The following is a 50,064-nucleotide window of genomic DNA, read 5'->3' on the forward strand; positions in this document are numbered from 1 at the left end:
TCACGCCGAGCACGTGCAGGTAGAGGACGTTCAGCTGCGGGTCCACGTCGATCACCAGGGAGCCGGGGACGAGCGAGACGGCCTCCGTCGTCCAGACGAGCATCCCCTCGGAGCGGCTGCGCAGGTGCACGGCGACGATGGCGTTGTGGACCGGGACGGGCAGGGTCAGGATCTGCCAGGACACCCGCACCGAGGCCACCGCGATGTCGGCCAGCAGGCGCAGGAGGAAGAGGAGCACGAACCACGGGTTGATGCGGTTCGAGAACTCGACCGGCGGCAGGTAGAACACCCGGGTGATCAGCAGGGCGACCAGGAAGCCGGTGACGATCGACAGCACCGAGACGTCGTCCCAGAGCAGCACCCAGATCCCGACGAGGGTCACGAACATCGCGACGCGGTTCCAGATGTCGACGCGGCGGCGGGGGCTCATCGCGGCCCCTCCTCTCCGAAGGACGAGTCGCGGTAGACGGTCGCGATGTAGGTCGCGGGGTCGGCGACCGCGCTCGCCGCTCGCTCGCTCGCGTCGTAGAGGGGACCGGCGCCGACGGTCAGCACGACGCCGACGACGACCATCCCCGCGGTGGCGAGCACCATCATGGGCGGCGAGTGGCGGGTGCGGATGCTGCCCGTGTCGTCGGGGTCCTCCTGCAGCTGGTCGATCAGGGGCGACTCGTAGCCGGGCACCTCCTCCTGCCGGCGCCAGAAGACCATGTTCCAGACGCGCGCGACGGCGTAGAGGGTCAGGAGCGAGGTGACGGCTCCGGCGGCGATGACGGCCCAGATCAGCCACGAGGGCTGGTCGACGGCCGCCTCCGTGCCGGCGACGAAGAGCCCCACCTTGCCGAGGAAGCCGGTGAACGGCGGGATCCCGCCGAGGTTCATCGCGGGGATGAAGTAGAGCAGCGCCAGCAGCGGCGAGGCCTTGAGCAGCCCGCCGAGGCGCAGGATCGAGGTGGTGCCGCCGACGCGCTCGATCAGGCCGGTCGCGAGGAAGAGCGTCGTCTGCACCGTGATGTGGTGGATGACGTAGAAGATCGTCGCCGCGTAGCCGGCCGGGGTGCCCACGGCGATCCCGAAGACCATGTAGCCGATGTGCGAGACCAGCGTGAAGGACAGCATCCGCTTGATGTCGGCCTGCGCGACGGCGCCGAGGATGCCGACGATCAGCGTCAGCAGCGCCACCACCAGCAGCACCTCGCTCAGCCTCCCGCCGGGGAAGAGCAGGGTCTCGGTGCGGATCAGCGCGTACACGCCGACCTTGGTGAGGAGTCCGGCGAAGACGGCGGTGACCGGCGCCGGAGCCGTGGGGTACGAGTCCGGGAGCCAGAACGACAGGGGGAACACGGCCGCCTTGATCCCGAAGCCGAGCAGCAGCACCACGTGGAGCACCAGCTGCACGTCGGCGGGGAGCTCGGCGATGCGGATCGAGAGCTGCGCCATGTTGACCGTGCCGGTGGCGCCGTAGAGCAGGCCGATGGCCGAGAGGAAGAACACGCTCGAGACCAGGCTGACGACCACGTAGGTCGTGCCGGCGCGGATCCGCGGCGCGGTGCCGCCCAGGGTGATCAGCACGTAGCTCGCGGCCAGCAGGATCTCGAAGCCGACGTAGAGGTTGAAGAGGTCGCCCGCGACGAAGGCGTTGAGGATGCCCGCCGAGAGGATCAGGTAGGTCGGGTGGAAGATCGTGACCGGCGTCTCGCGGTTGCCGTCGACGAGGCCCTGGCCGACCGAGAACAGCAGGACGCCCAGCAGAGTGATCGAGGTGATCACGAGCATCAGCGCGGCGAGCGGATCGACGACCAGCACGATGCCCCACGGCGGCTCCCAGCCGCCCACGTAGACGGCGCTGCCGCCTCCGTCGCCGGTGAGGACCAGCACGAGCATCACCGAGGAGATCACCAGAACGCTCGAGAGCGTCACGATGTTCACGGTGATCTGCGCGCGCCGGTGGCGTCCGAGGATCAGCGCGACGGCCGCTCCCAGGAGGGGGAGGGTGACGACGAGCGGGATCAGGGCGTTCATCGGTCCTCCTTCCTGTCGTCGGTCATGGCGCTCTCCCCGTGCTTGGCGGCGGTGCCCTCGTCGCTGGACTCGAGCAGGACGTCGAGCGCCCGGTCGTCGGCGGTGGTCTGGGCCGAGATGCCCGCCGCGTCCTCGCGGACGGAGGCGTCGGTCTCGTCGTCCTCCACCTGGTCGGCGTTGGCGAGGCGCCAGCGCCGGTAGATCATCGCGAGGAGGAAGGCGGACACCCCGAAGGTGATCACGATCGCGGTGAGGATCAGCGCCTGCGGCAGCGGGTCGGCCATCTCGGCGGCGATCTGCTCGTAGGAGCGCCCGTCGTCGGTGACGAACGGCGCGATGCCCGAGCGGCCGGCCATCAGCAGGATGAGGATGTTGGTCGCGTTCCCGACGAGCAGGAACCCGATCAGGATGCGGGTGAGGCTGCGCTCGAGCATCTGGTAGACGCCCGCCGCGTACATCACCGCCATCACGACGACGAGGACGAGGGTGATGCTCATGCGCCGTCCCCCCTGCCCGGTCCGCCGACGACCGTGGAGCCGGTGGGGAGCGAGGTCTCGAGCCCGTCGACCGTGCCCTGGCCGGGGCCGGGGGTGCTGTCGGTCGAGTGCGTGACGCCGTCGCCCGAGGGGGAGCCCTGCTCGGCCTCCTCGCCGTGGCGGTCGACCTCGCCGCCGAGGCTGCGGAGGATGTCGAGGGCGAGGCCGATCACGATCAGGTACACCCCGATGTCGAAGAGGGTGGACGTGCCCAGGTGGAGCTCGCCCAGCACCGGCACCTCGAGGTCGAGCCAGCTCGATTCGAGGACCTCGAGGCCGAAGGCGAGGGAGGAGACGGCGGTGCCGACGGCGAAGAAGAGGCCGAGTCCGAGGACCTTGCCCGCGTCGATCGGCGCGGCCTCGCCGAGCTCGAAGCGGCCGCCGGCGAGGTAGCGCGCGACGAGGGCGAGACCGGCGAGCAGGCCGCCCGCGAAGCCTCCGCCCGGGGTGTTGTGTCCGGTGAAGAGCAGGTAGACCGACACGATCATCGCGGGGTGGAAGAGCAGGCGCACCAGCACCTCGAGCACGATCGAGCGGTTCTCCGGCCGGAGCGTGCGCCCGGCGACGAGCCAGGAGCCGCGGTCGCCGTCGCGCTCGGCGTCGGCGGAGGAGGTGGTCAGGTCCATCGCGCGCTCGCGGCGGTCGTCGGCGCTCTGCGACTCGAGGCGGGGAGCGCCTCCGGCCCGGCTGGAGAGGAAGATCAGGCTCGCGACGCCGGTGGCGACCACGACGAGGACCGAGATCTCGCCCATCGTGTCCCAGGCGCGGATGTCGACGAGCAGGACGTTGACGATGTTGCGGCCCTTGCCCTCCTCGTAGGCGAGGCGGGGCAGCTCGGCCGAGATCGGCGTCGCGGTCCGGGCGCCGAGGGCGATGGTGGCGGCGAGGGCCATGACCGCTCCGACCGCGATGCCGATGACGGCGCGCAGGCGCTTGCGCATCGGCTGGTGCTTCGCGGCGATGCGGGTCGGGAGGCGGCGCAGCACCAGGACGAAGACCACGAGGGTCACCGTCTCGATCAGCGCCTGGGTGAGGGCGAGGTCCGGTGCGCCCTGCAGGGCGAAGAGGGCCACCATCCCGTAGCCGGTGGCGCCGGCCAGCAGCACGGCGGCGACGCGGTTGCGGGCGATCGCGCACAGCACCGCCGCGAGGATCATCACGGCCGCGACCGCGAGCTGGCCCGGGCTGTCCCAGAAGACGAGATCGCCCGGCCAGGTGCGGTTGAGGGCGGCCGCACCGCCGACGCCGAGGACGAAGACCGCGAAGATCACCGTCAGGTAGCGGGGGAGCGAGCCGCGCTGGACGGACTCGGTGACCGTGCTGGCGACGCGGTCGAGCCAGCGGACGGTGGCCCAGTAGCCCTCGGCGGAGTCGATCCGGTTGGGCAGCATCGACTGGGCGCGCGCGACGGCGACGCGCTTGGCGAAGAGCAGGAGTCCGACGGCGATCACGAGGGCGCTGAGTGCCAGCGCGGGCTCGAAGCCGTGCCAGAGCGCGAGGTGGTAGCCGCCTTGGTCGGAGGCCTCCGCGGCGGCGGCGAGCTCCGGGTCGGCGTCCGGAGCGGCGTAGGGGAGGGTGTCCGCGTAGACGGCGACGAGCGGGTCGAGCACGGAGGCGGCGATCCCGCCGATCACGCTGGCGGCGGCCAGCAGCACCGGGGCGGCGGTGAAGGTCCACGGCTCGGCGTGCAGGTGCGTGTCCTCGAGCCCCTTCTTCCGGGCGAAGGCGCCCCAGAAGAAGCGCGCGGAGTAGGCCACGGTGAGGATCGAGCCGAGGACGAGGCCGACCAGCGCGACCCAGGCCCAGAACGAGCCCTGCTCGATCGCCGAGATCAGGCTCGTGAACACGGCCTCCTTGGCGACGAAGCCCAGCAGCGGCGGGATGCCCGCCATCGACAGCACGCCGACGAGGGCGGCGCTCGCGAGCACCGGCGCCTGCCGTCCCAGGCCGCTGAGCTTGCGGAGGTCGCGCGTGCCGGCGCGGTGGTCGACGATGCCGACGGTGAGGAAGAGCAGCGCCTTGAAGAGGGCGTGGGCGACGAGCAGGGTCAGTCCGGCCAGCGCGGCGTCGCGCGAGCCGAAGCCGACGGCGACGGTCAGGAAGCCGAGCTGGCTGACGGTGCCGTAGGCCAGCACGAGCTTGAGGTCGTACTGCCGGAGCGAGCGCCAGCCGCCGACGAGCATGGTCCAGACTCCGACGCTCACCACCACGGGCAGCCAGACGGAGTCGTCGGCGAAGCCCGGCGCGAGGCGCGCGACGAGGTAGATGCCCGCCTTCACCATCGCGGCGGCGTGCAGGTAGGCGCTGACCGGCGTGGGAGCGGCCATCGCGGCCGGCAGCCAGAAGTGGAACGGCACCAGGGCGGACTTCGAGAACGCGCCGAGCAGCACCAGCACCAGCGCCGTCGACACGATCGGGCCGGAGGGGGCGGCGGCGACGATCCCGGAGAGGCTGGTGGTACCGGCCTGCACGATCAGGACGATGATCCCGACCAGCATCGCCAGCCCGCCGAGAGTCGTGACCAGGAGCGCCTGGAGCCCGGCACCCCGGCTCTCCTTGCGCCCGCTGTAGTGGCCGATGAGGAGGTAGGAGAGGACGCTCGTCGCCTCCCAGAAGACGAAGAGGATGATCACGTCGTCGGCCGTGACCAGCCCGTACATCACTCCGGCGAACGCGGACAGGAGCGCTGCGAACCGGCCCAGCGAGGGCTCGTCGCGGCTGAAGTACGTCGCGCAGTAGGCGAGGACCAGGGCGCCGACTCCGCTGACCACGAGGGCGAGGACGATCGAGAGCGCGTCCAGGCGGAAGGAGAGGGCGATGTCGAGCGCGGGGATCCACGGCTCGGACTCGCGGATCTCGCCGCCGTCGAGGATCGTCGGCAGGGCGGTCGCGGTGGCGACCAAGCTCGCGGCCGGGATCAGCGCCAGCGCGTAGAACGTCTTCGGCCCGAACCGGTCCACCAGCCAGGGGGTCACCACGGCGATCGCGAACGAGATCACGAGGATGAGGAGCATCACATGTTCCTCCCAAGGTGTACCCAGCGCATAAGTCGGTCAAGAATATCGGAGCGCCCTCCCGCGGAACCTGAGTGCGCGGAGGCTTGACGGCCCCGTCGTGATCCGCCAGGGCCCTACCGTGGGGAGCATGGCCCGCTCGCTCCTCCCCGACCAGCTCTGCCGACTCCGCGTCCACAACCTCGCGTCGGGGGAGTCGACGACCGTCTTCGAGTCCGACTCCGTCCTCGTGGAGGCGCCGAACTGGACTCCTGACGGCTCCGCCCTGATCGTGAACGGCGACGGCGGCCTCTTCCGGCTGCCGCTCGAGGGGGCGCCCGTGCTCGAGCCGATCCCGCTCGACGGGGTGCCGGCCGAGCTCAACAACGACCACGTGCTCGCCCCGTCCGGCGGGCTCGCCTACGTCTCGGCGCGCGACGGGCACCTCTACGCGGTCGAGCTCGACGGCTCCGCCCCCGCCCGCCGCCTGACCGCCGAGCGCGAGGGCGCGCGCTTCAAGCACTACCTGCACGGCGTCTCGCCCGACGGCGCGACCCTCGCGCTGATCGGCGGCGGCGACGCCTCCGGGCGGTGGCGGACCGATGTCTACACGATGCCGGTCGGAGGAGGCGCGCTCACCGCCCTGACCGACGACGAGCCGGCCGACGACGGCGTCGACGTCTCGGCCGACGGCCGCACCCTCGTCTTCAACTCCGAGCGGGCCGGAGGCGGGGCGCAGCTGTTCCGCATCGGCCTCGACGGCTCCGCGCTCTCCCGCCTGGTCGAGTCGGACACGGTCGACTGGTTCCCGCACGAGTCGCCCGACGGCGCGCACCTGCTCTACCTCGCCTATCCGGAGGGGACGGCCGGGCACCCCGAGAACGTCGACGTCGAGCTGCGGCTGCTCGACCTCCCCGGGCGCTCGACGCTCGAGCCCGGCCGTGTGCTGGAGCGCCTCCACGGCGGGCAGGGGACGATCAACGTCTCCGGCTGGGCGCCGGACTCGACGCGCTTCGCCTACGCCGACTACCCGCGGCGCTGACAGCCTGAGTCCTTGCCGCGCATGCGCGGGAGGGGGATCGATCACGGCGGGGTGCGGGTCTTGAATCGGGAGATGACCATCGACAGCGCAGCATCCTCCTCCGTCACCCGCTCGCCGCTCGGCGACTCCGGCATCGACGTCTTCCCGCTCTCGCTCGGCGGCAACGTCTTCGGCTGGACCGCGGGGCGGCAGACCTCCTTCGACGTCCTCGACGGCTACACGGCCGCGGGCGGCGACTTCATCGACACCGCCGACGCGTACTCCGCCTGGGTCCCGGGCAACACGGGCGGCGAGTCCGAGACGATCATCGGCGAGTGGCTCGCGCAGCGCTCGGGGGACCGGGACGACGTGGTGATCGCGACGAAGGCGGGCCGCCACCCGCAGTTCACCGGCCTCGCGCCCGACACCGTGCGCGCGGCCGCCCGCGCCTCCCTCGAGCGGCTCGCGACCGACCGGATCGACCTCTACTACGCCCACTTCGACGACGAGGCTGTGCCGATGGCCGACATCGCCGCCGTGTTCTCCGAGCTCGTGGACCAGGGCCTCGTTCGCGCGATCGGAGTGTCGAACTTCAGCGCCGAGCGCGTCGCGGAGTGGCTGCGCATCGCGGGCGAGGAGGGCCTGCACGCGCCCGTCGCGCTGCAGCCGCACTACAACCTCGTGGAGCGCGGGATCGAGGCCGACCTGCTGCCCCTCGCCCGCGAGGCGGGGCTGGCCGTCGTCCCCTACTCCGCCCTGGCGTCGGGATTCCTGACCGGCAAGTACCGTGACGGATCGACGCCCGAGGGTCCGCGCGCCGACGGCGCCTCCCGCTACCTCGACGGCCGCGGCCGCCGGGTGCTGGCGGCGCTCGATGCGGCGGCGGAGGCGCACGGCGCCGAGGTGGCGACGGTGGCGCTCGCGTGGCTCCGCTCGCAGCCCGGAGTGGTCGCGCCGATCGCCAGCGCCCGCGTGATGGAGCAGCTGCCGGCGCTGATCGCCTCGGCCTCCCTCGAGCTGAGCGCCGAGGAGCTCGCCGCGCTCGACGAGGCGAGCCGGGCGTAGCCGCAGACGGGCGGCCGCGGGGGCGCGTCCCCCGCGGTCATCGACGCTCCGCGGAGGTGCTATCGTCTAACGGTGCCAAATCGCGGGCACGCCCCGAGAGGGGCTGTCAGACCCGCAGGTGCGCCCCCTTAGCTCATTGGTAGAGCACTTCCTTGGTAAGGAAGAGGTAGTGGGTCCGATTCCCACAGGGGGCTCCGTTCCCCGCAGGCCAGACCTGCGAAGAACGCGCGGCGGGGTAGCTCAGGTGGTTAGAGCACACGGCTCATAATCGTGGTGTCGCGGGTTCAAGTCCCGCTCCCGCTACAGCGAGAAGGCCCCGGTTCGCGCGTCGAACCGGGGCCTTCGGCGTTCCCTGGCGAGGTCCTGCCCGCGGGAGAGGTCTCAGACCGCGCAGCCCGCGAAGAGCACGTCGTCCGAGGAGACCAGGTCCTCCAGGGTCAGCAGGCGGTCGAGGTCGTGGCCGGCGGCCAGGGCGTTGGCGCGCTCCGGTGCGGTCTGGGGGGCGAGGCGCCCCTCCATCACCCCGCCGAGGGCGCGGACGGCGCACGCGGCGACCACTCCCTCCGGGGTGCCGCCGATGCCGAGGACGAGGTCGACGCGGCCCGCGGGATCGGCCGCCTCGATCGCGACCGACACGTCGCCCTCGCCGCGCAGCTCGAGCGCGACCCCGGCCGCGCGCAGAGCCGCGATGAGCCCGGAGTGACGCGGCTTGTCGAGCACGACGACGACCAGCTCCGCGACGGGCTTCCCGAGCGCCGCCGCCAGCCGTGCGGCGTTCTCGGCGGGAGGGAGGTCGAGCGAGACGGCGCCCCGGCCCGCTGCAGAGCAGACCAGCTTGTCCATGTAGAACACGTTGCGCGGGTCGAACAGCGTGCCGCGCGGGGCGAGCGCGATCACGCTCACCGAGCCGGGGAGCCCCTCCGCCGTGAGTCGGGTGCCGTCGAGCGGATCGACCGCCACGTCGCAGGAGGGAGCGGAGGCGCGGCCGAGGCGCTCGCCGTTCGCGAGCATCGGGGCCTCGTCCTTCTCGCCCTCGCCGATCACGACGACGCCGTCGAACGGAGCGTCGGCCAGCACGGCGCGCATCGCCGCGACCGACGCCTCGTCCGCCGCGATCTTGTCGCCGCGCCCGTACCAGCCGCGCGCCGCCTCGGCCGCCGCGCGCACGGCGGCGGCCACCGCCTCCTGCAGCTCGGCCGGGTAGGCGGGCGACGCGATCAGCCGCAGGCCGCTCATGCGCGCGCGGGCTGAGCGGTCGCGGTGCGGACCAGCCGCTCCAGGGTGCGCAGGCCGTCGGAGGAGAGCACCGACTCCAGGTGCCCCTGCACCGACGCGACGTGCTCGCCGCGGAGGGCGTTGACCACTCCCGTCTCCGGGTCGACCGACACCTCGAGCCCCAGCCGGGGCGTGCGCGCGACGCCGGGGGCGACGGAGGAGAAGGTGTTGTAGAAGCCGATCGCGGCGTCCTCGCCGAACACGTCCACCGCCAGGCGCACGCCCTGGCGGGGCGCGGGCAGCGGCTCGACCGGGAGGCCCGCCAGCAGTGAGAGCATCTGGTGGCTGAGGCAGACGGCGAGCATCGGCCGCTCCGCCTCGAGGCGGGTGGTCATCAGCGAGCGCAGGTGCGCGATCCGCGGGTCGGAGTCGTCGCGGGGGTCGCCCGGGCCGGGGCCGAAGACGACGAGGTCGTCGCTCAGCACGTCGGCGACCTCCGACCAGCGCTCGACCCGGGCGTCCATCCCGAGGTGGCGCAGCTGGTGGGCGAGCATCGTCGTGAACTGGTCCTCGTTGTCGACGATCAGCGCGGTGTGCCCGGCGAGGCCGGCGATGTGCTCGGGCGCCTGGGGCCGGAGCCAGAACGAGGCGAGCCGCTCGTTGCGCGCCTCGAGCGCCTCCTGCACGCCCGGCTGCGCGTTCAGGTCGAGGGCCGGCGGCACCTCGCGGTGCGGCAGCAGGCCGAGGGCGGAGAGGACGCCCGACGCCTTCGCCCGCGTCTCGGCGACCTCGCCCTCGGGGGTGGAGTGGCGCACGAGCGTCGCGCCGGCCGGCACGGTGAGGCGGCCGTCCGCGCGGAGGTAGGCGGTGCGGATGAGGATGGGGGCGTCGACCGTGTAGCCGTGCTCCTCCGGCTCGAAGAGGGCGAGCACGCCGGAGTAGTAGCCGCGCGGCTCCTTCTCGTACTCGGCGATCACGGCGCACGCGTTCTCCATCGGCGAGCCGGTGACCGTGGGCGCGAACATCGTCAGCCGCAGGACCTCGCGCACGTCGAGTCCGGTGCGGCCCTCGAGCAGGTACTCGGTGTGGCTGAGCCGCGACATCTGCTTGAGGAACGGCCCGAGGATGCGGCCGCCGTCCGGGCAGACCGCGCTCATCATCTTCATCTCCTCGTCCACGACCATGAAGAGCTCCTCGCTCTCCTTGACGTCGGCGAGGAACGCGAGCACCTCCTCCCCGGTGGGTCCGGCCGCGGGGTGGCGGAAGGTGCCGCTGATCGGGTTCATCATCGCGACGCCGTCGCGCACCGAGACGTGGCGCTCGGGGGTCGCGCCGACGGCGGTGACCGTCTGCGCGCCGTCGACGCCGGGGGTGTGGATCGCGAAGGTCCAGTACGCGCCGGACTCGTCGGTGAGCAGGCGGCGGAACCAGGCCAGGACCGCCTCGACGGGCGGCGCGTCGGTCTGCGCGACGAAGGCGCGGTTGATGACGAAGTTGGCGCCCTCGCCGCGGCCGATCTCGTCCTCGATCACGCGGCGGACGATGTCGGCGTACTCGTCGTCCGGCACGTCGAAGCCGCGCTCCTCGACCGGGATCTCCCGCTCGGGCAGCAGCCGCAGCACCTCGGCCAGGGGGATGCTCTCGCGCTCGCGCACCACGAGGTTGCGCAGAGGGGCTCCGTCGTCCTTCGCCGCGAAGCCGCGCTCGCGCACCTGCCGGTAGGGCACGAGGGTCAGCACGTCGTCGCCGTCGAGCGGGATGTCGGCCAGGCCCTCGACGTCGAGCACGTCGCCCGTGAACACGTCGACGGCGTCGCGGCCCTGGCGGAGGACCACCGCGAACGGCAGCGTCCCGTCGGAGGCGAGGATGCGGGAGAGGAGCGAGGTCATCGTGGTCCTTGTATCGGGTCGTGCCCCACCCGGGCCCTGACATGCAGAACGACCGCCCGGAGGAGGCGGTCGCGTGCGAGGGGTCTGCGCGTCGGTCCGCCTAGGAGGCGGGCCACCAGGGGCTTCGGATCGACGTGCGCACGCGGCGAGTCTAGGGGAGAGCCGGGCGGCGGCCAAGCGGTGTCAGGCGGCCGGCCGCTCGGTCGGCTCGCCCCGCAGGGTCCGGAGCAGGAGGGTCGCGCCGGCCGTCGCGGCGGGGGTGGCGACGACCGCGCCCCCGGGGACGAGGAACGCCAGGTAGACGGCGATGCCGAAGCCGAGCGAGACCGCGCGGTGCTCGCCGAGGAGGCGGCGGCGGTCGCGGAGGGAGAGCCCCCGGGCGTCGCCCGCGAACCCGGTCAGCTCGAGCGCGAGGGCCCTCCCGCCGACCAGGGCGCCCGCGACGAGGCCGACGATCGAGCCGACCACCGGCACCAGGCCCAGCAGCACCAGGACCACGCCGATCCCGAGGGAGGTGGCGACCAGCACGGCGGAGTCGCGGAGGCCGCGGCCGACCCCCTGCCAGAAGGTGCTCTCGCGCTCGTCGGGCACGCCGCCGAGGTCGTCCTCGACCCGCCGCCAGATCCGCTCGTAGAAGGGGTCGCCGACCAGCAGGGTCACCGCGGCGAAGAGGACCACGCCGAGGGCGAGCACGGCGCCGACCACTGCGATCGAGAGCACCAGGCGGACGGTGGCGGCCGTGCCCTCGTCCCAGCCGCCGGCGAACGGGGTGAGCGCGGTCACCGCGTCCTGCACCCGCGTGAGCACCAGGACCAGCACGCCGACGAAGACCAGGCCGACGATCAGGGGCGGGATCGCGCCGAGGAGCATCGCCCGCGGCGAGCGGACCCAGGTGCGGAAGCCGCGGAGGAAGAGCCGGGCACCGAGGCCGAGATCGCGGAGGACGCTCATCCCCCGATCCTCGCAGGTGGGCCCGGGCCGGCGGTCCGGCAGGACACTCGGCCGCACGGGGCGCGGAATCTCAGACCCGCTCGAACGGAGCGAGCAGCCCCGCCATCGCCTTCGTCCGCGGCGCCGCGTACTCGTCGCGCCGCGAGGTGCTGACGCCCATCGCGACGAGCCCCTCCACCAGGCGCACCGCCGAGGCGACGCCGTCGATCACGGGCACGCCCAGCTCCCGCGAGAGGTCGCGGCACAGGTCGGCCATCCCGGCGCAGCCCAGCACGATCGAGTCGGACCCGTCGACGGCCAGCGCTTCGGCGCACTCCGCCAGGATCGCGCGGCGGGCGTCGGAGCGGGGGTCGTCGAGTTCGAGCACGGGGATGTCGCAGGCGCGCACCTGACGGCAGGCGTCGCCGAACCCGGCGCGGCGGGCGATGTCCCAGGCGCGGCCGCTCGTGCGCGAGAGCGTGGTGACCACGCTGAAGCCCCGGCCGACGAGCGCGGCCATGTGCATGGCGGCCTCGGCGATCCCCACGACCGGGCCGCTCGCGATCTCGCGCGCGGCGTCGACCCCCGGGTCGCCGAAGCACGCGATGACCGCGCCGTCGCTGCCGGCCGCCTCCGCCCGGGCGATCTCGTGCAGGACGCCGGGCACGGCGAGCGCCTCGTCGTAGTGGCTCTCGATCGACGCCGGACCCATCGGCGGGGTGACGGCCGTGATCTCGGTGCCGAGCGAGGCGACGGAGCGGGCGGCCCGGCCGATCGCCGCGGTCATCGCAGTGCTGGTGTTCGGGTTGACGACGGTGATGCGCATGGTGGTTCCTCGGTTCGGGTGCCGGGAGGGGGAGGGACCCGCCCGGCGGCCGGTCCGCGGGATGCGGAGCGGCCGGGGCGGATCCCTCCTCCGTGCCGGCCGGATCAGACGGTCGAGCCGTCGCTGACGTGCTCGAGGTCCTCGTCGAGCCGCCCGATCCGCGGCGCGCGCCGCTCGAGCACGGCCATCGCGACGAACCCGAGCCCGCAGCCGAGGAACCAGCTGTAGTCGCCGAGCCAGGTGAACTCCGCGCCTCCCGCCTCCGCGATCCAGCGCGGCACGAGCACCGAGGCGACGGAGGGGACTCCGCCGATCACGGTCGCCCAGACGGCGTTGGGGTTGAAGCCGCGCGAGAACCAGTAGCGGCCCTTCTCGCTCATCGTGTAGAGGTCGTCCACCCAGACGCGCTGGCGGCTGATCAGGTAGTAGCCCGCGATGAGGACGCCGAACAGCGGTCCGATCAGCGCGCCGAGGATGCCGAGCGTGTAGTGGATGGCGGTGTCGTTCGAGTACCAGTTCCACGGGGTGAGCAGCACCGAGCCGACGGCGGCGATCATGCCGCCCATCCGCCAGCTGATCTTCTTCGGGTTGACGTTCGAGAAGTCGAACGCGGGGGAGATGAAGTTGGCGACGATGTTGATGCCGATCGTCGCGATGACGAAGGTGAGCCCGCCGAGGAGCACGGCGAACCAGGTGTCGATCCGCTCGACGGTCTCGATCGGGTCGGTGATCAGCTCGCCGAAGACCGGCACGGTCGCCGAGGCGGTGATCACGGTGAGGAGGGAGAAGAAGAGGAAGTTGATCGGGAGGCCGAGCAGGTTGCCGCGCTTCACGGCGCCGTAGCTGCGGGCGTACCGGGAGAAGTCGCCGAAGTTGAGCATCGGGCCGGAGAAGTAGGAGACGACCAGGGCGACGGCCGAGATCATCACCGGCACCGCGGCGGCGAGGTCGAGCGGCTCGCCGGAGCCGAGGGTGAGCGAGATGTTCTCCCAGCCCGCCTGCGATACCAGGTAGACGGCGAGCACGAGCATCACCACGTAGACCGCCGGTCCCGCCCAGTCGATGAAGCGGCGGATCGACTCCATGCCCCGCCAGAACAGCGCGGCCTGCGCGACCCAGAGGATCGCGTAGGAGAGGTAGCCCAGGGCCGAGAGGCCGAGGAACGACGCCTCGGGCGTGTTCAGGGCGGCCATGCCCGGGAAGAACTTGAGGAAGACGATGTTCAGCGACTGCGCCGCCAGGTAGGTCTGCACGCCGTACCAGGCGATCGCGATCAGTCCGCGGATGATCGCCGGGATGTTCGCGCCGCGGATGCCGAAGATCGCCCGGTTGATGACGGGGTAGGGCACGCCGGTGACCTGGCTGGGCTTGGCGACGAGGTTGCAGAAGACCTGCACGATCACGATGCCCACCACCAGGGCGACGAGCACCTGCCAGCCGGCCAGGCCCAGCGCGAAGAGCGAGCCCGCGGTCACGTACCCGCCGACGCTGTGCACGTCCGACATCCAGAACGCGAAGATGTTGTAGCTCGACCAGCGCTGCTTCCGGAGCGGGGCGAGGTCCTCGTTGGAGAGGCGGTCGTCGTAGGCGGCGCTCGCCGCGGCGGCGGGATCCGGATCGACGGGGGGAGCGGTGACTCGGGGTGCGGTGACGCGGTCGGACATGGGTGGATCCACCTCTCGGGCGGTCGTGCGCAGAGCGGCACGGAGCGGATGTGTCAGGGTGGTCGGGACGTCCGGCCGAGGAGGCGGGGCGTCGCGGAGAGCGTTCCGAGTGAAGTGATCACTTCACGCGGGCCACGCTACGAGTCGGGAGGCCGCCGCTCGTTTCGGCTCCGTTACGGCTGTGTGACGATCCGCGAGAGGGGACGGGCCATGCCCTCCGACGACACCGCGCCCGTCGAGGCGGCCGCCCGGGCGATCGCGGACGGTGCTGGACTCGGCGCGCGGCTGCGGGAGCTGCGGCTCTCGGCGGGCCTGTCGCTGAAGGCACTCGCCGGGCGACTCGGCATCTCCGTGAGCGCCGTCTCGCAGATCGAGCGCGGAGCCATGCAGCCCTCGGTCGGCCGGCTGATCGCCCTCGTGGACGCGCTGGGGGTCCCGCTGTCCGCCGTGTTCGACCAGGGCGCGTCGGCGCCGGTCGAGACCGCGGTCGTCCGGGCGCGCGAGTCGGCGCCGGTGGCGCTCGAGGGCGGAGTGCTGTTCCGCCGTCTGGCGCCGCGTCCGCTGGACGCCGTCGACTTCTTCGAGTCGACCTACCCGCCGGGCTCGACCTCGACAGCGCACCGGCAGCTGCTCCGCCACGACGGGTTCGAGATGGGGACGGTGACGCTCGGGGAGCTGACGGTCGAGTTCGAGGACGAGACGGTCGTCCTCGGGCCGGGCGACGCCATCACGTTCCCGTGCGAGCGGCCGCACCGCATGGTCAACACGGGCTCGACCACCGCGATCGCGACCTGGCTGATCGTCCACCGCTGACACCGCGCCGGTGCTTCGCGCCGGACCCCTGGTGGCACCACCTGCGTATGGGACCCTGGTCCTCGCTCCTCCACAACGGGCGGACGACCGTCTCCTGTCCACACCCCGGTCGGGATCGGGGCGCGGCGGGCCCTCGGTGTCGGTACCGCCTGGTGGGCTGGTCTCCTCGACCGAGGGGTGCGGAACGTGGAGGAGCGGATGGACGGCAGGAACGACGAGGGGTGCCCGCGCTGGTGCGCGGGCGAGCACGACGAGCTGGTCGCGGCGGGGGAGCGGCTGCACCGCTCCGCGGCGAGCTCGCTCCCGGTGGTGCTCTGGGCGGGTGGAGACGGGGCCGCGGGCGCGACGGTGCACGTCTCCCTGTGCCGCCCGGGGGAGTCGGGGGAGGACAGGCTCCGCCTGGAGGCCGACGGGCTCGGCGAGGTCGACCTCGATCTCAGCTCGGGGTCGCGGCTGGCCGGCGCGGTGCTCCGGCTACTCGGCGCCGCGTGAGGTGCGCGGCGGGTCGGGTGGCAGGAGGTCCGTCAGCTCGATCTCGAGCGCCTCGCAGAGCGCGAGGAGGGTGTGCAGCGTGGGGTTCGCGGGCGAGCCGGGCTTCGACTCGCCCTTCTCGAACTTCTGGTAGGTGTAGCCTGCGAGCCCGGCCGCGTGGGCGATCCGCTCCTGGCTGGCGCCCTTGGCGATGCGGGCCCGGTGCATGTTGGTGCCGAGCTCGCGGGCGTAGGTCGCCCAGTCGCGCTCGGGAGTGGGTGTCGACATGCCCGCCAGCTTCGGAGAAGTTCGGCCGCGGGTCAGCCATACACGGATGGGAAATTGCCGGTGGTCATACCCGGGTGACCACCGGCGGCGCCTCCGGAGCCCCGAGGGCCCCGCGACGGCAGCGCCTAGTATGGCCGGGTGCCAGTGAACCCCGAACTCGTCGGGCGCGTCTTCGCGCCCACGGAGCCCTATCAGGTGGGGCGCGAGAAGGTGCGCGAGTTCGCCCGCGCCGTCTCCGCGACCTCCCCCCTGCACCACGACGTCGAGGCCGCCCGCGCCGCCGGGCACCCCGACCTCGTCGCTCCGCCCACCTTCGCCGTCGTCGTGCAGGAGTTCACGCTCCAGCAGCTGCTCGCCGAGCCCGACGGCGGGATCGACTTCAGCCGCGTCGTGCACGGAGACCAGCGCTTCGTGCTGTCCCGTCCGGTCGTCGCCGGCGACGAGCTGACCGCGACCCTCTCGGTCGCCGCCATCAAGAAGCTCGGCGCCCACTCGATGGTCACCACCGAGTCCCGCATGGTCGACGCGAGCGGCGAGCACGTCGTCACCGCGATCTCGACCCTCGTGGTCAGGGGAGACGAATGAGCACCGCACTGCCCGCTCTCGCCGAGCTGAGCGTCGGCCAGGTCGTCGCCGAGAGCCGCTTCCCGATCGACCGCGGCACCCTGGTGCGCTACGCGGGCGCCTCGGGCGACTTCAACCCCATCCACTACCGCGACGACGTCGCCGCCGAGGTCGGCCTGCCCGGCGTGCTCGCGCACGGCATGCTCACGATGGGCACCGCGGTGCAGGTCGTCGTCGACTGGGTCGGCGACCCCGGACGCGTGGTCGACTACCAGGTGCGCTTCACCCGCCCCGTCGTGGTGGACCCGCGCGACGGCGCCGCCATCGACGTGGTCGCCAGGATCGGTGCTGTGAACGCCGAGGAGGGCTGGGTCCGCGTCGACCTCGCCGTCTCGGTCGAGGGCCAGTCCGTCCTCGGCAAGGCCCAGGCACGGGTCCGACTCGCGTGACCTCCGCGCCGCTGCTCTCCGCCCTGACCACCCTCCGCGTCGGCGGACCCGCCGAGCGCCTCGTCGAGCCCGCCACCGAGGCGGAGCTGGTCGAGACGCTCGTCGGCCTGTGGTCGGACGGCGAGCCGTGGCTGCTGCTCGGCGGCGGCTCCAACCTCCTCGTGGGCGACGACGGGGTCGAGGGTACGGTCGTGCGCGTGCGCACCACCGGCGTCGAGCGGCTCCCCTCCGACGAGCCGGGGCGCGTGCTCCTGCGGGTCCAGGCGGGCGAGTCGTGGGACGGCCTCGTCGCGACGACCGTGGAGCGCGGCTGGGCGGGTCTCGAGGCTCTCAGCGGCATCCCCGGCACGGTCGGTGCGTCGCCGGTGCAGAACATCGGCGCCTACGGCCAGGAGCTCTCGGACACGCTGGTCGCGGTCGACTTCCTCGACGAGGGCGCCCGCGAGCCCGTCCGGCTGACGGCGGAGGAGCTGCAGTTCGCCTACCGCACCTCCGTGATCAAGCAGGGCCGCCGGGGCGCGGTGCTGGCCGTCGAGTTCGCGCTCGAGGAGGTCGGCGCCGAGGGCGACGGCACTCCCGTCGCCTACGGTCAGCTGGCGTCGGCGCTCGGAGTCGCGCTCGGCGACCGCGTGCCGCTCGCGCGGGTGCGCGAGACCGTGCTGGCGCTGCGTGCGGGCAAGGGCATGGTCCTCGATCCGGAGGACCCGGACACCGCGAGCGCCGGCTCCTTCTTCACCAACCCCCTCGTCACGAGCGCGTTCGCCGACTCCCTGCCGCCCGAGGCGCCGCGCTGGCCGGTCGAGCCGACGGCGGAGGCGCCCGTCATCACCCCGCTCGCCGCGGTCGAGGCAGGAGCGCCCGTCGGGCTGCCCGTGCCTCCCCGCGCCGACGGCCTGGTGAAGCTCAGCGCCGCGTGGCTGATCGAGCACGCCGGCGTCTCGCGCGGTTTCGCCCTGCCCGGCTCGCGGGCCGCCGTGTCGAGCAAGCACACCCTCGCCCTGACCAACCGCGGAGGAGCGACGGCCGAGCAGGTCGCCGAGCTCGCCCGGTACGTCCAGGGCCGCGTCCTGGCGGAGTTCGGCGTGCTGCTGCACCCCGAGCCCGTCGTGGTCGGCACCGCGGTCTGAGTCCGCGCGGTCTGCGCGCGCAGGCCCCGCGCTCGCGGGGACGCGCGCCCTCCGGCCGCGGCCTCCTCCGGCTCAGCTGTCGCGGCGGATCCAGCGGAAGCCGAAGCGGCAGGCGACGAGCCCCACGACGAGCCAGATACCGAGCACCAGCGCGACGCCGCCGAGGTCCCACGACCCGTTCACCTCCGCCTCCTCGAACCCGCTCGGCAGGAACACGGCGCGCATGCCCTGCGCGATCCACTTGAGCGGGAAGACGCTCGCCGTGTTCTGCAGCCAGTCCGGCAGCGTCGTGAACGACAGGTACGACCCCGAGATGAACTGCAGCACGAGCAGCGGCGGCACGATCACGGCGGTCGCGCTCTTGCCCGAGCGGGGCAGCGCGGAGACGGCGATGCCGAGGATGGCCGACGTCGCGACTCCTGCCAGGTAGACCCAGGCGAAGGTCGCCCAGCGCCCGCTGTCGGTGGGCAGCTCGACCGAGAACACCGTCGCCGCGACGAGGAGCAGCAGGGCCGTCTGCGCGAGGCTCGTCACGAGCACCTGGCCGAACTTGCCGATGAAGTAGCTGAAGACCGGCAGCGGTGCCCCCGCGAGGCGCTTGAGCGTGCCGTCGCCGCGCTCGACCGCGATGTCGACGCCCAGGTTCTGGACGCCCGAGAGCAGGATCCCGGCCGCGGCGAGGCCCGGCACGTAGTACTCGGCCATCGGGATGCCCGGGTCCTGCGGGTTCGCCTGCATCACCGCGGTGTCGCCGAACGCGACCGAGAAGATCGTCAGGAGCAGCACCGGGAAGAGGAAGGTGAAGAACACCTGGTCCGGAGCGCGGAAGTACGAGCGGATCTCGTAGCGGGCGCGGGCGAGTCCGAGGCGGACGGTGCGTCCCGGGCCGGTGGAGAGGGTGCGGGGGCGGGTGGCGACGGCGGTCACGCGGGCTCTCCGATCAGGTCGACCGCGTCGCGGTCCTCGCGGATGAGGTCGAGGTAGATGTCCTCGAGGCTGGGGCGAACGACCTCGAGGGCCGTCGGCTCACCGATCCGGGAGTGCAGCTCGGCGACGGTCCGGGCGGGCTCGGTGGTGCGCAGCCGGTGCAGCACGCCGTCCTCGCGCCACTGCACGATCGGGACGCGCGCCTCGTCCCCTCCGATCGCGCTCATCGGGCCGATGGCCAGGAGCCGCCCGCCGGAGATCACGGCGGCGCGGTCGCCGAGGCGGGCGGCCTCGTCGAGGTAGTGGGTGGTGAGCAGGATGGTCGTGCCCTCGCTCTTGAGCAGAGCGATCAGGTCCCAGAAGGAGTGGCGGGCCTCGGGGTCGAATCCCGTGGTGGGCTCGTCGAGGAACACCAGCTCGGGACGGCCGATGATGCCGAGGGCGACGTCGACGCGGCGGCGCTGGCCGCCCGAGAGGCGTCCGATGCGCGAGCGGGCCTTGGACGTCAGCCCGACGGCCTCGATGGTCTCGTCGACGTCGCGCGGTCGCGGATAGAGGCTGGCGAAGTGCGCGATCTGCTCGCGGACCGTCGCGTTGCCGGACTCGCCGCTGGACTGCAGGACGATCCCCAGACGCGCCTTCCATGCCAGGTCGCCGTGGCGCGGGTCGACCCCGAGCACCGACACCTCGCCGCCGGAGCGGTCGCGGTAGCCCTCGAGGATCTCGATGGTCGTCGACTTGCCGGCGCCGTTGGGGCCGAGGAGCGCGAAGGTCTCGCCCCGGTGGATGTCGAAGGAGACTCCCGCGACCGCCGGAGCGCCCCCGTAGTCCTTCCGCAGGTCGCGGACTCGGACGGCGTGGTCTTCGCTCATCGTCACAGCGTGCCCTGTCGCACCCCTCCGGCGACAGTGATCCCCGATTTCCGCCTCCCTCTTGCCCTCCTCGCCCCGAGATGCCAGGCACCCCTCACCTGTCGGACAGGCGCGTCGCAGTACCCGCCGTCACCGTGCGGCACGGTCGAGCGGCGATCGGCGATCCGCGTGTCGGCGGATCGTCATCCGCGCTGCGCATCCCGCTCTCTGCGACGCACCCCCGTCGTCGAGCCGATCGCGGCCGATCGACGACGCAGGAGGAGGGCTAATCGGTGCCGAAGAGCCGCTGCAGGCGGCGCACGCCCTCGAGGAGCGCGTCGTCGCCGAGGGCGTAGGACAGGCGGAGGTAGCCGCTCGGTCCGAAGGCCTCGCCGGGGACGGTGGCGACCTCGGCCTGCTCGAGGATGAGGTCGGCGAGCTCGAGGGAGGTCGTCGGGGTGGTGCCGTTCCACTCGCGGTTCAGGAGCCCGTTCACGTCGGGGTAGACGTAGAACGCGCCGCCGGGGGTGGGGCACTCGATCCCGTCGATCGCGTTCAGCTCGGCGACGATGGTGCGGCGGCGGCGGTCGAAGGCCAGGCGCATCTCCTCGGCCGGCTCCTGCGGGCCGGTGAGGGCGGCGATCGCGGCGCGCTGCGAGATGTTCGAGACGTTGCTCGAGAGGTGCGACTGCAGGTTCGAGGCGCCCTTGATCGCGTCGGCCGGGCCGACCATCCATCCGACGCGCCAGCCGGTCATCGCGTAGGTCTTCGCGACGCCGTTGACGAGGATCGTCCGGTCGCGCAGGGCCGGCACCGCCTCGACGATCGAGGTCGCGTGCTCGAGCGGGCTCGCGTCGTCCTGGTCGCCGGTGGAGTAGACGAGGTTCTGGTAGATCTCGTCGGCGATGATCCAGAGGCCGTGCTCCTCGGCCCACTCGCCGATCTCGCGGGTCTGCTCGGCCGAGTAGACGGCGCCGGTGGGGTTGGAGGGGGAGACGAACAGGAGCACCTTGGTGCGCTCGGTGCGCGCGGCCTCCAGCTGCTCGACGGTGACCAGGTAGCCCTGGTCGGCGCCCGCGAACACGTCCACCTGAACGCCGCCGGCGAGCTTGATCGCCTCGGGGTAGGTGGTCCAGTACGGGGTCGGCACCAGCACCTCGTCGCCGTCGTCGAGGAGGGTCTGGAAGGCCTGGTAGACGGCCTGCTTGCCGCCGTTGGTGACCACGACCTGCGAGGGGTCGACGGCCCATCCGGAGTCGCGCGCCGTCTTCTCCGCGATGGCCGCGCGGAGGTCGGGGAGGCCCGCCGCGGGGGTGTAGCGGTAGTTCCCCGGGTCGAGCACGGCGGCCGAGGCGGCCTCGACGATGTGCTCGGGAGTGAGGAAGTCGGGCTCGCCGGCGGCGTAGGACACGACCGGGCGGCCCTGGGCCTGGAGGGCCTTCGCCTTGGCGTCGACCTTCAGAGTGGCGGACTCGGCGATGGCGGCGATGCGGGCGGAGATGCGCGTGGTGGAGGACACGACGGCCAGCGTATCCTGCGCGCGCACGGGGCTCCGAGGCCCCCCGCCGCTCGGCTGGACACGCCCTGCGGGTCCACGTACACTCTTCCGAGGTAGTCGATCTCTGCCCTCATCCACAGCGCCCGCGAGGGTCGTGGCGGTGGGGCGGCGGGTCGGTCTCCTCCTCGGATGCTCGCAACGGCATCCATAGGGCGGTGGCTCAATTGGTAGAGCAGCGGTCTCCAAAACCGCAGGTTGCAGGTTCGAGCCCTGTCCGCCCTGCACATCGATGCCCGTCGCACGCGGTCCCCGCGACGCTGCGGTCATCGGTCCAGGGCCGCCCATGACGGGCGGTCGGCCACACCGGAGGTTCCGGTGCGGGAAAGGTGCGTGCAGGTGGCCGGGAAAGCAGTCGACGAGCCGAGCGAGGACGTCGTCGCGATCGCCAATCAGCAGCGAGCCGCGCGGCGCAACCCGTTCGCGCGCATCGCCCTCTTCATCCGGCAGGTCATCGCCGAGCTGAAGAAGGTCGTGACGCCCACCCGCAAGGAGCTGGGCAATTACGTCGTGGTCGTGCTGATCTTCGTCGTCATCATGATGGCGCTGGTGTCCTTCCTCGACTGGGTGTTCGCCCTGGCCGTGACGTACGTGTTCGGCACACCCGCCGCCTGACCCGAGAGCATCCGGGCCGCGCGAGCGGAGGGTGCCGGCGACAGCGGGACGCGCCCCGAGGGGCGCGACCGATCGATCGAGAGAGAGTTGTGACGAGTGTCTGACAGAAACCGCGACGACGTCGACTGGGCGACGGCTGCCGAGCAGTCGTCGGAGGTCGAGGAGGAGCAGGAGGGCGACGTCCAGTCGCAGGCTGAGGACGCCGTCGAGCCCGCCGAGCAGGGTGCGCTGAGCATCATCGACGAGAACGAGTCCGAGGACGACCTCGCCTCCGACCTCGAGGCAGCGCTGGACGCCATCGGCTCCGTCGACGACCCCGAGGCCGACTCCGCGGTCGACGAGGCCGCGCACATCGACACCGTCGAGGAGGCCGAAGCGGCCCTCGAGGCCGTCGAGGACGAGGCCGAGGTCGCCGCCGAGGACGCCGAGGCCGCCGGTGAGGACCTCGCCGACATCGACCCGTACGAGGCCTTCCGCACCGAGCTGCGCGGCAAGCCGGGCAAGTGGTACGTCATCCACTCCTACGCCGGCTTCGAGAAGCGCGTGAAGTCCAACATCGAGAACCGCAAGGTCTCGCTCGAGGCCGAGGACTACATCTTCGAGGTCCAGGTCCCGATGGAGGACGTGGTCGAGATCAAGAACGGCCAGCGCAAGATGGTCACCCGCGTGCGCATCCCCGGCTACGTGCTGGTGCGCATGGACCTCAACGAGGACTCGTGGTCGGTCGTCCGCCACACGCCGGGCGTCACCGGCTTCGTGGGCAACGCCCACAACCCGACCCCGCTGCGCTTCGAGGAGGCCTTCACGATGCTGAAGAGCCTCGTCGAGATCAAGGACGTCGCCCCCTCGAAGACCTCCGGCGCGAAGGGCCAGAAGCAGGCCCAGCGCGTGCTGCCCGCCGAGGTCGACTTCGAGATCGGCGAGACCATCACCATCAAGGAGGGCTCGTTCGCGGGTCTTCCCGGCTCGATCAGCGAGATCAAGCCCGAGAGCGGCAAGCTCACCGTGCTCGTCTCGCTCTTCGAGCGCGAGACCCCGGTCGAGCTGTCGTTCGACCAGGTCACCAAGCTCTGACGCGTCGCCTCCGCGCCGCGTGAACGCCCCCTCCGCACGTCGGAGGGGGCGTTCGCCGTTCCGGGCGGCGCCCCCTCCGGCACCGCCCCACGCGCCCCCGGGCGTCGGCCCCTCCTCCGCCCTGTCGGGGGTGGCCCCGCTCGTGTAAGCTCGTACGGGTTTTCGTGTCGGCGCCCGCCTCTGTGCGCGCCGGACGACCCTCCTCCACCGCGATCCGGCACCGTCGGATGCGCGGGAGAGCGGCCGGGAGCCCCCGACCGCTCGAACCCTGAGAAAAGGAATCAGAATGGCCCCCAAGAAGAAGGTCACCGGCCTGATCAAGCTCCAGATCAAGGCCGGCGCGGCCAACCCCGCGCCCCCGATCGGTCCGGCGCTCGGTCAGCACGGCGTCAACATCATGGAGTTCTGCAAGGCGTACAACGCGCAGACCGAGTCGCAGCGCGGCAACGTCATCCCCGTCGAGATCACCGTCTACGAGGACCGCTCGTTCACCTTCGTGCTGAAGACCCCGCCCGCGGCGGAGCTCATCAAGAAGGCCGCCGGCGTCGCCAAGGGCTCCTCGACCCCGCACACCGTGAAGGTCGCGAAGCTCACCCAGGCGCAGGTCCGCGAGATCGCCGAGGCGAAGCAGGTCGACCTGAACGCCAACGACATCGACGCCGCCGCGAAGATCATCGCCGGCACCGCCCGCTCGATGGGCATCACGGTCGAGTAGCGCGACTCGCTGCTCGACGGCGGGAGCGACGCGCCCACCGGCGCGGACCCACCGCGGAAGCCTCGAGAACCCGACGGCGGCCCCTCAGCGGGGTCGCACGCCCGGTCCGGAAACGCCTCTGCACGACCTCTCCGCCTCCCGCGAGCAGCAGTCACGGCCGCGATCGCGGCACCACTAGAACTCCATCACCCCCGTGGGAGAGCCCGCCAGGCTCTAGAACCACATTCTCGTTTCAAGGAGAAACAACATGGCACAGAAGTCGAAGGCCTACCGGGCCGCCGCGGCCAAGCTCGAAGAGGGCAAGTTCTACACGGCCGACGAGGCCGTCGCGCTCGCCCGCGAGACCGGTTCCGCCAAGTTCAACAGCACCGTCGAGGTCGCCCTCAAGCTCGGTGTCGACCCCCGCAAGGCCGACCAGATGGTCCGCGGCACGGTCATCCTGCCCCACGGCACGGGCAAGACCGCCCGCGTCATCGTGTTCGCGACCGGTCCGGCCGCCGAGGCCGCGCTGGCCGCCGGTGCCGACGAGGTCGGCGGCGCCGAGCTCATCGAGAAGGTCGCGGGCGGGTACACCTCGTTCGACTCCGCCGTCTCGACCCCGGAGCTCATGGGCCAGGTCGGCCGTCTCGGAAAGGTGCTCGGCCCCCGCGGCCTCATGCCCAACCCGAAGACCGGCACCGTGACCCCGGACGTGGCGAAGGCCGTGACCGAGATCAAGGGCGGAAAGATCGAGTTCCGCGTCGACAAGCACGCCAACGTGCACCTCGTCGTGGGCAAGGCCGCGTTCACCGAGGAGCAGCTCCAGGAGAACTTCAAGACCGCGCTCGACGAGATCCTCCGCCTCAAGCCGTCCTCCTCGAAGGGCCGCTACATCCAGAAGGCCGCCGTCTCGACGACCTTCGGCCCCGGCATCCCGCTGGACGTCAACGTCCTGGCCTGAGCCGAGCACGCACTGACGTGAGGAGGGGGTCCGCTTCGGCGGGCCCCCTCCTTCGTCGTCCCGGCATACTGGACCGGTGATCCGCCGCTCCACTCCGCCGCGCCTCCCGTGACCGTCCGCCGCGCGTCGGCCGCCGATGCCGAGGCCCTGGCCGAGCTGGCCGCCGCGACCTTCCCGCTGGCCTGCCCGCCGCACACCACCGCGGAGGCGAAGGCCGAGTTCGTGCGCACCGTGCTCTCGGTCGAGCGCTTCCGCGACCACCTCGCCGATCCGCTCCGCTCGCTCCTGGTCGACGACGACTCCGGCGCGCTGACCGGCTACGCGATGCTCGTGCGCGGGGAGCCCGCCGACGCCGACGTCGTCGCGGCGATCCGGCTGCGTCCGACCGTCGAGCTCAGCAAGTTCTACCTCCTGCCCGGCCGGCACGGCTCCGGAGCGGCGGCCGCGCTGATGGCCGCGACCCTCGAGGAGGCGCGGGCTCACGGTGCCGCGGGCGTCTGGCTCGGCGTCAACGAGGAGAACGCGCGCGCTCAGCGCTTCTACTCCAAGCACGGCTTCGCGGTCGTCGGCCGCAAGCGCTTCCTCGTCGGCGACCGCTGGGAGGACGACTTCGTCCTCGAGCGCTCTCTCTCCTGACCCTCCCCGCGAGACGCCGCCCGGGTACGCGACACGCTCCGCGTGGCGTACCGGAGCGGCATCTCGCCGAGGTCAGCCCTCGGAGACGGTGAGGACGATCTTGCCGCGGGTGTGGCCCGTCTCGAGCTGCTCGTGCGCCTCGCAGGCGCGGGCGAGGGGGAAGATGCCGTCGATGAAGACGCGGACGTCGCCCGACTCGAGAAGGCGCGAGACCACGCCGAGGGTCGCCCCGTCGGGAGCGACGCGGTAGGTGGAGGCGCGCACGCCCGCAGCGGCCGCCTCCTCGAAGAACCCGGGCCAGCTCCCGGTGGGCGCGTTCACGATCAGGCCCCCGGGGCGGAGGACCCTCAGCGAGCGCGAGCCCGTGTCGTCGTGGACGTTGCCGACCAGATCGATGACCACGTCGACGCCGGACAGCAGCTCGTCGAAGCGCTCGGCGGTGTGGTCGATCACCTGCGCGGCGCCGAGCTCGTGCAGCCACTGCAGGTTGCGGGTCGAGCCGGTCGCGATCACCGAGGCGCCGAAGTAGGCGGCGAACTGCACCGCGAAGTGGCCGACTCCGCCCGACCCGGCGTGGATGAGGATCCGCTGGCCCTCGTGCGCCTTGGCGAGCTCGACGACCATGCCCCAGGCGGTGAGCGCCGCGAGCGGGACGCCGGCCGCTTCGACGTGCGAGAGCGTCGACGGCTTCCGCGCGATGGAGACGCTCGGCACGCTGACGTACTCCGCGTAGGAGCCCGAGTAGCGCGGCACCATGACGAAGCCGTAGACCTCGTCGCCCGGCCGCAGCGGATGCGCCGGGTAGGGGCTCGAGACGACGACGCCCGAGAAGTCGTGGCCGAGGACCGCAGGGTAGGAGGCGATCTGCGAGGCGACCCCCTGGCCCGCGCGCGTCTTCGCGTCGAGCGGGTTCACGCCGGCCGCGACCACCTTCACGGTGAACTCGGCGTTGATGGCGGAGGGGGTCGGCACGGTCGCCAGGTGCAGGGCGGAGGCGTCGCCCGGCGCGTCGATCACCGCCGCCGTCATCGTGTCGGGGAGGACGACCTCCTCCGGGATCTCGCCGATCGCGAGGCCGTGCCCGAGCGCGCTGGTGTGCATCGTCGCCTTTCCTGTCGCTGAGGCGTGCGGGTGGAGCGTGCCGAGGACGTCGCCCCCGATCCCCGCATCCGACGCCGCGACCAGTCAATCGAGGCAATGAGTCGGCGCTGTTACGGGGGTGTCACCCTCGGGAGAAGATTGGCGCGGAGCCGCGGGCGCCCGGTCTGGCACGATGAGGGGATGCGACGCCGACGTACCCTGCTGGTCGGCGGTGCCCTCCTTGTCCTGGCCGGGCTCGTGGTCCTCCTGGCCGCCCGGATCAGCATCGGCACCAGCCGCTGGGTCTACGTCAGCGAGATGGGCGCGCCGGACCTGCCGACGGCGGGCGCCTTCGAGGCCGCTCTTCTGCTCGTGGCGGCCGGCGGCGCGCTGATCGCCGCGGGCGCCTGGCCGGTGCGCGCCCGCCTGCTCCCCGCCCTCCGCCCGGCCGGCGCGATCCTCCTGGCGGCCGCCTGCTTCGCGCTCGCCTCGCAGGTGACCTGCACGGCGGGCTGCCCGCTGCCGGTCGGGCCGGCCTTCCGCTGGCAGGACCTCATCCACACCTCGGCCGCCGTCCTCGGCTTCGGGGCCGCCTGCGCCGCGATGCTCCAGCTGGCGACCGTGCGGGGGCGCCCTGCGGTCGCGCGGCTCTCGCTCGCCGCGGGGATCTCGGTGGCGGTCGTCGCCGGGACGGGCGGGATCCTGTCGCTCCTGCGCGTGTGGCTGCGGCTCGGCGGCACGCTCGAGTTCGTGGCGACGGCGATCGCAGTGCTCTGGCTCGCGTTCGTCGGCCTGGTGCTCGCGCTCGAGGACCTCAGCGCTGAGCGAGCCAGCCGCGGACGTGCCCGCGGATCCGGTCCTGCTGAGCGGCGAAGCCCTCGTCCCGCGACGGCACCCGCTCGCAGTCCGCATCCGGAAGAGCCCTAGCCCACGCCTCCGCGACCTCGACCGGGTGCACGGGGTCGCGCTCGGCCGCGATCACCAGGGTGCGCGCGATGACCTCGCCCAGCTCTCCGGAATCGCGGTAGGCGGCGTTCCGCGGGATCTGGGCGAGACGGACGGCGCGCTCGGCCGCGCGCGGGGAGCGGAACTGCAGCGTCAGCGCCTCCGCCGACGCGGGGGACACCTCGGCGGCGCGCGCGAACAGGCCCGAGGCGCGGAACATCCGCTCGCCGCGCTTCGCGCCGTGGTCGTGCAGCAGCTGCGCGATGACGGGGAACACGGTGAGGTTCTCGGGCAGCGGCTCGGCGGTGAAGGCGGGACGCACGAAGACGGCGCGGTCGATCGGCAGCACGCGTCGGACGGCGAGGCGCAGGGCGATCGCCGCGCCCATCGAGATGCCGAGCACCGTGAGCGGCTTGTGCGCGGCTCCGGCGCGCACGACCTCCTCCGTCACCTCGTCGGCGAGCGCCTCGAGGGCGAAGTCGCCGGGCGCGCCGAGCAGCTCGGAGGCGCCGTGGGCGCGGACGTCCGGAGCGATGACCTCGCTGCCGGCGGGGAGGGCGGAGCGCAGCAGCCCCAGCGGCTGGGAGCGGTCGCCGCCCAGGCCGTGCAGGAGGAGGACCGTCACCGGGCGCGCGTCCGCTCGTGCAGCTCGGCCATCAGCATCCCCGCCAGCCGCACGAGGATGTGGATCTCGTCCTCGTCGCGGTCGACCCAGCGGGAGTTCGGCTCGCCCTCGATCGGCACGAAGTCGCGGTGCTGCTCCCAGACGACGAGCGTGCGCTCGGCGCCGAGGACGTACTGCTGCCAGAAGACCTGCCGCAGGTAGTGGCGCGGGATGCTCCGCCACGGCTTCGTCGTGGTCTTGATCTCGCAGAGCTCGAGTCGGCCGTCCTCGCGGAGGCCGATGCCGTCGGGCGTGGCGAGGTGGCGCCGCTCCTGGCTCGCGTGGAAGAGGGTGCTGCTGGGCTCGATCGCGTGCTCGCTCCGCACCCAGGCGGCGATCTCGGGCTCGCGGGCGCGGCCGTGGTCGGTGAAGGCGTTGCCGCCGAAGCCGGTGCCGTAGAGCTTGTCGAGCGCGGCCCTGCCGATCGCGGCGGGGGAGGAGAGGCGGGCGACGTCGGTCGCCGTGATGCCGCGCGAGCGGGCGCGGAGCCAGGCGACGCGGTCCGAGGAGTCGGCGACGACCCTCCGGAGGTGCGGGGGCTCGGCGTCCGTGAAGACGGGCTGCGTCTCCCAGGGGAAGGAGAGCTGCAGGTCGGGCACCGATTCATTCTCTGCCCCCTGCGGCGCCCGGTCGAATCGGCACGCCGACCCGCGGCGTCTCACCGGGGCGCGACGGCCCGCGCCGGCGGCTCAGGCGTCGAGGAAGGCGTCGACGTGCGCGGGGGAGAGGAGGTGGCGCCGGACCATCAGGGCGGCGCCGCGGACGCCTCCGCCCTGGGCCGCGGCCTGCACGATGTCGAGCGCGCGGGTCGCCAGGGGGAGGGAGCGGCGGTAGACGACCTCGCGGACCCCGGCGAGGACCTCGTGGCTGGCCTGGGCGATGCTGCCGCCGACGACGATGACGGACGGGTTCAGGAGGTTCACGCAGGTGGCGAGCACCTCGCCGATGTCGCGGCCGGCGGCGCGCGTGAGCTCGACGGTGGTGGGGTCCCCGCCGGTCAGCAGGGTGACGACGTCGGAGGTGCTGGCGGCGTCGATCCCGGACTCGGTCAGCCGGCGGGCGATCGCCGAGCCGCTCGCGATCGCCTCGAGGTCGGCCTCGCCGCGGTCGCCGGGGACCTGCACGTGGCCCAGGTCGCCCGCCGCTCCGAGGGCTCCGCGCTGCAGGGCGCCGCCGCTGACGATCCCGGCTCCGATGCCGGTGGAGACCTTCACGTAGAGGAGGTCGTCGACGTCGGCGTAGTGGTCGGCGTGCTCGCCGAGCGCCAGCAGGTTCACGTCGTTGTCGACGAGGACGGGCACGGGGAGGCGGCGGCCGACGAACTCCGGGATGTCGAAGCGGTCCCAGCCGGGCATGATCGGCGGCTTCACCGGGCGGCCCGTCGCGTGCTCGACGGGTCCGGGGACGCCGACGCCGACTCCCGCGAGCGGGCCGGCCGCCGGAGTCCGGCCGAGCAGGGCCGCGGCGACGTCGAGGGCGTGGCCGAGGACGGCGAGGGGGCCGTCGGCGATGGCGATGCTCTCGCGGCGGCGGGCGAGGACCGTGCCGTCGAGGTCGGTCAGGGCGACGACGGCGTGCGCGGCGCCCAGGTCGACGGCGAGGAGGCTGCGCGCCCGGGGGTCGAAGGCCACGCGGGCGGCGGGGCGGCCTCCGGAGGAGGGGGCGTCGTCCTGCCGGGCGACCAGGCCGGAGGCGGTGAGGACGTCGAGCTGGGCGGAGACGGCCGCGCGCGGCAGGCCCGTCTCGGCGACCACGTCGGCCCGCGTCCGGGGCGCCCCGTCGGCCAGCAGGAGCAGCAGCTCGCCGACCGCGCTGACGGTGATGCGGCGGCGCGGGGACATGGCCAGAGTCAACCACAGCGCCCGTGCTTCTGTGCGGCGGGTGCCCGACTTGGCGGGCGCGCAGGGCTAGTTTTGCTTGTCCGTGAGCAAAAGTCCGCGTAGGGTTCGAGGCACACCTTCCGATGCGATCAGGAGCCCCACCGGTGGCCACACCCCCAGACCTCTCTGTCCAGCTGTACTCGGTGCGCGAGCCGCTCGCGGCCGATCTGCCCGCCACCCTCGACCGCCTCGCGGCGATCGGCTTCACCACGGTCGAGCTCTTCGGGTTCGTCGACCTGGCCGACGCCTACCGCGCGGCGCTCCCGGCCAGCGGACTGCGCGCTCCCGGCGCCCACGCGCGCCTCCTCGGCCCGCAGGGCGACGCCACCGTCGACGAGATCCTCGACACGGCCGCCTCGCTCGGCGTCGAGACCGTGATCGACCCCTTCGTCGACCCGACCCGCTGGACCACCGCGGACGACGTCGCCCGCATCGCCGACGAGCTGAACGCGCTGGTCGACTCCGCCGCCGCCCGCGGCCTGGTGCTCGGCTACCACAACCACGCCTTCGAGTTCGAGAACCGCGTCGACGGCCGCAGCGCCTTCGAGCACCTCGCGGGCCTGCTCGACCCGCGCATGGTCCTCGAGCTCGACACCTACTGGGCGGCCGTCGGCGGCGACGACCCGGTCGAGGTGCTCGGACGCCTCGGCGACCAGGTGCGCTTCCTGCACGTGAAGGACGGCCCGATCTCGGCCGACACCCAGGAGCAGCTGCCCGCGGGCGAGGGCGCGATGGACGTCCCGGCGATCCTCGCCGCCGCTCCTCAGGCCCTGCCCGTGCTGGAGTTCGACGCCTACGCCGGCGACATCTTCGAGGGCCTGGAGTCGGCCCACCGCTACGTCTCGGGGCTCGGCGCATGAGCGGCACCGGCCGCGTGGGCGTCGGCGTCATCGGCGCCGGCAACATCAGCACCCAGTACCTGACCAACCTCACCGTCTTCCCCGACCTCGAGGTGCTCTTCGTCGCCGACATCGACCTCGAGCGGGCGAGGACCCAGGCCGAGGCCTTCGGCGTCCCCGCCTCCGGCACCGTCGAGGAGCTCCTCGCGCACGAGGGCATCGAGATCGTCGTGAACCTCACGATCCCGGCCGCGCACGTCGAGGTCGCGCGCCGCGCGGTCGAGGCGGGCAAGCACGTGTGGACCGAGAAGCCCTTCTCGCTCGACCGCGACAGCGGGATCGAGCTGCTCGCGCTGGCGAAGGACAAGGGGCTGCGCGTCGCGACCGCTCCCGACACCTTCCTGGGCGCGGGCCTCCAGACGGCGCAGCGCGTGATCGAGAGCGGAGCCATCGGCACGCCGCTCTCCGCCCTCACCCTCTTCCAGGGCCCCGGCCCCGAGTCGTGGCACCCGAACCCGGAGTTCTTCTTCGCCGAGGGCGGCGGACCGCTGCTGGACATGGGCCCGTACTACATCACCACGCTCGTGCAGAACCTCGGCCCCGTCGAGAGCGTCACCGCCGTCTCGTCCCAGGCCCGCGCCACCCGCGTGGTGGGCTCCGGCCCGAAGGAGGGCACCGAGTTCCCGGTGACCATCCCGACGCACATCGGCGGGCTGCTCCGCTTCGAGTCCGGGGCCTCGGCCCAGGGCGTGTGGAGCTTCGAGTCGAGCCTGCCGCGCACCGGCTTCGTCGAGATCAACGGCTCCGAGGGCACCCTCGTCCTCCCCGACCCGAACCAGCACGACGGAGAGATCACCCTGCACCGCCGCGGGTCCGCCGAGCCTGAGGTCATCGCGGCGACCGGCTCGACCGCCTCCCGCGGCACCGGCGTGCTCGAGCTCGCCCGCGCGATCCGGGCCGACCGCCCCGAGGCCGCCTCCGGAGACCTCGCCTATCACGTCACCGACGTGATGCTCTCGCTGCTCGAGGCCGCCGAGACCGGCGAGAAGGTCCTCGTCACCAGCTCCGTGACGCCCCGCCCCGCACTGCCCGAGAGCTGGGACCCGACCGAAGCGACCCTCTCCTGATGCCCGCGCCCCTGCGCGTCGGCGTGCTCGGCGGCGGCTTCATGGCGGCCGTGCACAGCCGCGCGGCCCGCAGCGCCGGAGCGGTGCTCGCCGGAGTCGCCTCCTCCACCCCGGAGAAGGGCGAGCGGGCGGCGGCCGAGCTCGGCGTCGAGCGCGCCTACCCGGACGCCCGGGCCCTGATCGAGGACGAGAGCATCGACCTCGTGCACGTCTGCACCCCGAACGCCACGCACGCCGCACTCGCGCTCGCGGCGATCGAGGCGGGCAAGCACGTGGTCTGCGAGAAGCCGCTCGCCGCGACGCTGCGGGAGGCGGAGTCGCTCGCTGCGGCCGCGTCCTCCGCCGGCGTGGTGGCGACCGTCCCGTTCGCCTACCGCTTCCACCCGATGGTGCGCGAGGCCCGTGCCCGCGTCGCCTCCGGCGAGACCGGCCGTCTGGTCACGGTCCGCGGGAGCTACCTCCAGGACTGGCTGCTGGGCGCCTCCGACGACAACTGGCGCGTCGACCCGGCCGCCGGCGGCCGCTCGCGCGCCTTCGGCGACATCGGCTCGCACCTGGTCGACCTGCTGGAGTTCGTCACCGGCGACCGGATCGACTCGCTCGCCGCGATCACGAGCACCGTCCACGCCGAGCGCGGCGGCCGCCCGGTGAGCACCGAGGACGTGGCCGGCCTGATCGTCCGGCTCGAGGGCGGCGCCGTCGGCACGCTCCTCGTCTCGCAGGTCACCGCGGGCCACCGCAACGAGCTGGTGCTCGAGGTGTCCGGGCTGGAGGAGTCGCTGCGCTTCGAGCAGGAGCTCCCCGAGACGCTGTGGGTCGGCCGGCGCGACAGCGCCCTGCTGGTGCCGCGCGACGCCTCGATCCTCGCGCCCGATGCGGCCCGGCTCTCGATCGTGCCGAGCGGTCATCCGATGGGCTACCAGGACGCCTTCACAGCGTTCGCCCGCGACACCTACGCCGCAGTGGCGGGCGCCGACGTGGAGGGTCTGTCGACCTTCGCCGACGGCCTCCGCGCGGCGCGCATCACCGAGGCCGTGCTCGACGCGGCCGAGACAGGCGCCTGGGTGACCGTGCCCACCGCCGACGACCGGACGGAGATCGCCGCATGAGCGACGAGAAGACCTACCCCGCCACCCACCCCGTGACGCTGTTCACCGGTCAGTGGGCCGATCTGCCCTTCGAGGAGGTCGCCCGACTCGCCGCCGAGTGGGGCTACGACGGACTCGAGATCGCGGCCTCGGGCGACCACCTCGACCTCAAGCGCGCGGACGAGGACGACGCCTACGCCGCCTCGCGTCTGGAGATCCTCGACCGCTACGGCCTCGAGGTCTTCGCCATCTCGAACCACCTCACCGGCCAGGCCGTCTGCGACGACCCGATCGACTTCCGCCACAAGGCACTCGTGCGCGACTACACCTGGGGCGACGGCGACGCGGAGGGGGTGCGGCAGCGCGCCGCCGAGGACATGAAGCGCTCGGCGCGGGTCGCCCGCAAGCTCGGCGTGGACGTGGTCGTCGGCTTCACCGGCTCGAAGATCTGGCCCTACGTGGCGCAGTTCCCGCCGGTGCCGGCCTCCGTGATCGACGAGGGGTACGAGGACTTCGCGACGCGCTGGAACCCGATCCTCGACGAGTTCGACGCGAACGGCGTGGTCTACGCGCACGAGGTGCACCCGTCCGAGATCGCCTACGACTACTGGTCGAGCGTGCGCACCCTCGAGGCGATCGGTCACCGCCCGGCCTTCGGCTTCAACTGGGACCCGTCGCACATGATGTGGCAGGACATCGACCCGGTCGGCTTCATCGTCGACTTCAAGGACCGGATCCACCACGTCGACTGCAAGGACACCCGCCTGCGCCCGAAGAACGGCCGCGCGGGCGTGCTCGGCTCGCACCTGCCGTGGGGCGACCCGCGCCGCGGCTGGGACTTCGTCTCGACGGGGCACGGCGACGTCCCGTGGGAGGACGCGTTCCGCGCGCTGGAGTCGATCGGCTACTCCGGCCCGATCTCCATCGAGTGGGAGGACGCCGGGATGGACCGCCTCCACGGCGCGAAGGAGGCCGTCGGCTTCATCCGCTCGCTGCTCTGGAGGACCCCGACCGCGTCGTTCGACGCCGCGTTCTCGAACCAGTAGCCGCGCGGCTCCCCTCGGCGGGATCCCGCTCCGGCCCGCAGCGCACGTCGCGCGCGCCGGATCGGGGTCCTGCAGGCGGGGGTGGGGTCAGTCGGCGGCCTTGGCGGCGCGCTCGGACTTGATGCGGGCCTGCTCGCGGCGGACCTCCGCGTAGCGGTTCTGCTCGACGCGCAGCCACTCGGGGACCTCGTCGAGCAGGGCCTGGATCTCGGGAGTGGTCAGCGCCTCGGTGACGCCGCCGCGGGCGAGCCCCGAGATGGAGACGTTCAGCCGGGAGGCGATGACGGAGCGGGGGTGCGGCCCCTCCTCGCGCAGCTGCACGAGCCAGGCGGGCGGGTTCGCGGCGAGCTCGTCGTACTGCTCGCGCGTGATCGCCGACTCCTGGAACTCCTCCGGGGTCGCGGGCAGGTAGACCTGCAGCTTCTTCGCCGCGGTCGCAGCCTTCATCGTCTGTGTCGCCTTGGCCATGCGGCAACCCTACCGGCGCGGCGCGGACCACCTACCCTGAGGGGATGAGCGAGCAGCCCGAGACCGTCGACCCGCAGGCCGCTCCCGAGGCGGAGGGGCGTCCGGAGGGCGGGGCGGACGCGACGGCGGACGACGCGTCGGCCGGATCGGGTGCGGTCGGCGCCGGAGCCGGAACCGAGTCGGACGACACGGACGGCGCCTCCGAGGACGGCGACTCCGACGACCTCGACTCCGAGGACAGCGACGCCGGGGACAGCGATGTCGACGACGCCGACTCCGACGACGCCGACTCCGACGCCGAGGACGCCGTCCCCGCCGGCCCCGTGCTCGCCGTCGCCCTCGTGCCCGGCGTCACCCCCACCAAGTGGACCCGCGTCTGGGGCCAGCGCCGCTCCGATCTCCCGCTGCGCATCACCGTCGTCGCCGAGCGCGATCAGGAGCAGGCGCTGCTCGACGGCCGCGCGCAGCTGTCGTTCGTCCGCGGCGACGTCTCCTCCTCCGCCCTCAGCTCCATCCACCTCTACGACGAGCAGCCCGTCGCCGTCGTCGGCCGCGAGCACGTCCTGGCCGCCGCGGAGGAGCTCGACGTCGCGGAGCTGGCCGGCGAGCACCTCCTCCAGGACCCGGAGGACGTGCCCGAGTGGGCCGCGGTCGCCGAGGAGATCGCGGACGGCTCGCGGCGCCCGCTGCCGCGCATGGCCGGCCTCGACGACGCGGTCGAGCAGGTCGCGGCCGGCGTGGGCGTTCTGATCGTGCCGCAGTCGGTGGCGCGCGTGCACAGCCGCAAGGACGTGACCGCAGTGCCGGTGACCGGCGTCGCTCCCTCCTCCGTCCGCCTCGCCTGGGTGACGGACGACAAGGGCGACGACGTCGAGGACTTCATCGGAGTCGTCCGCGGCCGCAGCGCGAACACCACGCGCGGAACCGCCGCGACGCCGAAGGTCGAGTCGCGGGCGAAGGCCGCCAAGGCGAAGGCGCGGGAGGCGCGCGAGAAGGCGGAGAGGGCCGGCGGCGGCAAGAAGAAGCCGGCCCGCGCCAAGGCGTCCGCGCCGGCGGTGCGGCGCACCCGCAAGCCCCGCGGCCGCTGACCGTGGCCGACGACGCCGACTGGTCGCTCCGCCCCGCCACCGCGGAGGACGCCGCGGCGATCGCCGAGCTGCGCGCGGTCGTCATGCGCCCGTCGCTCGAGACGCTCGACCGCTACGACGAGCACCGCGTGCGGCACCGCTTCCTCGACGGCTACCGGCCCGAGCTCACCCGCGTGATCGAGCTCGACGGCGCCTTCGCCGGGAGCATCGCCGCGCGGGTCGAGCCGGACGCGGTCTGGATCGAGCACTTCTACCTGGCGCCGCACGCACAGGGACGCGGAGTCGGCGGCGCCGTCCTGCGTCGGGTGATGGCGGAGGAGGCGCGGCCGGGTCTGCCCTTCCGGCTCGACGTGCTGAAGCGCAGCGACGCCCGCCGCCTCTACGAGCGGCACGGCTTCCGGTTCGAGCGCGCTCTGGAGTGGGACGACATCCTCGTCGCGCCGCCTGTCTCCTGACCCCTGATCGGGGAGGACGACGGGGCGCGGGCCGCCGCTAGCATGAGCGCGATCCCCTCCGCCGGGTCGGCCGCAGGGCGACCTCCTCCTGGAAGCAGGCACTCCGCCGTGTCCCCGCTCGTTCTGAGGTCCGCCGCCTCCGCGGTCCTCGTCGCCGCCCTGGCGATCACCTCCAGCCCGCTCGCCTCCGCCGCATCGGCGGCCGCGCCGTCGGCCGCCCCCGTCGCCGCATTCGGCGCCGCCTCCGACGCGCCCCGCTCGATCGTGCTCCCCGAGGGGCAGCCGCTCTGGCAGCCCAGCGCCGAGTCCCCCCTGCCCGCCGTGCCGGACGAGGCGCCGAGCGCCGCCCGTGCGAGCGCTGCGGCGTCGATCAGCGGCCGTGTCGTGGTCGAGGAGGCCGACGGCTCGATCGCGACCACCACTCCCCGCGGCGCCCTCCTGAACGTCGAGGTCTGGTCGAGCGAGGCGGGGCTCCTCGGGAACCACTCCGTCGCCGGCGACCTCACCTTCAGCATCGACGGGCTCACCGCCGGGCAGACCTACTACCTGCTGATCAAGGACAACGCCGACCTGTACGCCGACCTCTGGTCCGGCGGCAGCGCCGTCGCCCGCAGCGCCGAGCCGCTCCAGGCCCCGGCGGCCGGCGTGCAGCTGCGCACCGCACGGCTGGGGTCGCTCGAGGGACGCCTGAGCGGCGTCGCGGGCGACCAGCGCGTCGACATCTGGTACCGCGACCCGGGAACCGACGGCTACTTCCGCACCGGCGAGCTCGACCTGATCACGGGCGGCGACAACCCGTACTCGTTCCAGCAGGTCGTCCCCGGCGACTACCTCGTCCGGGCGTCGAGCCGCGACGACGTGATCGACGACAGCTACTGGGACCACGTCCTCCGCTCGGGCGACGCGGGCGACGTGCGCGTCCCGGTGGGCGGATCGGCCGCCGGGATCGACCTCTCGCTGAGCAGCGACTACCAGCAGTACACCGGCCGCCTCGCCGGATCGGACCGCTACGCGACCTCGGTGGAGGCGACGGGCTACTTCTCCCCGGGCATCCCGGTGCTCTACGTGGCCAGCGGGGCGAACTGGCCGGATGCGCTGAGCGCCGGCCCGGCCGCCGCCGCCCTCGGAGGCGCGCTCCTGCTCACCGATCCCGACCGCCTGCCTCGGGTCGTCTCCGACGAGATCCGCCGCCTCCGCCCGGAGCGGGTCGTGGTCGTCGGCAGCGAGCTGAGCGTGAGCCCCGGGGTCCTCTCCGCGATCCGCTCGATCGTCGGCGGCACCGAGCGCATCGGCGGGACGGACCGCTACGACACCTCCCGCCGGATCGTCGCAGACGCCTTCGGCAGCGGCCCCTACTCGAACATGTTCGTCGCGACCGGCACGAACTTCCCCGACGCCCTGTCGGCCGCGCCGATCGCCGGCTGGCGTGCGCAGCCCGTGCTGCTGGTCGACGGTGCGACCTCGGGCGCCGACTCCGCGACCGCGACCGCGGTGCGCGATCTGGCGCCGGAGCACGTGGAGTTCCTCGGCGGCGACCCCTCGATCCGGGACGCGTACGTGGCGGACTTCGAGCGTCGCGGCCTCGCCCCCTCGGTCTCGAGGATCGCCGGCCGCGACCGCTACGAGACCAGCGTCGAGCTGAACAGCGCCTACCCCCAGTCGCTGCTGCAGGACAGCGTCTTCCTCGCCGCGGGGTCCTCCTTCGCCGACGCCCTCTCGGGAGCGACGACAGCGGCGGCCCTGGGCTCGTCCGTGCTGCTGACCGAGCGCGATTGCGTGCACGACTCGACGCTGCGCTTCCTGGCCTCCAACTCGAAGAACTACGCGTTCCTGCTCGGCGGGGAGCCGACGCTCACCGAGGACGTGGCGAACCTCCGCAACTGCGAGTACGACTTCTGACGACGCGTGCTCCCGGGGTCCGGGGCTAGGGTGCGAGCATGCCCACGAGCGATGAGACCTGGACCCTGGCCGAGCACGACGTACCGGTGTACCGCAGCGGTGAGGGCGGCCGCGCGCTGATCCTGATCCACGAGGTCTGGGGGGTCGACGGGCACATCCGCTCGGTCGCCGACCGCTACGCGGCCGAGGGCTACAGCGTCGTCGCCCCCGAGCTCCTGGCCGACAGCGGCCTGCTCGAGCAGCTCGACGAGGAGCAGCGCGCCGACTACGACCACCCGGTGCGGCGCCTGCCGCGCCAGGTCGAGCTGCGCACCTTCTTCGCCCCCGTCTTCACTCCGGAGCACGCGACGCGCACCGTCGCGATCCTCCGCGCCCTCGTCGAGCGGCTCCTGCGCCAGGAGGGCGCGACCAGCGTCTCCGTCACCGGGTTCTGCTACGGCGGCACCTTCTCGTGGGCGCTCGCGCTGGCCGAGCCGCGGCTGGCGGCGGCCGTGCCGTTCTACGGGCACGTCACCGCGTCCGCCGAGGAGCTCGGCGCGCTGCAGGTGCCGGTGCTGGCGTTCCTGGGCGATCAGGACGCTCCCCTCGTCGAGCAGGTGCCGCGCATCCGCGAGGCGACCGAGGGCAAGGACGTCGAGGTCGTCGTCTACCCGGGAGCGGGCCACGCCTTCTTCAACGACGCGAACGAGCAGACCTACCAGGCCGAGGCGGCGACCGACGCCTGGCCGCGGGCGCTCGCGTTCCTCGGAGCGCACGCGGGCTGAGCGGGCCCTCGACGGACGGCGCCCGGCTCCGCGGCGCTGAGCGCGCCGACGGCCTGCGTCAGCGCGGCCGGATCGGCAGCCAGCCCCGCCGGGCCGCGAGAACGCCCGCCTGGAAGCGGCTCTCGGCGCCGAGCAGCTCGAAGAGACCGGCGATGTGCCGACGGCAGGTGCGCACGCTGAGGTCCAGCCGTGCCGCGAGCGCCTCGTCGGTGAGCCCGGCGGCGAGGCCCTGCAGGATCGACCGCTGCACCGCGGAGAGGGAGGGCTCCTCCTCGGTACCTGCCGCGTGCAGGGGCGCTGCGAACTCCCACGCCGCATCGAACACGCGCGCCAGGGTCGCCGCGAGCTCGGGGGAGCGGACGACCAGGGCGGCGCGGTCGTCCTCGTCGCGGGAGCGGGCGACGATCGCGAGGGAGCGGTCGAAGACCACCAGCCGGAAGGGCATCGTCGGGAGGGTCCGGAACCGCGCGCCCAGCGGCTCGAGCTCCGCGACCGAGCGCCGGAGGGCCGCGTTGTCGCGGCGGCGGTCGTGGTACAGCGTCCGCCTCGCGATGCCGCGCCCGAGCAGCTCGCGGTCGACGGCGTCGCTCGCCTCGTGCCGCTCCACGCTGCTGGTGCCGGGAGCGGCGATCAGCACCTCCTCCGAGGCTCCGCGCTGCAGGTCGAGGAGCAGCCGGAGGACGGTCGCCGGGTCCTCGATCACCTCCACCTGCTCCGCGGCGGCGAGGGCACTGCGGGCGCTCCGGTAGGCGGGGACGAGGGCCATCAGCTCGCTGCGGCGGCGGGTGATCCCGGTCTGCAGCTCGAGGAGGCGCCGCTCGTCGTCGGCGATCAGCTCGGCCAGGGCGATGTCCGGTGCGGCCGTGGCGAGCGACTCCGCCCCCGCGTGCAGCGGAGCGAGCAGCCGGAGCCCGATCAGCTCATCACGCGCCTCGCGGAGGCCGTCGACGGTGACGCCGAGCTCGTCCGACGCGCTCTCGAGAGACCAGTCTCCGCGCACGGACGCGTGCAGGTACAGCGCGATCGCGTTCTCGCTCAGCACCGGCGGCCCCCCGTTCTCCCGACCCTCCCGAGTGTAGGAGGCGCGCACTCAGCGCCGGCGCGCGAGAACCGCGACGACGGCGAGCTCACCGGCGAGGACCAGCGCCGCCGCTCCGAACACGGCCGGGCCGACCAGCGCGGCGAGCGGAGTGAGACCGGCGTTCGCGAGGAGGGGGGCGAGGAGACCGATCACGACTCCGGTACGGCGGGCGGGGGGCTGCCGGCGGGCGACGGCGACGACGCTCAGCGAGGTCGCGGCGGCAGCGGCGAGCACGAGCAGGAGGACCGCCGCGGGGTGCGGCTCCCCGAGCAGGAGGAGCGCGGCCAGCGCGGCCCAGGCGAGGGCGCCTCCGGCGGCGACGGGGCCGAGGTGCGGGGTGGCGGCGGGTGCAGTGGCGGTCATGGTGCGTCCTCTCGTCGTGGTCCTCCGAGCCTCGCGGAGGCCCGTCGGCGGAACCAGATCAGCATCCGGGCACGGCAGCATCCGGACATGCGGCGGACCCCCGGCTCCGCGCGGGGCGGAGGGTCGGGGGCCCACGGGACGTCCGGGCAGGCTCCGGCCGTGGCAGCATCCGGTCAGCCGGCCTCGCGCAGCCTCCCGACGGCGGGGTGGAGGCTGCGCTGCGCACGGCGCGATGGCGGAGTCGTGGGTGTCGTCGGCTCCTGCTCCGCGGGCGCCCGCTCTTCCCGGGGCGGTGCCCGCGGTCGTAGGCTCGCGCTCATCCGCAACGGGAGGGGCCGACGATGACCGCCACGAGAGAGACGTCCGCCCCGCCCGAGCTCAAGCGGGTGCTCGGCCCCAAGCTGCTGCTGCTGTTCGTGGTCGGCGACATCCTCGGGACCGGGATCTACGCCCTCACCGGGCAGGTCGCGGCCGAGGTGGGCGGGGCCGCGTGGCTCCCCTTCGTGATCGCGTTCGTCGTCGCCACGCTCACCGCCTGCTCCTACCTGGAGCTGGTGACGAAGTACCCGCAGGCGGCGGGCGCCGCGCTCTACGCGCACAAGGCGTTCGGGATCCACTTCGTCACGTTCCTCGTCTGCTTCACCGTGATGGCGAGCGGGATCACCTCGGCCTCCGCCGCCTCGGGCGCCTTCGCGAGCAACTTCGCGATCGGCTTCGGGCTCGGGGACGGCGCGGGGACGCGGCTGAGCATCGCGCTGGTGTTCATGGTCTGCATCGCCCTGGTGAACCTGCGGGGCGTCGCCGAGAGCGTCGGGCTGAACGTGGTGCTCACCCTGATCGAGCTCTCGGGCCTGCTGCTCGTGATCTTCGTGTGCTTCTTCGCCGTGTTCGGCGGGCAGGCCGACTTCTCGCGGGTGGTCGCGTTCGAGGCGCCGGAGGACAAGTCGCTGCTGCTCGCGGTGAGCACCGCGACCTCCTTGGCGTTCTTCGCGATGGTCGGATTCGAGGACTCCGTGAACATGGCGGAGGAGACGAAGGAGCCCAGCCGCATCTTCCCGCGCGTGATGCTCACGGGTCTCGGCATCACCGCCGTGGTCTACGTGCTCGTGTCCACGCTCGCCGTCGCGATCGTCCCCGTGGGGGAGCTGGCCGGCAACGACACTCCGCTCGTCACGGTCGTCGAGGCCGCGGCGCCCGACTTCCCGATCTCGACGCTGCTGCCCTTCATCTCGCTCTTCGCCGTGGCCAACAGCGCGCTGATCAACATGATGATGGCCAGCCGCCTGCTCTACGGGATGAGCCGCCAGGGCGTGCTGCCGCCGTTCCTGCAGAACGTGCTGCGCGGACGGCGCACGCCGTGGGCCGCGATCCTCTTCACGACGGTGATCGCCCTGCTCCTCACCGCCTACGTGTCGCGCGACCCCTCCGACCCCATCGCGGTGCTGCTGGGCGGGACCACGTCGCTCCTCCTGCTGGCGGTCTTCGCCGTCGTCAACGTCTCCGTGCTGGTGCTGCGGCGGCAGCCGGTCGAGCACCGTCACTTCCGGACCCCCACCGTGCTGCCGGTGCTGGGCACGATCGCCTGCGTCTACCTGGTGCTGCCGATCACCTCGGGACGCGATACCGCCCAGTACGGCATCGCGGGGGTGCTGCTCGTGATCGGCGTCCTGCTCTGGGTGGCGACCTTCATCGACCGGCGGGTCCGCGGCTATGCGCGCACCGCGGCGATCGCTCCGGAGGAGCTCGACGCCGATCCCGCGGAGGACGCATCGGGAGCGCACAGCGACGGCATCGGCCGGTCATAGCCGATCCATAGGGAACTCCCGATACTGGAGTCATGAGCACCTCGGCCCCCTCGAAGCACCTCGCCCCCGCGCAGCGCACCCGCCTGAAGCGGGCCGACGGGACGCCGATCCGCGTCCTCGTCGTCGACGACGAGAGCACCCTCACCGACCTGCTCCAGATGGCTCTGCGCTACGAGGGCTGGGAGGTGCGCACCGCCGCCGAGGGCCGCGCCGCGATCACGATCACCCGCGAGTTCCGACCGGACGTGATCGTGCTCGACGTGATGCTCCCCGACATCGACGGCCTCCAGGTCCTGCAGCGGGTCCGCGCGGACGGCAGCGAGACCCCGGTCCTCTTCCTCACCGCGAAGGACGCGCTCGACGACCGGATCGCCGGCCTCACCGCCGGCGGCGACGACTACGTCACCAAGCCCTTCTCCCTCGAGGAGCTGGTCGCCCGGATGCGCGGCCTCATCCGCCGCAGCACCCTGCTCGCCAACGACGCGGACGACCCCGAGGTCGTCGTGGGGGACCTGGTGCTGAACGAGGACAGCCACGAGGTCCGCCGGGGCGGCGACGAGATCGAGCTGACCGCCACCGAGTTCGAGCTGCTGCGCTTCCTGATGCGCAATCCGCGCCGCGTGCTCAGCAAGGCCCAGATCCTCGACCGGGTCTGGTCCTACGACTTCGGCGGCAAGTCGAGCGTGGTCGAGATCTACATCTCGTACCTGCGCAAGAAGATCGACGCCGGCCGCTCGCCGATGATCCACACCGTGCGCGGCGCCGGCTACCTCCTGAAGCCCGCGGACCAGTGAGCCGCACCGGCCGCCCGTCGCTCGGCGACTTCGCGACCCGCTCCGCCCTCCGCAGCTCCCGCCGCGGCCGGCGCGCGCCGTGGACTCTGCGGCGGCGGATGGTCGTCGCCGTGGTCGCGCTCGTCGCGGTGACGGCGGGCGTCGTGGGAGCGGTGAGCGTGCTCTCGGCGCGGTCGATCCTCTACGGCAGCACGGACGCGTCGCTCAGCCAGTCGGTCACGCGCCTCCAGGACTTCGACGGGCCGAGCCGCTTCGGCGGGTCGAGCGCGATCGAGCAGGCCACGACCTGCCCCAGCGGATCCTTCGGCGGCGGCCCGAGCCAGAACCTCAGCACCATCACCGCCGTCCAGGGCTCGGACGGCTCCTTCATCGGCGCTTACGTCGACGCCGACGGGGTCTGCCGGCAGTTCTCGGACCCGGCCGACTCGGTGCTCGCGGCGGCCGTCGCCGCGGGGGGCGAGGAGGCGACCATCGAGCTGCCCGGGAGCCTCGGGACCTACCGCGTGCGCGCGGCGGCGGTCGAGGGCTCCGTCGTCGTCGTCGGCGTCCCCCTGGGCGAGGTCGCCGAGACGCTCGCCTCCCTCACCTGGGTGGTCGTCGTGGTGGTGCTGCTGGCGATGCTGCTGGTCGCCCTCGTCGCCACCGCGATCATCCGCGTGGCACTGCGGCCCCTGGAGCGGGTGGAGGCGACGGCGACCCGCGTGGCCGAGCTGCCGCTGGACCGCGGCGCCGTCGAGCTGGTCGAGCGGGTCCCGGAGGAGGACGCCGACACCCGCACCGAGGTCGGCCGCGTCGGCGCCGCCTTCAACCGCATGCTCGACCACGTCACCGGTGCGCTGGAGTCGCGGCAGGCGAGCGAGGACAAGGTGCGGCAGTTCGTCGCCGACGCCTCGCACGAGCTGCGGACCCCCCTCGCGGCGATCCGCGGCTACGCGGAGCTGCCCCGTCGGGGCGGGACCGAGCTGCCGGAGTCGGCCGCCTACTCCCTCGACCGGATCGAGTCCGCCGCCACCCGGATGACCTCGCTGGTCGAGGACCTCCTCCTGCTCGCCCGCCTCGACGAGGGCCGCGACCTCGAGAAGGAGCCCGTCGACCTGACGCTGCTCGTGATCGAGGCGCTCTCGGACGCGCACGCCGCGGGCCCCGACCACGAGTGGGGCCTCGAGCTCCCCGAGGAGCCGATCGAGATCCGCGGCGACGGCTTCCGACTGCACCAGGTGGTCGCCAATCTGCTGCGGAACGCGACCGTGCACACGCCTTCCGGCACCCGGGTCGTGGCGGCGCTCGCCGAGGAGGTGTCGGAGGGGCGGCCGATCGCAGTCGTGACGGTCACCGATTCCGGCCCGGGCATCGCGCCGGAGCTGGTGCCGGTGCTGTTCGAGCGCTTCGCCCGCGGCGACTCCTCCCGAGCGCGCACGACCGGATCGACGGGGCTGGGCCTGGCGATCGTGGCGGCGGTCGTCGACGCCCACGGCGGGCGCGTCCTCGTCGCGTCCGAGCCGGGGCGCACGAGCTTCCGCGTCGAGCTGCCGGCGGGCTGAGGGCCGGGACGGCGGTCTCCCACCGCCCGCCCTACACCGAGACGCCCAGCCGGCGGCGCGCGTCGTCGAGGGTCCGCACCACGGCGACCACCTCGTCGAGCGGGTGCAGCGGCGACTCGGTGCGCCCCTCCGTCACGTACTGCGCGACGTGCAGCGCCTCCCAGGCGAGGCCCTCGCCGCCCTGGAGCGGCGTCTCGTCGATCCACGACCCGCTCTCGGAGCCGCGGGTGAGCGTCACGCCGCCCGGCGTCCAGAACGACGGGTGCACGTCGATCCGCCCCGCCCGCCCCGCGACGCTCGCCGCGTGGCGGGTGTCGGCCAGCACGGTCGAGGTGGCCACCGACTGCACCCCGTGCGCGTGGCTGCCGACGATCGTCGCGGTCGCGTCGACGCCGGTCGAGGTCATGCTGCCGGCGACGACGGTGCTCTGCGGGGTGCCCGCCACCATCGAGACGAAGGAGGAGGCGTAGACGCCGACGTCCAGCAGGCCGCCGCCCGCGAGCGCCGGGTCGAAGATCCGGCTGGAGGGGTCGAAGTCGAAGGCGGCGCCGAAGTCGGCCGAGACGACGGCGGGCGCGCCGACCGCCCCGTCGGCGAGCAGCTGCCGCACGACGTCCATGTGCGGCAAATAGCGCATCCACATCGCCTCCATCGCGAAGACTCCGGCGTCGCGCGCGGCGTGCACCATCATCTCGGCCTCGCCCGGGGTCGGCGCGAACGGCTTCTCGACCAGGATGTGCTTGCCCGCGGCGATGGCGAGCAGCGCCTGGCGGGCGTGCTCCGAGTGCGGGGAGGCGATGTAGACCACGTCGACCTCCGGATCCTCGACCACGGCCTCGTAGCCGGCCGAGGCCCGCTCGATCCCGAACCGGCTCGCGAACCGCTCCGCGCGCTCCAGCGAGCGGGAGCCCACCGAGACCACGCGCTGCCGGGTGTGCTTCTGCAGCGCCTCGACGAACGAGCCGGCGATCGAGCCGGGCGCGATCACCCCCCAGCGCAGGACGGGGGAGTCGAGGAGGGAGGGGAATCGGGGCTCGGGGAGCGTCAGTGCCATGCGTCCACGCTAGGGCCCCGTGCCCGGCGGGGGCGAGGGGGTGCGCGGCGGTCCCCTAGGGTGTGACGGCACGCGCAGTCGCGGGCGGAGGAGGACGTCATGCCCGAGTGGTACACCCTGGGCGTCGTCGCCCTCGTGATCGTCGTGGTGGTCGTCGCGATCGTGCGCTTCCGGTTCAACCCGGTGCTGGCGCTGGCCGTGGGAGCCGCCGCGATCGGCCTGCTCACCGGGCTCGGCCCCGTCGACACCGTCTCCACGATGACCACCGGCTTCGGCGAGGTGATGATGGAGGCGGGCCTCCTGATCGGCTGGGGCGTGCTCATCGGCGCGATGCTCAACGAGATGGGCGCCGTCGTCCGGCTCGTCGAGGGCCTGCTGCGCGTCTTCGGCCGCCGCGGGATCCCCTACGCGCTGGGCCTCTCCTTCGCCACCTACCTGCAGACGATCTTCGTCGACGCGCTGATCGTGATCGCGGCCCCGCTCGCGCGCCGGATCGCGCCGCGGCTGGGGCGCGCGGGCACCGGCATCGTCGCCGTGACCTTCGCCGTCGGGCTCGAGACGGGCATCGTGATGATGGTGCCCGGCTTCGCCGCGGTCGCGCTCGCGGGGCTGCTCGGAGTGCCGCTGGGCGTGATGATGCTCGGCGGATTCGCGGTGGTGGCGCCGACGGTCGTGGTCACGATCCTGCTGATGTCGCTCGCGTTCCGCCTCGGCTTCTGGGACCCGGCGCGCGACGAGCAGCTGGTCGTGCGCGACGACACGACCGGGCTCGCGACGGTGGGGGCGTCGCCCGCCGCGGACGGCGGACGGCTGCCGTCGTTCGGAGCACGGGGGAGCGGCGGGGCGTCCTCGAGCGGAGTCGGAGCGGCATCGGGCGGCTCGTCGGGCTCGTCCGTCGAGGACGCGGCGGGTCCCGCTGAGGCGCAGGACGCCCACGCCGCCCGCGAGCGCCCGCTCCTGCTCCTCTTCGCGCCCATGCTCCTCGCCCTCCTGCTCATCGCCGCGCAGGCGGTGCTCACCGTCTCCGAGGTCGAGCTGCCGGTGCTGCAGTTCCTCGGGAACCCCGTCATCGCGCTCCTCCTCGCCGTGATCGGCACCGGAGTGGTCGGCCGGTCCACCGTGGGAACCGCGCGGATGGAGAAGGCGGTCGCCAAGGGCTTCCAGGACGGCGGGCAGATCTTCCTGCTCACCGGCGTCGGCGGGGCGCTCGCCGCGGTGATCGCGCAGGGCGACCTCGGCGAGATCCTGAAGGGCTACTTCTCGACCTCGGCGACCGCGCCGCTGCTGCTCGTCTGGGTGATGGCGGCCGTGCTGCACATCGCGGTCGGCTCGGTCACCCTCTCGGCGATCACGGCGGCCGGAGTCGTCGCGCCGGTCGCCGCGACACTCGGCCTCGACCCGCTGCTGATCGCACTCGCCGCGGGCTCCGGCGCGCTGTTCTGCATCCACGTCACCTCGAACACCTTCTGGCTGCTGCAGAGCTTCCTCGGCCAGTCGGTCCGCGGCGCCCTCAAGTCCGTGACCGTCGGCGTCTCCCTCGCCTCCGTCCTCGCGCTCGGCGCCACGCTCGTCCTCTCCCTCTTCCTCTGACCGGGCCCTCCTTCCTCCTCTCGTCGGATGCCGCTCCGGCACTCGACTCGCCGCGCCAGGCCTCCGATGAGGCATCTCGCGGAGGTGATCCGGCCGACACGTGACGGAAACATGGAGCCTCTATCTTCCTGAGAGGGTTCACATCCGATTCGGAGATCCGGACGCCTACGGGGGCCCGATCCGTTCTGTCACGCCTCGACAAGGGAAGAACTCCGCTTGAGATCTCGAACCGCCCTCGCCTCCGGATGCTCCGCGCTCGCGCTCGCCGCCGGCGGTCTCCTGGTCGCCCCGCCGGCGACCGCCACGACCGCAGCACCCGCCGACTACACCCGCGTGGACATCGTGCGTCCGCCGTCCGCTCCGATCGCGGTGCCGACCAGCTACCCGCAGCAGACCCCGCTGACCGAGGTGCCCGTCGACCCGACCGACGCCTCGCTCCTGCGCGGAGTCACCCCCTACGACGCCATCGCGCCGCAGCTGAACGCGCTCGCCGCCCGCTCCGACCGGGTCTCGACCCAGGTGGTCGGGAAGTCCGGCCTCGGCCGCGACATCTACCTGGTCACCGTCACCGCCCCCGAGACCGAGGCCGAGACAGCGCAGCAGGCCGAGTGGCGCGACCGGCTCAAGTACGAGCCCGCCGCCGCGGCCGCCGACGCCGAGCTGATGGACGGCTACAAGGTGCCGGTCTGGTTCAACGGCAACATCCACGGCAACGAGTGGGAGGGCAGCGACGCGATCCTCGAGTACATCGAGGGCGTCGCCACCGCCGAGGACGCGGAGACCGAGGCGCTGCTCGAGGGCAACCGCCTCTACTTCACCGTCACCAACAACCCCGACGGCCGCGCCCTCGGCCAGCGCGCCGTCGCCGCGGGCTACGACCCGAACCGCGACATGATCACCGGAGCCACCAGCGAGGCGGCCGTGATCCGCGACCTCTCGAGCGTGCTCCAGCCCACGTACTTCATCGACATCCACGGCTACACCGGGATCCTCCAGGTCGAGCCCTGCGGCCCGCCGCACGGCGAGAACTACGAGTACGACCTCTTCCTCCCGCACGCCTACGCGACCGCGCTCGAGATCGAGCGCCGCGTCGTCGAGGCCGACGTGCCCGGCAACACCTACCTCGCCGAGGACGGCAGCGCCACCACGGACAACACCGGGAAGATCCTCATCCCCTACCGCGACATCCGCGCGGGCTGGGACGACTGGCCTCCCATCTTCGCCCCGCAGTACGTCGCCTTCCAGGGCGCGATCACCAACACGGTGGAGCTTCCGCTCGGCCGCACGGCCAACAGCACTCCGGAGGAGATCGCCCAGGGCCAGGCCAACGCGGACATCGACGTCGAGGTCGCCGGGATCGTCATGGACGCCTCCGTCGACTACATCGAGGCCAACCGCGACGCGCTCCTGAGCAACCAGGTCGCCATCTTCGAGCGCGGCGTCACCGGCGCCCCCGCCGTCGAGATCCCCGCCGACGTCTCCGCGGCCGACCTGCCTGCGGGCGTGCCGACCGAGTGGACCGAGATCTGGGACGAGACCGACGTCTACACGACCGAGTACCCGCGCGCCTACGTCATCCCCGTCGACGGCACGCAGCGCTCCGTCTCGGACGCCGAGACACTCGTCGCGCAGCTGCTCGCCCACGGCGTCGAGGTGTCGCGGACCACGGCCGCCACGAGCGTCGGAGGAGTCTCCTACCCCGCGGGCACCTACCTGGTCGACATGCACCAGTCGGTCCGCGGCCTCGCCAACGTCCTCCTCGCCGACGGCAGCGACATCTCGAGCCGCGTGCCCGAGATGTACGACGTCTCGGCCTGGAGCCTCTCGCTCCTCTGGGGCGCCGACGTGCAGGCGATCGGCTCCACCACCGACGCCCTCCCGGCCGTCGGCCTGGAGCCGGTGACCGCCGTGGCTCCGGTCGGCTCCGTCCCGGCAGGCGCCGACTACCTCGCCTTCGAGCCGCGCGGCGTCCTGGAGTACCAGGCCGTCAACGCGCTGCTGGCCGACGGCGTCGCCCTCGAGCAGTTCGAGGACGGCACGATCGCCCTCCGTGCAGACGCCGCCGGGCTCGCGGCCGCCGAGGGAGCCGCCGCCGCCTTCGGCGTCGACTTCACGGCGACCACCGCCGACCGCCTGCGCGCCGAGGACGGGAAGGCGCTCGACGCCCTCCGCGTCGCCTACTCCGGCACGAACGAGGACCGCGACGCGCTGGCCAAGCTCGGCTTCGCCGACGCGGTCGCCGTCGACGCGGCCGCGCTCACCGCGGGCACCGCGACCCTCGAGGGCGCAGACGTGCTCTACGTGGGACGCGCCCTCTCCTTCACCGCGGAGCAGGCCGTGGGCCGCATCGTGGTCGAGGAGTTCCTCGCGGCGGGCGGCGACGTCGTCGGCCGCGGCGGCGCAGGAGCGGCCTTCGTGTCCGACTTCGGCCTGGCCGAGCTGACCGCGCAGACCGGCACCAGCGGCTCCAACGGAATCGTCTCGGTCGAGACGCCCGCCGGCGGAGTCCTCGGCGACTACCCGCAGGACACCGCGTTCGTCTCGCCGGCACTGTGGTTCGCCGGCTTCGACGAGTCGGTCGCGGTCGAGCAGAGCTACTCGGAGGACGGCACGTTCGTCGCCGGGCACTGGGTCGACTCCGACGGGCAGTCCCGGAGCGACGCGGCCGGGCAGGCCTCGGCCGTCTCGTTCTCGACGGAGTCGGGCACCGAGGGCTTCCTCTTCGGCACCTCGCCGGTGTTCCGCAACCACCCGGTCGGAGCGTTCAGCGACGTCGCCCGGGCGCTGCTCGCCGTGGCGCCGGAGGGCGCCGCCGTCGAGCTGCCGGGGAACCCGGAGCCCACGCCGACGCCGGAGCCGACCGGCTCACCGGAGCCGACCGCGACTCCCGAGCCGACGGCGACGCCTGAGCCGACGGCGACGCCCGAGCCCACCGCGACGCCCGAGCCCACCGTGAGCCCGGAGCCCACGTCGACCCCCGAGCCCACGTCGACCCCGGAGCCCACGTCGACCCCGGAGCCCACGTCGACCCCGGAGCCCACCGTCGTGCCGACGGCCGGACCGACCGCCACGGCCGCGCCGATCACCGCGCCGACCGGCCCCGGCGGCCTCCCCTCCACCGGAGTGGAGACCGGCTCCTGGCTGCTGCTCTCGGGAGGTGCTGTCGCCCTCGGCCTCGGCTCGCTCCTGATCGCCCGCAGCCGTCGCCGCGAGGACCAGGAGGCCTAGCCTCCGCCTCGGGGAGGGATCGGGCGCCCGCAGCCCGGTCCCTCCCCGTTCCCGTTCCCCGTCCCCCTCGTCGCGCCCG

The 50,064-nt window shown here is 73.1% G+C and carries 47 protein-coding genes and 3 tRNA genes (1 of these 50 running past the window's edge); 29 read left to right on the forward strand and 21 right to left on the reverse strand.

What is annotated here, in order from left to right:
• The 4 genes in view from C5B93_RS10190 to C5B93_RS10205 are tightly spaced (each overlapping or abutting the next) and all read right to left on the reverse strand, a layout consistent with a single transcriptional unit that may run on beyond the window.
• Positions 1–430, reverse strand: partial view of a Na+/H+ antiporter subunit E gene (locus tag C5B93_RS10190; RefSeq protein WP_104234245.1) — the 5' portion only. 143 nt of this gene lie to the left of the window's left edge; only the first 430 of its 573 coding nucleotides appear in the window; the start codon lies at positions 428–430; the stop codon falls past the left edge of the window.
• Positions 427–2,022: a Na+/H+ antiporter subunit D gene (locus C5B93_RS10195; RefSeq protein ID WP_104227034.1), complete on the reverse strand. Its 1,596-nt coding sequence runs from the start codon at positions 2,020–2,022 to the stop codon at positions 427–429. The genes C5B93_RS10190 and C5B93_RS10195 overlap by 4 nt, the downstream gene beginning before the upstream one ends.
• A complete protein-coding gene (locus tag C5B93_RS10200) occupies positions 2,019–2,519 on the reverse strand; it encodes a Na(+)/H(+) antiporter subunit C (protein WP_104223614.1) in 501 nt (166 codons plus the stop codon). The genes C5B93_RS10195 and C5B93_RS10200 overlap by 4 nt, the downstream gene beginning before the upstream one ends.
• On the reverse strand, positions 2,516–5,572 hold the full coding sequence (locus C5B93_RS10205; RefSeq protein ID WP_104292410.1) for a Na+/H+ antiporter subunit A: 3,057 nt from the start codon (positions 5,570–5,572) through the stop codon (positions 2,516–2,518). Before C5B93_RS10205 ends, C5B93_RS10200 begins: the two co-directional genes overlap by 4 nt.
• A 130-nt stretch (positions 5,573–5,702) precedes the next feature.
• Here C5B93_RS10205 and C5B93_RS10210 point away from each other — a divergent pair, with 130 nt between their 5' ends.
• From C5B93_RS10210 to C5B93_RS10225, 4 genes are all read left to right on the forward strand, one after another.
• Entirely contained in the window at positions 5,703–6,593 is an 891-nt protein-coding gene (locus C5B93_RS10210) for a PD40 domain-containing protein (RefSeq protein ID WP_104292411.1), read from the forward strand.
• Positions 6,594–6,665: 72 nt separating this feature from the next.
• Positions 6,666–7,637: an aldo/keto reductase gene (locus C5B93_RS10215; protein WP_104238294.1), complete on the forward strand. Its 972-nt coding sequence runs from the start codon at positions 6,666–6,668 to the stop codon at positions 7,635–7,637.
• Positions 7,638–7,759: 122 nt separating this feature from the next.
• Positions 7,760–7,831, forward strand: a tRNA-Thr gene (locus C5B93_RS10220).
• A gap of 35 nt (positions 7,832–7,866) precedes the next feature.
• Positions 7,867–7,940 (forward strand) — tRNA-Met (locus C5B93_RS10225).
• 78 nt (positions 7,941–8,018) lie between these two features.
• On the opposite strand, the gene C5B93_RS10230 is transcribed toward C5B93_RS10225, so the two are convergent.
• The 5 genes from C5B93_RS10230 to C5B93_RS10250 form a co-directional block, all read right to left on the reverse strand.
• Positions 8,019–8,873: a fructose-bisphosphatase class II family protein gene (locus C5B93_RS10230; protein ID WP_104257174.1), complete on the reverse strand. Its 855-nt coding sequence runs from the start codon at positions 8,871–8,873 to the stop codon at positions 8,019–8,021.
• Positions 8,870–10,741 carry an anthranilate synthase family protein gene (locus C5B93_RS10235; RefSeq protein ID WP_104292412.1) on the reverse strand — a complete coding sequence of 624 codons (1,872 nt, stop codon included), beginning with the start codon at positions 10,739–10,741 and terminating at the stop codon, positions 8,870–8,872. The genes C5B93_RS10230 and C5B93_RS10235 overlap by 4 nt, the downstream gene beginning before the upstream one ends.
• A gap of 183 nt (positions 10,742–10,924) precedes the next feature.
• Positions 10,925–11,692 (reverse strand): EI24 domain-containing protein, encoded by a 768-nt coding sequence (locus C5B93_RS10240; RefSeq protein ID WP_104292413.1) that lies wholly within the window; start codon positions 11,690–11,692, stop codon positions 10,925–10,927.
• Positions 11,693–11,762: 70 nt separating this feature from the next.
• The gene (locus C5B93_RS10245) at positions 11,763–12,497 is read right to left on the reverse strand and encodes an aspartate/glutamate racemase family protein (protein ID WP_104238288.1); all 735 of its coding nucleotides are present in this window, start codon (positions 12,495–12,497) and stop codon (positions 11,763–11,765) included.
• Between the two features lie 104 nt (positions 12,498–12,601).
• A complete protein-coding gene (locus C5B93_RS10250; RefSeq protein WP_104266754.1) occupies positions 12,602–14,161 on the reverse strand; it encodes an NCS1 family nucleobase:cation symporter-1 in 1,560 nt (519 codons plus the stop codon).
• Positions 14,162–14,371: 210 nt separating this feature from the next.
• On the opposite strand from C5B93_RS10250, the gene C5B93_RS10255 reads away from it, so the two are divergent.
• Positions 14,372–14,974, forward strand: coding sequence for a helix-turn-helix domain-containing protein (locus C5B93_RS10255; RefSeq protein ID WP_104238286.1), 603 nt, complete (start codon positions 14,372–14,374; stop codon positions 14,972–14,974).
• Positions 14,975–15,172: 198 nt separating this feature from the next.
• Positions 15,173–15,466 carry a DUF6907 domain-containing protein gene (locus tag C5B93_RS10260; RefSeq protein ID WP_104238285.1) on the forward strand — a complete coding sequence of 98 codons (294 nt, stop codon included), beginning with the start codon at positions 15,173–15,175 and terminating at the stop codon, positions 15,464–15,466.
• Here the strand turns inward: C5B93_RS10260 and C5B93_RS10265 are convergent.
• Positions 15,449–15,733 carry a helix-turn-helix domain-containing protein gene (locus C5B93_RS10265; RefSeq protein WP_104223625.1) on the reverse strand — a complete coding sequence of 95 codons (285 nt, stop codon included), beginning with the start codon at positions 15,731–15,733 and terminating at the stop codon, positions 15,449–15,451. The genes C5B93_RS10260 and C5B93_RS10265 overlap by 18 nt on opposite strands.
• 138 nt (positions 15,734–15,871) lie before the next feature.
• On the opposite strand from C5B93_RS10265, the gene C5B93_RS10270 reads away from it, so the two are divergent.
• Genes C5B93_RS10270 through C5B93_RS10280 form a run of 3 tightly spaced genes read left to right on the forward strand, consistent with a single transcriptional unit; the run spans position 15,872 to position 17,873 of the window.
• On the forward strand, positions 15,872–16,318 hold the full coding sequence (locus tag C5B93_RS10270; RefSeq protein WP_104227045.1) for a MaoC family dehydratase N-terminal domain-containing protein: 447 nt from the start codon (positions 15,872–15,874) through the stop codon (positions 16,316–16,318).
• Entirely contained in the window at positions 16,315–16,746 is a 432-nt protein-coding gene (locus C5B93_RS10275; RefSeq protein ID WP_104238284.1) for a MaoC/PaaZ C-terminal domain-containing protein, read from the forward strand. The genes C5B93_RS10270 and C5B93_RS10275 overlap by 4 nt, the downstream gene beginning before the upstream one ends.
• Positions 16,743–17,873: a UDP-N-acetylmuramate dehydrogenase gene (locus C5B93_RS10280; protein WP_104292414.1), complete on the forward strand. Its 1,131-nt coding sequence runs from the start codon at positions 16,743–16,745 to the stop codon at positions 17,871–17,873. The genes C5B93_RS10275 and C5B93_RS10280 overlap by 4 nt, the downstream gene beginning before the upstream one ends.
• Before the next feature lie 72 nt (positions 17,874–17,945).
• Here the strand turns inward: C5B93_RS10280 and C5B93_RS10285 are convergent, their stop codons facing one another.
• The 3 genes from C5B93_RS10285 to C5B93_RS10295 form a co-directional block, all read right to left on the reverse strand.
• Positions 17,946–18,800, reverse strand: a complete 855-nt coding sequence (locus tag C5B93_RS10285; RefSeq protein WP_104223629.1) for an ABC transporter permease — start codon at positions 18,798–18,800, stop codon at positions 17,946–17,948.
• Positions 18,797–19,672 carry an ABC transporter ATP-binding protein gene (locus C5B93_RS10290; RefSeq protein WP_104254889.1) on the reverse strand — a complete coding sequence of 292 codons (876 nt, stop codon included), beginning with the start codon at positions 19,670–19,672 and terminating at the stop codon, positions 18,797–18,799. The genes C5B93_RS10285 and C5B93_RS10290 overlap by 4 nt, the downstream gene beginning before the upstream one ends.
• A 265-nt stretch (positions 19,673–19,937) precedes the next feature.
• Positions 19,938–21,179, reverse strand: coding sequence for a pyridoxal phosphate-dependent aminotransferase (locus C5B93_RS10295; RefSeq protein ID WP_374953143.1), 1,242 nt, complete (start codon positions 21,177–21,179; stop codon positions 19,938–19,940).
• Positions 21,180–21,358: 179 nt separating this feature from the next.
• Here C5B93_RS10295 and C5B93_RS10300 point away from each other — a divergent pair.
• The 6 genes from C5B93_RS10300 to C5B93_RS10325 all read left to right on the forward strand — a co-directional run bounded on the left by C5B93_RS10300 (position 21,359) and on the right by C5B93_RS10325 (position 25,186).
• Positions 21,359–21,431: transfer RNA gene (locus C5B93_RS10300), tRNA-Trp, on the forward strand.
• A 114-nt stretch (positions 21,432–21,545) separates the two neighbouring features.
• Entirely contained in the window at positions 21,546–21,821 is a 276-nt protein-coding gene (secE, locus tag C5B93_RS10305) for a preprotein translocase subunit SecE (protein WP_068208793.1), read from the forward strand.
• A gap of 96 nt (positions 21,822–21,917) precedes the next feature.
• Entirely contained in the window at positions 21,918–22,895 is a 978-nt protein-coding gene (nusG, locus tag C5B93_RS10310; RefSeq protein WP_104234235.1) for a transcription termination/antitermination protein NusG, read from the forward strand.
• Between the two features lie 286 nt (positions 22,896–23,181).
• On the forward strand, positions 23,182–23,610 hold the full coding sequence (gene rplK / locus C5B93_RS10315; RefSeq protein ID WP_104223632.1) for a 50S ribosomal protein L11: 429 nt from the start codon (positions 23,182–23,184) through the stop codon (positions 23,608–23,610).
• 247 nt (positions 23,611–23,857) lie between these two features.
• Positions 23,858–24,550 carry a 50S ribosomal protein L1 gene (gene rplA / locus C5B93_RS10320; protein ID WP_104223633.1) on the forward strand — a complete coding sequence of 231 codons (693 nt, stop codon included), beginning with the start codon at positions 23,858–23,860 and terminating at the stop codon, positions 24,548–24,550.
• 108 nt (positions 24,551–24,658) lie between these two features.
• On the forward strand, positions 24,659–25,186 hold the full coding sequence (locus C5B93_RS10325) for a GNAT family N-acetyltransferase (protein ID WP_104292415.1): 528 nt from the start codon (positions 24,659–24,661) through the stop codon (positions 25,184–25,186).
• Positions 25,187–25,258: 72 nt separating this feature from the next.
• Here C5B93_RS10325 and C5B93_RS10330 read toward each other — a convergent pair whose 3' ends face one another.
• Positions 25,259–26,287 carry an NADP-dependent oxidoreductase gene (locus tag C5B93_RS10330; protein ID WP_374952914.1) on the reverse strand — a complete coding sequence of 343 codons (1,029 nt, stop codon included), beginning with the start codon at positions 26,285–26,287 and terminating at the stop codon, positions 25,259–25,261.
• Positions 26,288–26,467: 180 nt separating this feature from the next.
• Here C5B93_RS10330 and C5B93_RS10335 point away from each other — a divergent pair, with 180 nt between their 5' ends.
• Complete coding sequence (locus tag C5B93_RS10335) at positions 26,468–27,193, forward strand: DUF998 domain-containing protein (RefSeq protein WP_104223635.1); 726 nt, start codon at positions 26,468–26,470, stop codon at positions 27,191–27,193.
• Here the strand turns inward: C5B93_RS10335 and C5B93_RS10340 are convergent.
• The 3 genes from C5B93_RS10340 to C5B93_RS10350 form a co-directional block, all read right to left on the reverse strand.
• Positions 27,081–27,836, reverse strand: a complete 756-nt coding sequence (locus C5B93_RS10340) for an alpha/beta fold hydrolase (RefSeq protein ID WP_159939686.1) — start codon at positions 27,834–27,836, stop codon at positions 27,081–27,083. The genes C5B93_RS10335 and C5B93_RS10340 overlap by 113 nt on opposite strands.
• The gene (locus C5B93_RS10345) at positions 27,833–28,465 is read right to left on the reverse strand and encodes a YqaJ viral recombinase family protein (protein ID WP_104238303.1); all 633 of its coding nucleotides are present in this window, start codon (positions 28,463–28,465) and stop codon (positions 27,833–27,835) included. Before C5B93_RS10345 ends, C5B93_RS10340 begins: the two co-directional genes overlap by 4 nt.
• 99 nt (positions 28,466–28,564) lie before the next feature.
• Positions 28,565–29,716, reverse strand: a complete 1,152-nt coding sequence (locus C5B93_RS10350) for an ROK family transcriptional regulator (RefSeq protein WP_104223637.1) — start codon at positions 29,714–29,716, stop codon at positions 28,565–28,567.
• 143 nt (positions 29,717–29,859) lie between these two features.
• Between C5B93_RS10350 and C5B93_RS10355 the strand changes: the two genes are divergently transcribed.
• Genes C5B93_RS10355 through C5B93_RS10370 form a run of 4 tightly spaced genes read left to right on the forward strand, consistent with a single transcriptional unit; the run spans position 29,860 to position 33,855 of the window.
• Positions 29,860–30,615: a sugar phosphate isomerase/epimerase gene (locus tag C5B93_RS10355; protein WP_258068197.1), complete on the forward strand. Its 756-nt coding sequence runs from the start codon at positions 29,860–29,862 to the stop codon at positions 30,613–30,615.
• Positions 30,612–31,721 (forward strand): Gfo/Idh/MocA family protein, encoded by a 1,110-nt coding sequence (locus C5B93_RS10360; protein WP_104223639.1) that lies wholly within the window; start codon positions 30,612–30,614, stop codon positions 31,719–31,721. Before C5B93_RS10355 ends, C5B93_RS10360 begins: the two co-directional genes overlap by 4 nt.
• On the forward strand, positions 31,721–32,830 hold the full coding sequence (locus C5B93_RS10365; RefSeq protein WP_104292418.1) for a Gfo/Idh/MocA family protein: 1,110 nt from the start codon (positions 31,721–31,723) through the stop codon (positions 32,828–32,830). The genes C5B93_RS10360 and C5B93_RS10365 overlap by 1 nt, the downstream gene beginning before the upstream one ends.
• Entirely contained in the window at positions 32,827–33,855 is a 1,029-nt protein-coding gene (locus C5B93_RS10370; protein WP_181067905.1) for a sugar phosphate isomerase/epimerase, read from the forward strand. Before C5B93_RS10365 ends, C5B93_RS10370 begins: the two co-directional genes overlap by 4 nt.
• Before the next feature lie 87 nt (positions 33,856–33,942).
• Here C5B93_RS10370 and C5B93_RS10375 read toward each other — a convergent pair whose 3' ends face one another.
• The gene (locus C5B93_RS10375) at positions 33,943–34,323 is read right to left on the reverse strand and encodes a DUF5997 family protein (protein ID WP_104223641.1); all 381 of its coding nucleotides are present in this window, start codon (positions 34,321–34,323) and stop codon (positions 33,943–33,945) included.
• A 44-nt stretch (positions 34,324–34,367) separates the two neighbouring features.
• Here C5B93_RS10375 and C5B93_RS10380 point away from each other — a divergent pair, with 44 nt between their 5' ends.
• From C5B93_RS10380 to C5B93_RS10395, 4 genes are all read left to right on the forward strand, one after another.
• On the forward strand, positions 34,368–35,411 hold the full coding sequence (locus C5B93_RS10380; protein WP_104292419.1) for a LysR substrate-binding domain-containing protein: 1,044 nt from the start codon (positions 34,368–34,370) through the stop codon (positions 35,409–35,411).
• Between the two features lie 2 nt (positions 35,412–35,413).
• A complete protein-coding gene (locus tag C5B93_RS10385; protein WP_258059499.1) occupies positions 35,414–35,866 on the forward strand; it encodes a GNAT family N-acetyltransferase in 453 nt (150 codons plus the stop codon).
• A gap of 108 nt (positions 35,867–35,974) precedes the next feature.
• On the forward strand, positions 35,975–37,765 hold the full coding sequence (locus tag C5B93_RS10390; protein ID WP_104262974.1) for a cell wall-binding repeat-containing protein: 1,791 nt from the start codon (positions 35,975–35,977) through the stop codon (positions 37,763–37,765).
• A gap of 38 nt (positions 37,766–37,803) precedes the next feature.
• Complete coding sequence (locus C5B93_RS10395; protein ID WP_104223644.1) at positions 37,804–38,529, forward strand: dienelactone hydrolase family protein; 726 nt, start codon at positions 37,804–37,806, stop codon at positions 38,527–38,529.
• A gap of 58 nt (positions 38,530–38,587) precedes the next feature.
• Here the strand turns inward: C5B93_RS10395 and C5B93_RS17670 are convergent, their stop codons facing one another.
• Both C5B93_RS17670 and C5B93_RS10405 read right to left on the reverse strand, forming a co-directional pair.
• Positions 38,588–39,571 (reverse strand): LuxR C-terminal-related transcriptional regulator, encoded by a 984-nt coding sequence (locus tag C5B93_RS17670; RefSeq protein ID WP_104292420.1) that lies wholly within the window; start codon positions 39,569–39,571, stop codon positions 38,588–38,590.
• A gap of 48 nt (positions 39,572–39,619) precedes the next feature.
• Positions 39,620–39,973: a hypothetical protein gene (locus tag C5B93_RS10405; protein ID WP_104227061.1), complete on the reverse strand. Its 354-nt coding sequence runs from the start codon at positions 39,971–39,973 to the stop codon at positions 39,620–39,622.
• Positions 39,974–40,314: 341 nt separating this feature from the next.
• Between C5B93_RS10405 and C5B93_RS10410 the strand changes: the two genes are divergently transcribed.
• From C5B93_RS10410 to C5B93_RS10420, 3 genes are read left to right on the forward strand one after another with little or no spacing between them, the layout of a single operon-like run.
• Positions 40,315–41,778 carry an APC family permease gene (locus C5B93_RS10410; RefSeq protein ID WP_104227060.1) on the forward strand — a complete coding sequence of 488 codons (1,464 nt, stop codon included), beginning with the start codon at positions 40,315–40,317 and terminating at the stop codon, positions 41,776–41,778.
• A gap of 32 nt (positions 41,779–41,810) precedes the next feature.
• Positions 41,811–42,572 carry a response regulator transcription factor gene (locus tag C5B93_RS10415; protein WP_104292421.1) on the forward strand — a complete coding sequence of 254 codons (762 nt, stop codon included), beginning with the start codon at positions 41,811–41,813 and terminating at the stop codon, positions 42,570–42,572.
• Complete coding sequence (locus tag C5B93_RS10420) at positions 42,569–44,113, forward strand: cell wall metabolism sensor histidine kinase WalK (RefSeq protein ID WP_219814038.1); 1,545 nt, start codon at positions 42,569–42,571, stop codon at positions 44,111–44,113. The genes C5B93_RS10415 and C5B93_RS10420 overlap by 4 nt, the downstream gene beginning before the upstream one ends.
• Positions 44,114–44,144: 31 nt before the next feature.
• Here C5B93_RS10420 and C5B93_RS10425 read toward each other — a convergent pair whose 3' ends face one another.
• Positions 44,145–45,167, reverse strand: coding sequence for a Gfo/Idh/MocA family protein (locus C5B93_RS10425; protein WP_104292422.1), 1,023 nt, complete (start codon positions 45,165–45,167; stop codon positions 44,145–44,147).
• Between the two features lie 99 nt (positions 45,168–45,266).
• Here C5B93_RS10425 and C5B93_RS10430 point away from each other — a divergent pair, with 99 nt between their 5' ends.
• Complete coding sequence (locus C5B93_RS10430) at positions 45,267–46,757, forward strand: GntP family permease (RefSeq protein WP_104292423.1); 1,491 nt, start codon at positions 45,267–45,269, stop codon at positions 46,755–46,757.
• A gap of 216 nt (positions 46,758–46,973) precedes the next feature.
• A complete protein-coding gene (locus C5B93_RS10435; RefSeq protein WP_104292424.1) occupies positions 46,974–49,985 on the forward strand; it encodes a M14 family zinc carboxypeptidase in 3,012 nt (1,003 codons plus the stop codon).
• Positions 49,986–50,064 lie beyond the last annotated feature (79 nt).

The organism is Rathayibacter sp. AY1A2, assembly GCF_002930935.1.
Lineage (GTDB): Bacteria > Actinomycetota > Actinomycetes > Actinomycetales > Microbacteriaceae > Rathayibacter.

Excerpts from the sequence above, each read along its gene's own strand:
- C5B93_RS10260 (WP_104238285.1), top strand. The coding sequence starts at position 15,173 with ATGGACGGCAGGAACGACGAGGGGTGCCCGCGCTGGTGCGCGGGCGAG.
- C5B93_RS10215 (WP_104238294.1), top strand. The coding sequence starts at position 6,666 with ATGACCATCGACAGCGCAGCATCCTCCTCCGTCACCCGCTCGCCGCTC.
- C5B93_RS10240 (WP_104292413.1), bottom strand. The coding sequence starts at position 11,692 with ATGAGCGTCCTCCGCGATCTCGGCCTCGGTGCCCGGCTCTTCCTCCGC.
- C5B93_RS10405 (WP_104227061.1), bottom strand. The coding sequence starts at position 39,973 with ATGACCGCCACTGCACCCGCCGCCACCCCGCACCTCGGCCCCGTCGCC.
- C5B93_RS10330 (WP_374952914.1), bottom strand. The coding sequence starts at position 26,287 with ATGCACACCAGCGCGCTCGGGCACGGCCTCGCGATCGGCGAGATCCCG.
- C5B93_RS10375 (WP_104223641.1), bottom strand. The coding sequence starts at position 34,323 with ATGGCCAAGGCGACACAGACGATGAAGGCTGCGACCGCGGCGAAGAAG.
- C5B93_RS10370 (WP_181067905.1), top strand. The coding sequence starts at position 32,827 with ATGAGCGACGAGAAGACCTACCCCGCCACCCACCCCGTGACGCTGTTC.
- C5B93_RS10200 (WP_104223614.1), bottom strand. The coding sequence starts at position 2,519 with ATGAGCATCACCCTCGTCCTCGTCGTCGTGATGGCGGTGATGTACGCG.
- C5B93_RS10245 (WP_104238288.1), bottom strand. The coding sequence starts at position 12,497 with ATGCGCATCACCGTCGTCAACCCGAACACCAGCACTGCGATGACCGCG.
- rplK (WP_104223632.1), top strand. The coding sequence starts at position 23,182 with ATGGCCCCCAAGAAGAAGGTCACCGGCCTGATCAAGCTCCAGATCAAG.
- C5B93_RS10335 (WP_104223635.1), top strand. The coding sequence starts at position 26,468 with ATGCGACGCCGACGTACCCTGCTGGTCGGCGGTGCCCTCCTTGTCCTG.
- rplA (WP_104223633.1), top strand. The coding sequence starts at position 23,858 with ATGGCACAGAAGTCGAAGGCCTACCGGGCCGCCGCGGCCAAGCTCGAA.
- C5B93_RS10395 (WP_104223644.1), top strand. The coding sequence starts at position 37,804 with ATGCCCACGAGCGATGAGACCTGGACCCTGGCCGAGCACGACGTACCG.
- C5B93_RS10380 (WP_104292419.1), top strand. The coding sequence starts at position 34,368 with ATGAGCGAGCAGCCCGAGACCGTCGACCCGCAGGCCGCTCCCGAGGCG.
- C5B93_RS10255 (WP_104238286.1), top strand. The coding sequence starts at position 14,372 with ATGCCCTCCGACGACACCGCGCCCGTCGAGGCGGCCGCCCGGGCGATC.
- C5B93_RS10210 (WP_104292411.1), top strand. The coding sequence starts at position 5,703 with ATGGCCCGCTCGCTCCTCCCCGACCAGCTCTGCCGACTCCGCGTCCAC.
- C5B93_RS10250 (WP_104266754.1), bottom strand. The coding sequence starts at position 14,161 with ATGTCCGACCGCGTCACCGCACCCCGAGTCACCGCTCCCCCCGTCGAT.
- C5B93_RS10195 (WP_104227034.1), bottom strand. The coding sequence starts at position 2,022 with ATGAACGCCCTGATCCCGCTCGTCGTCACCCTCCCCCTCCTGGGAGCG.
- C5B93_RS10410 (WP_104227060.1), top strand. The coding sequence starts at position 40,315 with ATGACCGCCACGAGAGAGACGTCCGCCCCGCCCGAGCTCAAGCGGGTG.
- C5B93_RS10350 (WP_104223637.1), bottom strand. The coding sequence starts at position 29,716 with ATGTCCCCGCGCCGCCGCATCACCGTCAGCGCGGTCGGCGAGCTGCTG.
- C5B93_RS10205 (WP_104292410.1), bottom strand. The coding sequence starts at position 5,572 with ATGCTCCTCATCCTCGTGATCTCGTTCGCGATCGCCGTGGTGACCCCC.
- C5B93_RS10415 (WP_104292421.1), top strand. The coding sequence starts at position 41,811 with ATGAGCACCTCGGCCCCCTCGAAGCACCTCGCCCCCGCGCAGCGCACC.
- C5B93_RS10430 (WP_104292423.1), top strand. The coding sequence starts at position 45,267 with ATGCCCGAGTGGTACACCCTGGGCGTCGTCGCCCTCGTGATCGTCGTG.
- C5B93_RS10230 (WP_104257174.1), bottom strand. The coding sequence starts at position 8,873 with ATGAGCGGCCTGCGGCTGATCGCGTCGCCCGCCTACCCGGCCGAGCTG.
- C5B93_RS10265 (WP_104223625.1), bottom strand. The coding sequence starts at position 15,733 with ATGTCGACACCCACTCCCGAGCGCGACTGGGCGACCTACGCCCGCGAG.
- C5B93_RS10425 (WP_104292422.1), bottom strand. The coding sequence starts at position 45,167 with ATGGCACTGACGCTCCCCGAGCCCCGATTCCCCTCCCTCCTCGACTCC.
- C5B93_RS10235 (WP_104292412.1), bottom strand. The coding sequence starts at position 10,741 with ATGACCTCGCTCCTCTCCCGCATCCTCGCCTCCGACGGGACGCTGCCG.
- C5B93_RS10365 (WP_104292418.1), top strand. The coding sequence starts at position 31,721 with ATGCCCGCGCCCCTGCGCGTCGGCGTGCTCGGCGGCGGCTTCATGGCG.
- C5B93_RS10360 (WP_104223639.1), top strand. The coding sequence starts at position 30,612 with ATGAGCGGCACCGGCCGCGTGGGCGTCGGCGTCATCGGCGCCGGCAAC.
- C5B93_RS10290 (WP_104254889.1), bottom strand. The coding sequence starts at position 19,672 with ATGAGCGAAGACCACGCCGTCCGAGTCCGCGACCTGCGGAAGGACTAC.
- C5B93_RS10275 (WP_104238284.1), top strand. The coding sequence starts at position 16,315 with ATGAGCACCGCACTGCCCGCTCTCGCCGAGCTGAGCGTCGGCCAGGTC.